The sequence below is a fragment of the Capnocytophaga genosp. AHN8471 genome (genome assembly GCF_016806945.1).
Taxonomy (GTDB): Bacteria; Bacteroidota; Bacteroidia; order Flavobacteriales; family Flavobacteriaceae; genus Capnocytophaga; species Capnocytophaga periodontitidis.
The window spans coordinates 57,672-115,342 of sequence record NZ_JAESPJ010000004.1 but is presented as its reverse complement, the minus strand read 5'-3'; the positions used below and the strand labels follow the sequence as shown (position 1 = coordinate 115,342).

Sequence of the window (57,671 nt, the reverse complement as noted above, 5' to 3'; positions counted from 1 at the left end):
TACCTGTGGGCACTGCAATGATACCATACCCCAGAATCATTATAAGCGAAGCTAATATTTGTCCTAAGGTAGTTGCAGGAGCTATATCGCCATAGCCTACGGTAGTCATTGTAACAATACACCAATAAATACTACGAGGAATACTTGTAAAACCATTTTCGCGCCCTTCTATCACATACATCAGTGACCCCAAAAGCACACATATCACCGATACAAAATAGATAAAAATAATAATCTTATTTCTACTAGTACGCAATGCCATTTTCAATTCTTCGCCTTGGTTCATAAAGCTCACCAAATCTAAAATACGAAAAATTCTAAGCAAACGCAATGCACGTGTTACCGATATAGCCTTAGCACCAGGAGTAATGAACGACAAGTACATAGGTAATATAGAAATCAAATCAATAATACCATAAAGGCTGAAAATATAACGATAAGGTTTTTTGTTAGTAATAATTCTTAAAACATATTCCATTGAGAAGAAAACAGTAATCACCCACTCCATAAACACGAGCACCCCGTGCAAGTGTTCATTTACTCCTTGCACCGTTTCAAGCATTACCATTATCACACTGATAACAATCAGAGCCAATAACACTAAGTCAAACAACTTGCCTAAAGGTGTGTTAGTGCCATAAATAATGATATAAGCTTTCCGTTTGAAAAGTTCGTATTTAGCGTTGAAAATCTTTTTATCCATACTATTGCTCGGTAAGCCAATCACGGAAAGAATAAAAGTTTTGTGGTGATACACCGTGTCCTATAGGAAATTCTTCATACTTGTATTTAATACCAAGATTCTTTAAAAATTCGGGAGTTTGTCGTGCCCATTCCACAGGAATTACTTGATCGCTCGCACCGTGTGATACATAAAAACGAGTAGCTGAGTGATTCTCACGTGCATAACCTTCCTTTAAAATCTCTTTATTCACATATCCACTAAGCGCAATTACATTGCGTATTTTCTTAGGATAGGAAAGTGCTATTGCCATACTGAGGATACTTCCTTGACTAAAACCTAATAATGTAATATTCTTGTTATCTAAATCATATAGCTTGCAAAGCTCTTCTATACATTGCATAATAAGATCGCGTGAAGCTATTGCTTGTTCATTATCACTAAAATTTTCTTGTTCAGTATCAAAATTAATCATATACCAAGCATAGCCAAAAGTTACCAAATGATAAGGTGCTCTAAAAGAGATAATCATATATTCAGCTGGTAGAGCATCGGCAAAAGAAAAAAGATCTTCTTCATTGCTTCCATAGCCGTGTAACATAAAGATTACAGGCGGACGTTTAGTCCTCACTTGAGGTTCTCTAACAATATATTCTAATGGGATTTTTTTGTTGTTGATCATTTTAATTATAAGTTTTCTTTTTGTAGTTTCTAATTCAATACCAACTGATTACGAGCTATTACACCTATAACTTTTCCTTTCATTGTCTCGCCTATAAAAGCACTATTTTTAGAAGCCGACAAAATATCATTTATTGTAAAAACTGAAGAGCCTTCGGGAGTAAATAAAGTCATATCAGCAGAAGTCCCTTCAGTAATAGGTGTAGAAGGAATACCAAAACGTTTGCGAGCTGAAGTAAGTAATTGTATAGATCGTTCTATAGAAGTATATTGGGTAAGAATTCCAAAAGCATTCTCTAATCCTATTGTACCAAAAGCCGCCCAGTCAAACTCTTTAAATTTCAATTCTATATCTAATGGATTATGATCAGAAGTAACAAAGTCTATCACTCCCTCGTTCAAAGCCTCTCTAAGTGCTTGTACATTAGCAGTATCACGTAAAGGAGGTAATACTTTGTAGTTAGTATTAAAGTTCTCTAACACTTCATCTGTAAAATGCAAGTTATGTATTGCTACACTGCAACTTACATCTAATCCTTTAGCTTTGGCTTCTCTAATTAAGGCAACCGACTTTGCAGTAGAAATTGTTGGAATATGCAATTTACCCCCTGCATATTCTAATACAGCTAAATCGCGTGCAACCATAAGTTCTTCAGCTAAAGCAGGAATTCCTTTCAGTCCCAAACGAGTAGCTTCAATATGTTCATTCACCACTCCTTTGCCCATAAATTTAGTATCATTAGGGAAGGAAATTACAATACCTCCAAAGGGTTGGGTGTATTGTAAGGCTATTTTTAACAAATTACTATTGCTAATAGCTTTTTTATAATCGCCAAAAGCCACTGCTCCGCCTTTTTTCATATCAAAAAGCTCAGCAAGATACTCGCCTTTACTCTCTATGGTAAGTGCCCCAATAGGATGAGCTGTTGCAGCACAATGAGCAGTTTTATTCTTTATATATACTACCCCCGACTGACTATCCACCACAGGATGCGTAAGCGGATTGATTAATAGATGAGTAAAACCACTTTTTTCAGCAGTACGCATTCCATTAGCTAAAGTTTCTCGTTCTTCAAACCCTGGCTCTCCAAAACAAACACTACTATCTGTCCATCCTTGTGAAATATAAATATTCTCTAATACTTGCATTTCATTAGTAAGGGGAATAGATGCACTAACTTGCTGAATAACACCTCCTGAGATAAGAATATCTCTAACTTTATTGTGATAGGCACTTTCTGGATCAATAATCCGTGCTGATTTTAATAGAATATCCATAGTGGCTTTTTAGGCTTTCATAAATTTTATGGCAAAGGTACAAATTAATTAACAATTAACAATCAACAATTAACAATTTTAACAATTAAGATTAAATGAACCATCTAACTCATCATATAGTTTAATATGCAACTTGCTAATCGACAAATTTGCTAATTGACAAATTATTCGTATCTTTGCCCAAAAAAATATAAATATATGAAAGTAGCTGTGGTAATGGGAAGCAAAAGTGATTTACCCATAATGCAAGACGCTATTGATATTCTTAAAAACTTTGGTATTACAACAGTTGTAGATATAGTATCAGCACATCGCACCCCCCAGAAACTGATGGATTTCAGCACAAATGCTCATAAAAATGGTATTCAGGTAATTATTGCAGGAGCAGGAGGCGCAGCTCATCTGCCTGGTATGGTTGCCGCTATGTCACCACTACCTGTAATAGGGGTACCTGTAAAGAGCAGCAACTCTATTGATGGTTGGGATTCTATCCTTTCTATTTTGCAAATGCCAAATGGAGTCCCCGTTGCTACTGTAGCTTTGAATGCTGCTAAAAATGCAGGCTTATTAGCCGTACAAATATTAGCAAGTGCCAATGCTGTACTTTTACAAAAAATGATTGATTATAAAGAAAGTTTGAAACAAGCAGTACTCACTGCTGCCGCAACCCTTAACGATGAATAACAACACTTTTCAAGGCTCACGCCTTTTATTATTAGATTTTGGGTCACAATACACTCAGCTTATCGCTCGCCGAGTGCGTGAATTAAATGTGTATTGCGAAATGCACCCTTATAACCACTTACCCGAGAATCTAAGTGATTTCTCAGCTGTAATACTCTCTGGTTCTCCCTATTCAGTGCGAAGTGCAGAAGCCTTACACCCCGATTTATCAGCATTGAAAGGTAAAATGCCACTTTTAGCTGTATGCTATGGAGCTCAGTATTTAGCACACTTTGGCGGTGGTGAAGTAGCTCCTTCTAACATACGAGAATATGGTCGTGCTCACCTCTCTTATATAAAACCTGAAGAACCTCTTTTTGAAGGAATTGCTGAAGGAAGTGTTGTATGGATGAGTCATAGTGACACTATCAAACAATTGCCTATTGGTGCAATCTGTTTAGCAAGTACTCCTGATGTAACAAATGCTGCTTATCGCATAGAGGGTGAAGAAACTTACGCCATCCAGTTTCACCCCGAAGTAACCCACTCCGCCGATGGTATGAAGCTATTAGCTAACTTTCTTTTCAAAATAGCAAAACTCATCCCTAATTGGACATCCGACAATTTTGTAGAAATGACAGTTGCCCATCTGAAAACTCAAATAGGTAATGAAAAAGTTATCTTAGGATTATCGGGAGGGGTAGACTCAACGGTAGCCGCTGTATTGCTTAACAAAGCCATTGGGAAACAATTGCATTGTATATTTGTAAATAATGGACTTTTACGTAAGAATGAGTTTGAGAGTGTTTTGAAACAATATGAGGGTATGGGATTGAACGTAAAAGGTGTAGATGCTGCAACTCGTTTTCTCTCTGCCTTAGCAGGTAAAACCGACCCTGAAGAGAAACGCAAAACTATCGGACGTGTTTTTATTGAAGTATTTGACGATGAAGCACATAAAATAACCGACGCCCAATGGTTAGCACAAGGCACTATTTATCCCGATGTGATTGAATCTCTATCTGTAAAAGGACCTTCTGCCACTATCAAATCTCATCACAATGTAGGAGGTTTGCCCGATTATATGAAACTGAAAGTAGTAGAGCCTTTGCGTATGCTCTTCAAAGACGAAGTGCGTCGCGTAGGTCGCAGTTTAGGTATTAGTGACGAGCTCTTAGGGCGACACCCTTTCCCAGGTCCTGGTTTGGCCATCCGCATTTTAGGCGACATTACTGCAGAAAAAGTAGCTGTTTTGCAAGAAGTAGATGCCATATTCATCAATGCACTAAAAGAGTACAACCTTTACGACAAAGTGTGGCAAGCAGGAGCAATCCTCTTACCTATCAATAGTGTAGGGGTAATGGGCGATGAACGTACTTACGAACGTGTGGTAGCCTTGCGCGCTGTAGAAAGTGTAGATGGTATGACTGCTGATTGGGTAGATTTGCCTTATAAATTCCTCCAAAAAGTATCTAATGATATCATCAACAAAGTGAAAGGCGTAAACCGCGTAGTGTACGACATCAGCAGCAAACCGCCCGCCACTATTGAATGGGAATAAAACAATTAATAGTTAAACAAATTAATAATTAAATCATAAGCCATTATGAAACGTTTTTTAACACTAACCACCTTACTATGCATTACCTTAAGCTTTGCACAGCAAAAACATACCGCAAGTAATTACGAAAGTATTGAAAGCATCGCTAAAATTTATCGCCTTTCACCTGCCGATATTCTCAAACTCAATCCTGGAATAAAAGAGGGTATCCAGAAAGGTGTAACTATCAACATTCCTACAAGTAAGGTAAAGCACTACAGCACCCAGCGCCCAGTAGGCTTTACCTCTCATTTGGTGAAATCAGGAGAAACTTTCTTTGGTCTTTCGCAAAAGTACAACATTTCTATAGACGATTTGAAACGTTATAATTTAGACCTTTACACACGCGAACTTCAAGAAAATGAACGTATCACTATCCCTCTTTTCAACAAAACAAATGATATGGTACAAAAAGGTATACAAGGACAAAAACGCTATGTGGTAAAACCTCAGGAAACCTTGTGGAAAATTGCTAAAAACCACAATGTAAGTGTCGAAGAATTGGAACGTATCAACAAAAAAGAAAAAGGATTTAACCCTAATAACATAAAAGAAGGTCAAGAAATATGGGTGCCCGCATCAGCTGTAGATAGCTCTGAACCCGAAGTTCCTACACGTCCTGCAACCAATAAAGAATTAGTGCTTTACCTCATAGAAAAAGGTGAAGGTTTTTACAGCTTAGAACGCAAATTCGGCTTATCACAATCTGATATTGTAAAACTAAACCCTACGATAAAAGATGGTCTAAAAAGCGATGCTCAAATATGGATCCCTAAAGAGAATTACGATCGCTATAAAAATACACCTTTTACTAGTACCCCTAATTACGATTTTGAAAACTCTAACAACACTTTGCGCTCAACTTCATCTCCTAATAATGTAAAAGAAATCAGCTATATCTTACCTTTCAAAGTAGCTGATATAGGATCTACAAACAAAGCCGCTGCCCTAAAAGCACGCCTTACTGATAATAAAATCACACCCGTCGCTACTGATTTTTATTCTGGTGCGCTCATCGCTTTGGATTCTCTCCAAAAAATGGGATACAAATTCAAAGTAAATGTTTATGATAGTGAAGGTGACATCAAAAAGATTACTTCTAATGCAAACATACAAAACTCACAAGTGGTAATAGGTCCTTTTACTACCAAATCCTTTAATGCTGTAGCCGAACTAATTACCAACAACAAAACTGCGGTATTAGCTCCTTTAGCTAACAAGAACATTGTGTTAAATCCTAATGTATATCAAACCTTACCTTCTGACGAAGTACAACAAAATCAAATGATTAACTACCTCAACAAGAATTATTCTGATGAGAATATGATTATCTTAGCCGATAGCAAAAACACAGGTTTGCGCGACAAATTAGAACGTGCATTTCCAAACGCCAAAGTAGTAACAGAAATGTCAGCAAATGGATTCGCTAATGCATTGAACTACAGCAAAGAAAATGTAGTATTGTTACAATCTAACGATATAGGTTATGTGTCATTAGCAGTACGCTTATTACACAACGCTTTGAAAGTGAAAAAAAACAATGCCCACCCTAAAATTATATTAGCAACAGTAGAAAGAGGTAATGTATTCGATTCAAACAGTTTGTCTAATAATCAACTTTCTGATTTGCACTTCACCTACCCTACTGTAAACAGATACTCTAATGGTAGTGATAGTTTTTCAGTCCGCTATCAAAAAACTTATGGCATTTTACCTAATAAATATGCTATCCGTGGCTTCGATCTCACTATGGACGCTGTATTGCGTTTAGGAGTATCTGGTAACTTAAATAGTACCAATACCCGTATAGGTGAAACCTCATTCTTAGAGAACAAGTTTGCCTACCTCAAAAACTCTTATAAAGGAGGAGGATATGAAAACCAAGGCGTTTACATTGTTCAGTACGACAATATGGAAATCAAAGAAGTAAAATAATGAACGTTCAAATAGATTCAAGTTGGAAGTCGGTATTACAAGAAGAATTTAATAAGCCGTATTTCAGTCAGCTCACCGATTTTGTAAAGAAAGAATATGCCGAAAATATCTGTTATCCCAAAGGAAAGCAAATATTTTCGGCTTTCGACCATTGTCCGCTGGACAAGGTGAAAGTAGTTATCATCGGGCAAGACCCCTATCACGGCGAAGGGCAGGCAAACGGTTTGTGTTTTTCAGTACACGATGGCATTGCCCACCCACCTTCACTTATCAATATTTTTAGGGAAATAGGGCAAGATTTAGGTACCTCCTACCCTATCAGTGGCAATTTGGAGCGCTGGGCATCGCAAGGAGTTTTGCTGCTGAACGCCACTCTCACCGTAAGAGCCAACGAAGCAGGTAGTCACCAAAATCAAGGTTGGGAAACATTCACAGATGCTGTTATTAAAGCTGTTTCAGCACATTGTAATAATGTAGTATTTATGTTATGGGGAAGCTATGCTAAAAAGAAAGCTAACCTTATTGATAGTTCCAAACACTGCATACTCACTTCTGGTCATCCTTCACCTTTGAGTGCTAATAGAGGGCATTGGTTTGGTAACAAACATTTCAGCAAAGCTAATGCCTATCTTACATCTGTAGGTAAAGAAACCATAAACTGGTAATTAGATAGTATTAAAAGATAAGATATAATAAGGTAATAATATTGTAGAAAATGATACAATTCATCATCGAAAAGTATAAAGACAGAATAGCTGTAGGAACCAAAGACTTCATAAATATAACTTGGATTGAGCAAACAGAAAAGAAATTAGGTTTTCCTTTACCTGATATTTATAAAGAGATGTTATTAAACTATGAATTTATCACTGTTTGTGGAGTCGATTTTAAAACTATTGTGCCACCTGAATATCAAGAGGATGCTGATATTGATATTTATTATACTTATCTAGTAAATTTGCAAAACAATCTATTTCAAAAAGACGAATTAGCTTTCTTAGAGATGGACGAAGAAACCTATTTCTTTAAAATAGAAGAAGCTGGTCAAGCTAATGAATATCCTGTTTACATTCGAGATTATATAATGAATGAAGAGCATCTATATGCCAATAACTTTCAAGAATTTTTAGAACATTTTTTTAGTATAATACTGGGAGATGATTCAAAAAAATATGATAAAAAAAGTAACTAAATCTAATTGCATCAAATATGAAACCATTACAACTAAGTGATTTTATAGTAGACCCTAATGACAATCACATATATCAAGCTGAATTTGAGTATGAAGAAATTACAGCTGAAATAGTTCTTACACACGAAAAATGGGATTTTAATAGAGTTTTTAAACTGTCTGAATCTGTATTTGCAAATTTAGAGAAACTAAACAATAAGGCTAAGTCATTTCTTGCAATGATAGAAGTAGGACAAATCAATGAACAATTAGAAGAGCAAGGAGGAAAAAAAATTACTGAAGAAGATTTTAAAAATCTAACCCCCATACTTAAGATCAATATTTGTGATGGAGAAATACAATTTTACTATCTTATGGTTTTAGGAGAGTATTTTTTAGGAGTTCAAATGTCAGCTGAAGATGATTTTAATAATCCTAATTTTTTATATTTATCAATAGAGACTACATTAGAAAGTGATGCTGAAGGACAAAAAATATTTAAAGCAACGGATATAAGTGTATACGAAGTTACTATAGGAAGTGCTGAAAAAAAATCTCCATCTTCTACCTCTAACAATTTTTTGCAAGTATATGATAATAAAAACTTTTTTGAACGAATAGTCTCATTCTTCAAAGGATTATTCAAATAGATATAATTACTATGCAGTACCAAATAAAAACCGTCAAGGAAATCAAACATCTCATTCCAAATGATAGCGAATATGCTGGCTATAGCCAGTTCTATTCTTATGCCCATACTTTTTATGAAAATAGGTATGTAGTAGTAGTGCAAGGTGATTGGCATCCTAAAAGTACTGTAAATTTAGACAATATCAGCACACACTTCCCTGATTATCATTATCAAGAACTAGATGTCCCTACCTTTATCTTCGTACAAGGCAATGCTGTAGTGAGCAACCTCTTCAATCAGCGTAGTGAAGGGGCTTGTGGGCTTATCGTTTTGGGTAACCTATCAGCTGAAAATATAGCAGTTAGTGGACAAGAACTATATATACAAGGTAATCTTTTTGTAGAAGGTTTCTTTTTGGGGGACACAGCTATCGGGAAACTCACCGCAAAAAAAGCATTAGATATTCGAGTATTTATAGAAACTGAATATATTTATCCCCTTGAGCGTTTTGAAACTGCCGATGAGGTAACAGTAAGTTATTGGCTCAAAAAAGATGACCCTGATAGATTTAAGAAAAATCATTTATTAAAATCATTACTCCCTAAAACTTTCCTCTACACTAAAAAAGAGGTTGAGGAAGAGAAAATAGAATTATGGGATTGGTCAGCTTGGTTAAAACGCAGTAAACTTTTTGAAGCCTTAGAAAAAGGAAGTGCAATTCTTTATGAAGAAGAGCAAATCGAAGAAAAGATTTTAAACAATGATGGTTTTACTTTCTTATTTAAGAGTACCGATATCAATTTAGAAAACTTACAACGTTTCATTAACCCTGAAGATTTTGCCCTACTTGAAAACAATGATGATGAAACGGGGAGATATTATGAATATTGGGAAGGAGAAATCTTCTATCGTATTACACTTTCTAAAATAAATCCTGCTATAGGAGGCGTGTATTTCTATTGCAACGAACAAGTTTTCTATTTATTTACTGATGGTGAAAAGTTGCATATCTCTTGGCAACCTAATGAGGCATCACCTTTTGTATACTTAGAAGCTCATAAAAACCCTCGTGAATATTATTTTGTACAAGAGTGCTGGCAATACTTCCAGCGTAGGTATTGTGAAGTAGTGCATTATGTAAGACTCTTTAGAGATAATGTAACAGTAGAACGTTATAACCAGTTGCTTTCACTCCCCGAAGTACAAAAATATTACAGTGATTATACTGATGTTGATGCTGTGCTCTATGTAGGGCGATATGGTTTTCAGTTCCGAAAAGCTGAAGGTAATACTTCTTCACGAATGACGATTACTAAAGAATATTGGGACGATAAATTATGCGATTACCAGTTTGTTTTCTATCATTACGAGCCAAACAAAGAAGGTACTGCTATCAACCTATTTACACAAGACGGCAATGGTTATGAATTTAGTACTTATAAAGTAGATGCTCAACATAGCAAATTCTACAAATTAGCAACTGCTATATTCAAACGTGCCGAAAGAGTACTCCTCACTGATGAATTCCTCTCTGAAAGAGAAGCTTCTGCACGTGAAATGGATGAGATAAGAAAACCAAAATCTGTGTTCAAACGCTTAGCAGAGAATATAGGTGCTTTTTTCAGCAGACGACGAAAATAAAAATATGAGTTTCAACTTTAATCAATATATAGGTTTTCTCCTTTTTGTAGTCATTTTCCTGATAGGTTTTTGGCTACTGTGCTTTTTGTGTTCGGTACTCCCTTATTGGTTAATAGGAGTAATAAAAGAGCGATTCAAAGAACGAAAATCTACTAAAAATATAGATTCCTCCTCTCAAAACTAACTACTGATGACATTGAAAGAAAGAATACAAAACCTCCCAATCATCAAGCAATTCGTCGGATTTCTAAAAAAAATACGTTTAGCTAAGAATGCTTTTTCTTTGTACGACTTGCTTGAGTTATATATTGTAGGGATTATGAAAGGTACTCTCACATATCGTGCGAGTGCTATTTCATACAGCTTCTTTTTAGCTATATTTCCCTTTTTATTGTTTATTTTAAACCTTATCCCATATATTCCCATTGATGATTTTCAAGTAGATTTTTGGGGATTTATTGATGATATGCTACCTCCTGGTACTCACGATTTCTTTTCTGATATCTTTTTTGATATTGCCGAAAAAAAACGTGGAGGTTTATTGTCGTCTGTATTTTTCTTATCTATTTTCTTGATGACCAATGGTATTATGGCTATTTTTGGAGGGTTTGAATTTTCGTACCACCGTCAAATCACACGCACTTATATCAAGCAATATCTTTATGCTCTAATGGTTGCTATCATCTTGTCATTATTAGTGTTGTTTGCGGTAGTTACTTTCATTTACTACGAAATATATTTAGTGCCTTACCTTGATAAAATCAATTTTATCACCGATTACGAAACGCTTCTCAAAATATCAAAAATCGGATTTGTTGCCCTGATTACCTACTTTGGTACAGGTGTGTTATTTTATTTTGGCACAGTAGAGGGTAAAGAAAGTAAATTCTTTTCAGCAGGCTCTCTCCTTACGGTGTTACTTTTTGGTTTAACCACCTATTTATTTGGTATTTACATCGAAAATTTTTCGCAATATAACCAGCTATATGGCTCTATTGGAGCGCTGCTTATTTTCTTGCTATATATTTGGATTAATGCCAATATTCTCTTGTTAGGATTTGAACTAAATGCGTCTCTTTTAAAACTTAAAAAACACGACTAATGTACTTTGTAGAAGTCATATTACCACTTCCGCTTCCTAAATTGTACACTTATCGTATCAACGAGGATGAAGCGCATTTCTTGCAAACGGGAATGCGCGTAGCTGTTTCATTTGGCAAATCAAAAGTATATACAGCTTTAGTTCATAAAGTGCATACTAATGAACCTACTTATGAAACTAAAGATATCGAATACATTCTAGACGAAACTCCCATCGTTACTCCTAATCAAATTACTCATTGGCAATGGATTGCCGATTATTATATGTGTACTTTAGGTGAGGTGATAAAATCGGCTTTACCATCAGCTTTTTTGTTAGAAAGTGAAACTATTATTGAAATTGCTGAAAAAGACCTCAATCCCTATCTATTTAGCGATGACGAATTTCAGGTGTACGAAGCTCTACACTACAAAACAGCATTAAAAGGAAGTGAAGTGAGCAAAATCATTCCTAAAAAGAAGACTTTGAAGGTCATAAAGAGTTTGGTAGAAAAAGGTGCTGCTCGTATTTCAGAAAGAATTTTTGAAAAATATGTACCAAAGCTCGTAAAATACATACGTTTAGCGGAAGCCTACCAATCTCAAGAAGGTTTGCAAAAAGCTTTAGAATTGCTGAAAAGTGAAAAGCAAAAAAAACTGATAATGGCTTACTTCAATCATATCAACAGAGAGGTTTTACCTTTAAAAGTTGAAAATCTATTAGAAGAAGCTAAGGTTTCAAATGCGGTACTCAAATCGGTGGTAGAAAAAGGTATTTTAGAAATATATTACCTGCAAAAAGATCGTGTAAGTTTTGCTGATAGTGAGGTTTTAGCAAAAAAAACACTCAACAATATACAAAACGAAGCGCTTTATCAAGTACAACAACAGTTTCAAACTAAAAATACAGTACTTTTACAAGGTGTCACGGCTTCTGGTAAAACCGAAATCTACATTGAACTTATCGACCAATACCTAAAGAAAGGTAAACAAGTGCTTTACTTACTCCCAGAAATCGCCTTGACAATTCATCTTATCAATCGATTGAAAAAACACTTTGGTAAAAATCTATCAGTATATCATTCTAAATACAATACTAACGAGCGCGTAGAGGTTTGGAACAATGTACTGAACAATTGCTCCAAAGCACAATTAGTAGTAGGAGTGCGTTCTTCAGTATATCTGCCTTTCAAAGATTTAGGATTAGTGGTAATTGATGAGGAACACGATAGTTCATATCGTCAGTTCGACCCTGCTCCTCGCTTGCAAGCGCGTGATAGTGCCATTATGCTAGCTAACATCTTCAAAGCTAAAACTTTATTAGGTACAGCTACTCCCTCAATAGAAAGTATGCACAACGTAAAGGTAGGTAAATATGGCTTTGTCTATCTATCAAAACGTTATACTAATTTCCTCCCCCCTATCATCGAACTTATCGACATCAAGGACAAGCAACATCGCAAACGTATGAATGGACATTTTTCCGATATTCTTATTGAAGAAATGACCAATACTTTATCACAAGGAAAACAAGTGCTTTTGTTCCAAAACCGAAGAGGTTATGCACCTATTGTACAGTGTATGCATTGCGGCACAGTCCCTCAATGCCCACATTGCGATGTGAGTCTCACTTTCCACCATAGTAGCAATCAGTTGCGATGTCATTATTGTGGCTATGCAATACCTATGCCCAAAACTTGTATTGCTTGTGGAAGTGTAGATTTAAAAACAAAAGGTTTTGGTACTGAACAGATTAGTAAAGAATTAGAAGTACTTTTCCCCCAAGTAGCCATCGACCGAATGGATCAAGATACTACCAATGGCAAATACGGATATGAAAAAATATTAGCCAAATTTGAACAGCAAGAAACCCAAATATTGGTAGGTACCCAAATGATTTCTAAAGGATTAGATTTTGAAAATATAGGATTAGTAGGAGTAATGAATGCCGATGCTCTCATTCATTCTCCCGACTATCGAGCTTATGAACGTAGTTTTCAGTTGTTATTACAAGTCTCAGGGCGTGCAGGTAGAAGTGCCCAACGAGGAAAAGTTTTAATACAAACCTACAATCCTCAACACCCTGTAATTCAACAAGTATTACAAAATGATTTCAAGGGGATGTATCAAAATCAAATAGAGGAACGCCAATCTTTCTCGTATCCTCCATTTGTACAAATGATTAAAATAACACTGAAACACACGAACTTCAATCGTACAAATGAAGGTGCTGAGTGGTTCGCTAATGCTCTTAAAGAAGCTTTTGCTTCCAAAAAGGGAATAGAAATTTTAGGTCCTGAGTTTCCCTTAATTTCACGCATCAGAAACGAATATTTGAAAGATGTTTTAGTGAAGGTAAAACCTTCTGAACTTTCTATACATCATACTAAAGAACAAATCAAACGTATAGAAACCAGTTTTCAGTCTATTAGTAATTTTCGTACCATAAGAGTTAGTTATTTGATTGATTAATTTTTAGTTTACCAATTCACTAATCAACAAATTGGCTAATTGAAAAATTATTCTTACTTTTGCACTCTGATTGAGAATTTAAGCCAATGGCACATCTGAGACATATACGTAAATATTTTTATAAATATAAATACCACTTACTACTTGGGATACTTATTACCATAGTGTCGCGAGTGTTTTCACTCTTTATGCCGCGATATGTAAAAAACTCTATTGCAGCCATTGAGGACTTTGCTAAATCGGCTAACAAAGATGCCTCACAAATGACTTCCTTACTTATAGAATACGCGCTTATTATCATCGGTACAACTATCATATCGGCGGTGCTAATGTTCTTTATGCGTCAGCTTATCATCAATGTATCTCGTTATATCGAATATGATATGAAAAATGAGATATTTAAGAAATACGAACAGCTATCGCTTAGCTTCTACAAACGCAACCGAGTAGGTGACCTGATGAACCGTATCAGCGAGGACGTATCGAAAGTACGTATGTACGCAGGTCCTGCTATTATGTATAGCGTGCAAACTATTACACTTTTTGCTTGCGTAATTCCGCTAATGTTTATCATCTCTCCCAAACTTACTATCTACACCCTTATCCCATTGCCTATTCTCTCTTTGCTTATCTACAAAATGAGTAAAAAGATTAATATCGAAACGATGAAGGTACAAGCCTACCTATCCGACCTTTCTACTTTCTCGCAAGAAACTTTCTCAGGTATCGGGGTGATAAAATCGTATAATAACGAGGCGGCTACCGATGCGCAATTAGCAGTACTCGCTGAAGACGGTCGTCAGAAAAACATCAAGCTCGCTAAGATACAGGCTTTCTTTATCCCTACAATGATACTGATGATAGGATTGAGCCTTATCTTTGTAATCTTTATTGGGGGAAAGCTCTATTACACCGGTGAAATACAATCTATTGGAGTAATTGTAGAGTTTAGTATTTATGTGATGATGCTCACTTGGCCTGTGGCTACCGTAGGCTGGGTAAGTTCTATCGTACAACAAGCGGAAGCGTCGCAAAAGCGCATCAACGAGTTTCTTTCCGAAGTACCTCAGATACGCAATCAGGTAGGAGAGCTTACGCCTATTAAAGGAGATATTACATTTGATAAAGTATCTTTCCGTTATGAAGATACGGGGATAGAAGCTCTTAAAGACGTATCTTTCCATATAGAAGCAGGACAAACAGTAGCCGTTATAGGTAAAACTGGTAGTGGTAAGACTACACTGTTAGACCTCATTGCACGTATGTACGATGCAAATCAGGGTGAAGTACTGATAGGAGGCAAACCCATAAGAGAATTGAATCTACACAGCTTGCGCAGAGCCATTTCGGTAGTGCCACAAGAGAACTTTTTGTTTTCGGACACTATTCGCAACAATCTGCGCTTTGGCAATAAAAATGCTACCGAAGAACAGATAATACAAGCCTGCCAAAAAGCAGTGGTACACAACAATATTACAGAGTTCACCCAACAATACGACTCGGTGCTTGGAGAGCGCGGGGTATCACTCAGTGGTGGGCAACGCCAACGAGTAGCTATCGCAAGAGCCTTGCTTAAAGAAGCCGAAATTTATTTGTTAGACGATTGTTTATCAGCCGTAGATACCGATACCGAAGAGAAGATTTTAACTAATTTGCGCGATACCTTAAAAGGTAAAACGGTGATAATAGTGAGTCATCGTGTGTCTATCACTAAATACGCCGATAAAATACTGATGCTCGACAAAGGAAAATTAGTAGAACAAGGTACCAAAGATGAGCTATTGGCACAAAATGGTATCTTCAAAGCCTTTTACGATACCCAAACCATATAAGCTGTTATGCAATTTAACTTATGAGAATAGAAACTGAAGATTATATTTCGTTTGAAGAACTTCTAAAACAAGTACAGCGCAAATATGCTGAAAACTTACCTTTTGTGTGCTACAAAACTCCACATCACACTTCAGTAATATTGTTGGAACAAGAAGATGATGCACTTCATTTTTTTAACATTGATAAAGAAGGACAAGAGGGATTTGTTTTCGCTCCTTTTAATGCTAACGAACCTGCTGTTATCATCACTCCTAACAAATTAACCATAAGCCATTTACCTACACAATCAATTGTAGAAGACACTAATATTGATATTTTAGAAGATACCAAAACCGAAAAACAAAAGCACATAGATTTAGTAACCAAAGCTATTGATGAGATACACAGAGGTCATTTTGAGAAAGTGGTTCTTTCGCGCAAGATAACTATCAAAGAAGTGGTAAATCCGTTTAAGAGCTTTGCCAATATGGTAACACGATATCCTTCGGCATTTTGCTATTTGTTTTATCACCCTAAAGTAGGAACTTGGCTCGCTGCTACGCCCGAAACACTTTTTCAAAGTAATGGTAACAATTTTCAAACAATGGCTTTAGCAGGAACACAACCTTTCAAAGAAAGTGAGATTCATTGGTTTTCTAAAGAAAAAGAAGAACAACAAATAGTTACCAATACCATTGTACAACAGTTGCAAGGATATGCTGAAAAAATTGAAGTTTCAGCCCCTCAAACCGTGCAAGCTGGAAAAGTAATGCACTTATGTACTATAATCAAAGGAAAAATAAAAGAAAATAAAGCTTTTGAAATAATCCAACGCCTCCACCCTACCCCTGCTGTCTGTGGTTACCCTACTGAAAAAGCACACAAATTTATTATAGAAAATGAACTTTATAATAGACAATATTACACAGGTTATTGTGGATGGGTGTCTAACAATAACCAAGCTCTCTATGTAAATCTACGCTGTATGCAAATCACTGCCAACGAAACCTTTTTATATGTAGGAGGGGGCATTACCAAAGATTCCACACCCGAAAAAGAATACGAGGAAACACAGAACAAAGCTCAAACAATGATAACAATTCTGTAACATCACACTTTTTAATAACTAAAAACTAAATTATAATGAAAAGATTAGTAATGGCAATGTCGGCACTATTGATGATAGTAGCTTGCGAGAAGGACGACAAAAACACGATGATTGTAGAAGGCAATATCGAAGGGTTAAAAATGGGAACTATCTATTTACAACAATATGTAAATGATAAACTTACCAATATCGACTCAGTAGTAGCCAATGGTGATGGTAAATTTACTTTCAAACGGCATTTAGAAAGTCCTGAAGTTTTTTACATCTATCTCGATTTGAAGAAACAAGCTGGTACTGACCTCGGTGACCGCTTGATGTTTTTTGGTGAACCTACCACTATCAACATCAATAGTGCTTACGATATGTTTGAGGTAAGAGCCAATATCAGTGGCTCTCAATCACAAAAGGAATACAATGAATACCTACACACTATGCGACAATTTGGGATGCGTAACGCTCAACTGCTTGAACAACAAGTAAATGCTTTCAAAGCTGGTAAAACTTCCTTAGTCGATTCACTAAACACTGCTTCCGAGAAGAATAACTTCCGTCGCCACCTTTTTGTGTTAAATTACGCCCTCTCTCACCCCAATTCTTACATTACTCCTTATGTAGTATTAGCAGATGCTCCTAATACCCGTGTAAAATATTTAGATTCTATATACGGGAAACTAAACAAAGATGTCGCTAATTCTAAATATGGCAAAGAATTCAAAACTTATATAGAAATAGCTCGAAAAGCTGAAAATGAGAGTATTAAGAATTAAAATCTACCATAGAGTATTCTCCTCAACCATTTCACCCGCTGTATGAGACGTTGTATAATATCACAGGCGATAACAGCTAAAACCGTAAAAATTACTACGTTCAAATAGAAGTTATCGCCTATATATTTTTTAATATAATCTACCAAAAAACGCATATAGTAATGAGTAACATATATTTCTAATGAGATACTTCCTAAATACTTCAAACATTGTGTTGCTTTATTTTCTGAATGACAGATCCCTTCCCATAGAACATAAGAAGCCGCAATACCCGTAAGTGCCAAAGCATACAAACGAAGAGAATCGAGTATATAATGAGATTTATCAACTGAAAAAAAAAATAAAAGTGGAAAGACCACAAACCCTACCCATCCTATAGGGCGCAAAATTTTTAAGGCTTGAGATTTATATTTATGGGTAGCATAACCTAATGAAAAATAGATGAAATACCAACACAATTCGGGTAATCCATAAAAGATAGGTTGTGCTCCTGTAACTCGATGCAAAAATACAAGAATACTCCATAAACCTATCATTACCCATATTTCACGGTATTTGTTGATTTTCAAAGCAAGATAGAGCAGAACGCACTCCCAGAAAAGCAACCACAAGAACCACATTCCTCGTGTAGGTTCATAAATCAAGTTACATAAATTTCCCCACACTTCTGCTTCATCAAAAATATATTTGTGATAGATAGCTGAAATTAAGAACCATACAAAAAAAGGAATTACTAATACTTGAAAGCGTTTGCTGAGGTTCAACTCACCACGTACATTAAAGTTCACATAGCCTGAAAGGAACATAAATAAAGGCATATGAAAAGCGTAAATAGTTACATAAAAAGGGTTTGTACGGTCATCTCCTGAAAACCATTGTGAAGCGTGTCCCATCACTACCAATATGATAGTAAAACCTTTGAGCACATCAATAAGAGGATTGCGTTCTTTCATACCTATTTCTTTATAGGAGCAAAAATACTTTCTTTTTTTTAATTAGCAAAAATACTTTCTGTTTAAAGCATTCTTCTTTCTTAATAAAAATACTTTAAAAGGTTGATTTTTAACAATTAAAACTCTCCTCATTTTTTATACTAGCAAAAAATATTATCTTTTTTTTAAGAATATTTTTGTAATCCCCACAAAATATGTATTTTTGCCGTTTGAAGAAGTAAAACAAGTAAATTATCAATTAAAAAATGCAAAACAAAGGACTTGTAAAACTATTTGCCATATTGTTTGGACTGATATGTATTTATCAACTCTCATTCACCTATGTGGCAGGTAGAGTAGAAGATGAAGCCAAAGCTTTTGCCGAGGCTAAAGTGCCTAATACTCAAGCTGACTATATCGCTAAACGCGAGGCTATAGAAGCTAAGTATTTGGACGATAAAATGGGGCAAGAGGTCTACAACCTCGGAATTGCAAAATTCACTCTCTCTGAAGTGAAAGAAAAAGAATTAAACCGCGGTCTCGACCTTAAAGGCGGTATCAACGTAATTCTGCAAATCTCCGTAAAAGACATCTTAAAAGGTCTTGCTGACAACTCCAAAGACCCTATCTTTAACAAATCATTAGCCGAAGCCGATGAACAGCTCCGCAAAACCGACAAAACCTACTTGGATTTGTTCTTCGAGGCTTACGCTAAAAACGGAGGTAAATTAGCCTCCCCTGATGTGTTCGCTAATAAAACCCTCAGCGACCAAATCAACTTCCAAATGAGTGATAGTGAGGTGCGCCCTATCATCAGAAAACGCGTAGACGAGTCTATCGTATCTGCTTTCGAGGTATTGCGCAAACGTATCGATAAATTTGGCGTTTCTCAACCTAATATCCAGCGTCTTGGTAACTCAGGTCGTATCCTTGTAGAACTTCCAGGTGCTAAAGATATCACTCGTGTGCAATCTCTCTTGCAAAGTACCGCTCAGCTTGAGTTCTGGGAAACTTATAAAAACACTGATGTATTCCCTTACTTACAAGCCCTCAATGAGCAACTTAAATCTACTGCTAAAACCACAGATAAAGTAAAAGATACTCTCGCTGCAGCTACTCAGTCTGGTAGCAGTGCTATCGATTCTCTACTTACTGATGTAAAGAAAGATTCTGTTCCAACTCAAAAAACAGATGGCGCAAATCCATTGTTTGATCTGTTCAAATCTGCTCCTAACTATGAATCTCCTGTTCTTTTTGCAGTAAGTTTGAAAGATACTGCCCAAGTAAACAGCTATCTCAACTCATCTGAAGCAAAACGATTGATTCCTGCTTCATTACAATATGTACGTTTTGCTTGGGGTAAACCTGATAAAAAAACCTCTCTTATCGAACTTTATGCCCTTAGAGGTAACCGCGATAACACTCCTCCTCTTACAGGAAATGTGGTAACTCAGGCTGAACAAACTTATGACGTGCGCAACCAACCAGCTGTATCTATGCAAATGGATGGCAAAGGAGCACGTATTTGGGAAGCACTTACTGGCAAAGCCTTCTCTCAAAACACCAATATTGCTATCGTGCTCGATAACATCGTATATTCAGCACCAGGAGTAACTACAGGTGCTATTTCAGGAGGTCGCTCTGAAATTACAGGGCATTTTACTTTAAATGAAGCTGTCGATCTTGCTAACGTGCTCCGTGCTGGTAAATTACCTGCAAGTGCTGATATCGTACAATCTGAAATCGTAGGACCTTCTTTAGGACAAGAAGCTATCGATAGCGGTATGAACTCTTTCCTTATCGCTACTATCTTCATCTTTGCGTGGATGATATTCTACTACGGTCGTGCCGGCATTTATGCCGACCTCGCTTTGGTATTCAATATACTCCTCATATTTGGAGTGTTAGCAAGTATAGAAGCTGTACTTACGCTCCCTGGTATTGCGGGTATCGTGCTTACCATTGGTATGGCAGTCGACTCGAACGTGCTGATATTCGAGCGGTCGAAAGAAGAACTGCGCAAAGGTAAAAACATCAATCAAGCAGTGGTTGATGGTTTCAAACACGCCCTATCGTCTATCTTAGACTCTAACATTACTACAGCGCTTACTGCTCTTATCTTGTTGTTCTTTGGTAGTGGTCCTATCCAAGGTTTTGCGACTACCTTGCTCATTGGTATTGCTACTACTTTGTTCACCGCTATCTTTATCACTCGCTTGTTTATCGACTATAGCGTTGAGAAAAAACACACGCTTACTTTCACCACTCCTATTACTAAGAACTGGTTCAAAAATGTAGATCTCAACTTCATCGGCAAGCGCAAAATAGGATATGCTTTTTCTATTATCCTATCAATAATAGGTATCATTTCTCTCTCTACTCGTGGTCTCGACCAAGGTATCGATTTCGTAGGTGGTAGAACTTACCAAATTCGTTTTGAAAAAGAAGTAAACCCTACTCAAGTAGCCGATGCCCTCAAAACTACTTTAGGGAATGTGGAAGTGAAGACTTTTGGAGCTCCTAACCAAGTGAAAATCGCTACTAAGTATAAAGTACAAGAAGAAAGCACTGAGGTAGATAATGAAATACAAGAGCTCTTGTACAAAGGATTACAGAAATTCTTACCCGAAGGTACTTCATTCGATAGTTTCGCTAAAGCTAGTTCTACTGATAAGATTGGTATTATGCAATCTATGAAAGTAGGACCTACTATTGCCGAGGACATTAAGAGCAGTGCGTTTTGGTCTGTTATCGGTTCGCTTATTGTAATTGGTCTATATATCTTATTCCGTTTCCGCAAATGGCAATTCTCTATGGGTGCGATTGTATCTTCAGCGCACGACGTGCTAATGGTACTTGGTATTTATTCGCTCACTTATAGCATTATGCCTTTCAATATGGAAATCGACCAAGCCTTTATAGCGGCTATCCTTACAGTAGTAGGTTACTCACTAAACGACACCGTGATTATCTACGACCGTATCAGGGAAGTAATGCGTGAGCCTCATTGGTCAAGAGAGAAAATCAATCACGCACTCAACACTACCCTTAGCCGTACCTTGAACACCTCATTTACCACTATGGCAGTACTCGTTACTATCTTTATCTTTGGTGGTGAAACCTTGCGTGGCTTTATGTTCGCAATGATTATCGGGGTACTCATCGGCACTTACTCTTCTATCTTCGTGGCAGCTCCTCTCATTTACGATACTGTAAAGGACGAAGCTGACCATACTAAAGAAGAAGAACATAGAAAATAATATTCAATTACTAAATATAAAAAAGGCTGTCCGGAATAATCTGGACAGCCTTTTTAATTTTATATCAATTTCATTTTCTTTGCTTTCTCCATCATAAAGGCTTTAGCTGCCTCGTACTCATTGGGGATTTTACCTTCTAAAATTGCTTCTTTTATCGCTTCTTTTAGTACCCCTACAGGTCGCGAAGGAAGTAAATTGAAGGTTTGCATTATTTCTTCACCACTCACCGGAGGTTGAAAATTTCGAATGTGATCTTTTTCCTCTACCTCCACTACTTTCTGACGTACTATTTGAAAATTGTCGTGATATTTCTTAAACTTTTTAGGGTTTTTAGTAGTGATATCCGCTTCACAAAGAGTCATCAAATCTTCAAATTCTTCTCCTGAGTCAAATACCAAACGTCGTACTGCCGAATCGGTTACAATATCTTCCGCAATGATAATAGGTCGCGAACTCATTTTTACGATTTTCTGCACGTATTTCATCTTATCGTTCAGTGGCATTCGCAAGCGTTTGAAAAGGTGATATACCATTTTGCTCCCTACAAACTCGTGTCCGTGAAACGTCCAGCCAATCTTCTTATCAAAACGTTTAGTAGGGGCTTTACCAATATCGTGTAACAATGCCGCCCAACGCAACCATAAGTTATCAGTATGTTCTGAGATATTATCTACTACTTCCAAAGTATGCCAAAAGTTATCTTTGTGGCGTTGTCCATCCTGCTCTTCTACACCTTGTAAGGCAATAAGTTCTGGGAGAATATAGTGCAACAAGCCTGTTTCGTATAGCAATTTCAGTCCTACAGAAGGTTTAGGTGATGCTAATATTTTATTCAGTTCTTCTACAATGCGCTCATTAGAAATAATTTTCAAGCGTTCTTTATTATCAGTAATAGCTTTCAGCGATAGCTCTTCTATCTCAAAATTCAGCTGAGTAGCAAACCTAATTGCACGCATCATACGTAATGGATCATCTGAATAAGTAATATCAGGGTCTAAGGGTGTACGAATAAGTTTCCGCTCTAAGTCTCCTAAGCCATCAAAAGGGTCAATAAGGTCGCCAAAAGTATCTTTGTTCAGTGAAAAAGCCATCGCATTGATAGTAAAATCACGGCGGTTTTGGTCGTCTTGCAGCGTACCACTCTCTACATAAGGTTTGCGAGAGTTTGATTCATAACTCTCACGGCGTGCTCCTACAAATTCTATATCTAATCCATCGGCTTTAATCATCGCTGTACCAAAGTTTTTGAATATAGATACCTTAGGATTATTAGGCAATTGTTCAGCCACTTTTTCTGCTAATGAAATACCACTACCAATAGACACTATATCAATGTCTTTAGGAAGTTTTTTCTTTAGTAAATAATCGCGTACAAACCCTCCAATCACGTAACTTTCAAGCGGTATTTCAGCTGAAATATTACTGATAAGTTCAAAAATAGGATTAGAGAGTGCTTCAGTATAGTTCATTAAAATTCGTTAATTGTTTTGCGAATGGCAACCAAACGCGTTAAAAGTCCTTCGAGGAGGTCGAGATGTAGCATATTAGCCCCATCGCTTTTGGCATTGGCAGGATCAAAATGGGTTTCTATAAATAGTCCATCGGCATTGTTTACTATGGCTGCACGAGCAATAGTTTCAATCATATCGGGGCGACCTCCTGTTACCCCAGTAGTTTGATTAGGCTGCTGTAATGAGTGGGTAACGTCCATCACAACAGGAGCAAATTGGCGCATTGTAGGAATTCCTCTAAAATCTACTATCAAATCCTGATAGCCAAACATCGTTCCGCGGTCGGTAATCAAAGCCTTTTTATTACCACTATCAAATACCTTTTGGACAGCAAACTGCATACTTTCAGGACTCATAAACTGACCTTTTTTGAGGTTTACTACCTTACCCGTTTCAGCTGCTGCCACAACCAAATCTGTTTGGCGTACCAAAAAAGCTGGTATTTGCAATACATCTACATACTCAGCGGCCATCGTGGCATCACTCACCTGATGAATATCAGTAACGGTAGGTACTCCAAAAGTTTGACCTACTTTTCGGAGTATTTTCAGCGCTTTTTCATCGCCTATACCCGTAAACGAATCTACACGGCTACGATTGGCTTTCTTAAAACTCCCTTTAAAAGTGTATGGAATATTCAGTTTTTGAGTGATATTCACTATACGTTCTGCAATTTTCATCGCCATATTTTCTCCTTCTATGGCACAAGGTCCTGCTAAGAGAAAAAAATTATCTGCTTTATTTAACATTTTATTTAATTTATTAGAGGATTAGTGAACAAAAAGCATTGCCCTAATATTAGTGGTAAACAAATTTACAGCAATAGCTAAAAGAATGACCCCAAAAAGGTTGTGAAGTACAGTAATACCTTGTTTGCCTAAGAATTTTTCTATACGTTCCGACGATTTTAGTACTATATAAACAATAACCATATTGATAATTATCGCTACAATAATATTCTCTACATAGAATTTTGCTCTGAGCGAGAGTACTGTTGTAAGCGCACCCGCTCCTGCCACCATAGGGAAAGCTAATGGCACAATAGAAGCACTTTCAGGAGTTGTTCCTTTATAGAGGGTAATTCCTAAAATCATCTCTAAGGCGAGAAAAAATAAGATAAACGCTCCTGCTACAGCAAAAGCTTCAACGGTTACCCCAAATAAATTCAGCAATTGCTTACCAAGAAATAAAAACACCACTAATAAACTTCCTGCTACAATAGCTGTTTTCTCTGATTGTATACGTCCCGCTTTTTTACGTAGGTTGATAATAATTGGCACACTCCCAATGATATCTACCACTGCAAAGAGTACCATAGTAGCGGAGATAATCTCCTTTACATCAAAATTCATAACTTAAAAAATTTGCGCAAAAGTACAAATTAATTAACAAATTTACAAATTGACAAATTTGGTAATTGATAAATTATTGTTACCTTTGCCTCTCATAAGACTATGCTAAACGAAGATTTTATCATAAAAGGTAGAAAACTTACCGCTGAAGAGTGGGGAAGTAGACTTCTATTGGTAGCTATCAACCTACCAATAGCCATTATTACCCTTTATACTCTTAACTTCAATTCTTCTACTTTCTTTTTCCAATTTATTTTTGGAATAGTCACTGCCTTTTTAGCATTTTTTGCTATTATTATGACCTTTAAAGAATACAAATATTCACTACTTACACTTCATTTTTACAATAATCAATTAAAAATACTATACAAAAATAAAATTCTGAAAGATGTAACTCTAAAAGATATTAAATTATTACATTTTTTTAATTTATCTGAAAAGAAAGATAAAATGTGTAGGCCTTTTTTGGATATTTATGACCATAATAACATTATTATTATACATATACAACTGAATTTTAGAGACTACAATCAGCTAAAAACATATCTTACCCCCTACCCTATTAATATAAACGACGAAGTTATACACAATTATTCTGACATAAAAAAATGAACTTACTATCTGTAGAAAACATATCTAAAGCCTTTGGCGAACGTATAATTCTTGAAAACATTTCTTTTGGCATCAATAAAGACCAAAAAATAGCCTTTATAGCCAAAAATGGTACTGGAAAAACTACTCTTCTCAACATTATCGCTGGGAAAGATCTCCCTGATAGTGGTCAAGTGGTATTCCGCAAAGGGATACACATTGGTTTTCTCTCTCAAAATCCTTATTTTAATGAAGATTTAACGATAGAAGAAACTATTTTTGCTACAGATAACCCCATTTTGCGCCTTATTCGAGAATATGAACACGCCTTGCAGCACCCCGAAAATGAAGATGCCTATCAAAAAGCTTTTGAACAAATGGAACGCCATAACGCGTGGGATTTCGAAACACAATACAAACAAATCCTCTCCCGACTTAAATTGGATAACCTCCATTTGAAAGTAAAAAACCTTTCTGGCGGACAAAAAAAGCGCCTAGCCTTAGCCAATGTACTCATCAGTAAACCTGATTTATTGATATTAGATGAACCTACTAACCACCTCGATTTAGAGATGATAGAATGGCTCGAACAATATTTCGCTAAAGAGAACCTTACCCTATTCATCGTTACTCACGACCGATATTTCTTAGAACGCGTTTGCAACGAAATATTAGAGTTAGACAACGGTGAACTCTTCAGTTATAAAGGAAACTATTCTTATTTTTTAGAGAAGAAAGAGCAACGACTCGCACAAGAACAGGCTTCTGTAGAGAAAGCTAAAAACCTATATGTAAAAGAACTCGACTGGATGCGCCGCCAACCAAAAGCGCGTACCACCAAATCTAAATCGCGTATCGACGACTTCTATAAAATTAAAGAAGCAGCTCACAAAAGACGCAAAGAGCATTCCGTGCAATTAGAAATCAATATGGAACGCTTAGGTAGCAAAACTGTAGAGTTTCACAACGTATGCAAGGCTTTTGATGAGCTCTGCATACTCAATAAGTTTAGCTACAATTTCCTACGAGGAGAACGAGTGGGGATTATAGGCAAAAACGGCACAGGGAAGTCTACATTCTTAAACCTCCTCACAGGAACGCTCACCCCTGATAGTGGTAAAATAATAGTAGGCGATACTATCAAATTTGGCTACTATACCCAAGAGGGCATAGAGGTATTACAAGGGCAGAAAGTGATAGAAGTAATACAAAAATACGGCGATTATATCCCCTTACTCAAAGGTCGTACCCTCTCAGCTGGGCAATTATTAGAACGTTTTCTCTTCGACCGTAAAAAGCAATACGACTATGTAGAAAAACTCAGTGGAGGTGAGCTCAAACGCTTATATCTCTGCACTGTACTTATACAAAACCCTAATTTCCTAATCCTTGACGAGCCTACAAACGACCTCGACATCGTTACTCTAAACGTCTTGGAAGACTTTTTGTTAGACTATCCCGGTTGCTTAGTTGTTGTCTCTCACGACCGCTATTTTATGGATAAAATTGTAGACCACCTTTTTGTATTCAAAGGCAAGGGTGAAGTAGAAGATTTCCCTGGTAACTATACCGACTATCGTGTATATGAAGAAAGTACCCCACCGGTAGACGAATCTCTTAAAAAAGAAACCACCAAAAACACTTGGCGCAAAGACGGAATGAAAGGTCTATCGTTCAATGAACAGAAAGAATATAACCGTTTAGAAAAAGAAATCGCCCAATTAGAAGAGCAAAAAGCGAGTATTGAAGCTGCTTTTGCCGAAGGAACACTTAGCAATGATGAAATACAAACCCAATCAATTGCCTTACAGCAAACGCTCACTGCCATAGAGGAAAAAACAGAGCGCTGGTTTGAGTTAACTGAAAAATTAGAACAATAATTAAACCGATTTGCGATAAGTACGCCACCAACGATCAGGAACGATACCGCAAATAGCTTCTTCATAATCTTGTGGTAAACAAGGCACAAGTCCTGAAGGCACGTGATTTTGAGGAGAAGAATATTTGTCACCTCCTGGTTTCATCCACCAACGTTCAGTTTGGGTACTCTTGAAAAACTCTATTTGTATATCGTCTATAGGCACAATATATTTAGTGTAATTCTCATCGTTGATTACAGGCAATTCCTTAATGCGGAAGGTAAAACCTTCATAAAAATACCAAACCATTTCTGCGAGTAATTGGGCAGCTAAATCTGTATTAGGAATATCAAAAATACCCGCTACTTGTACATTACTACTAATACCTGCATAACGCGCTATAGCACATATTTCTCTGCTATTAAATCCATTTACGTTACCCATAGCCATCATATCCTTTGCTTGTACTGAAGTCATATCCACACTCACTATATCAGCATCGCGCATAGCAGGCTCTATAATCTTCAAATCATTCACTATATTACCTAAACGATGCACCTCAAAACACATTTTCTCAAGCAAATCCAATTCTTCTTGGGCTACATAATACGATTGATAACCTAAATTTGTAAAATCTAATAGATTTACAGGTGGTTCTGATATGAGTTTACTCATATACGAACTTTCTACAAATAACTCTTCTGTATTGCCAAAATCAAATTTAGAATCCACACATACAAGGTTTACCATCTGTTCAAGGCTATCAAAAGCACGATAAAGTGAATAGGTAAAATCTTGCGATCCTCCTAACACTACAGGAATTACCCCCTCCTTAATCAATTCAGCTACAATCTCTTTAATAGCAAAATGCGTATCTTCTTCAGTAGCTCCTAAAGGCAAGTTTCCTAAATCTGCAATACCGAAATTCCAATTACCCATAAAAAGTGAGTACAAATGTTGGCGAAAACGATAAAACGACTGCCCCATCGTTTCTATACAGAAGAAAGCTATTTTTACATCTGTAAGATCTGGCAATCCTAAAGAAGGAAGGTGTTTATGAAGTTGAAAACCTACTTGTTGTGGCTTGTAATCATCTAAGGTAAAAGACTCATCTATAGGTTGTAAATAGGATAATGACATAATTTTTTTATTAATAGACGGCAAAGGTAGGAGATAATTAGCAAATTAGCAAATTTGTGATTTAGTAAATTATTTATCTTTCCTCTCTTGTAGTTTGTAATTATTTATTAATTTTGCCCCAAAATAGTACCTTTATCAAGTTCCTTATACTTGAAATAAAATACTTTTATCTCAAAATGAAAATATTACATATAGACAAAAATCACCCCTTGATGCTTTCTCAACTCTCTGCACAAGGTTTTGAAAATGAAGAAGATTACACTAATACTAAAGAAGCTATAGAATCTAAAATTGCTGATTATGATGGCATTATCATCCGCAGTCGTTTTCCTATAGATAAAACTTTTTTAGACAAGGCTACTCGATTGAAATTCATAGGTAGAGTAGGTGCTGGTCTGGAAAATATAGATGGTGCTTATGCCGAAAGTAAAGGAATTACTCTCATTGCTGCTCCTGAAGGCAACCGCAATGCTGTAGGAGAACACACTCTTGGTATGCTTTTAGCTCTTTTGAACAAGTTAAAAAAAGCTAACAACGAGATTAAAAATGGCAAATGGTTGCGTGAGGAAAACCGCGGTTGGGAGCTTGATGGCAAGACCATAGGCATCATAGGCTATGGCAATATGGGTAAGAGTTTTGCTAAGAAATTACGAGGTTTCGACTGCAATGTAATTTGCTACGACATTCTTCCTGACAAAGGCGATGAGAATGCTAAACAAGTAACTTTGGTAGATTTTTTCCGTCAAGCCGATATAGTGAGCTTGCATACCCCTCAAACTCCTCAAACTGAGAAAATGATTAATACAGCGTTTATCAATAGTTTTGCCAAAAGTTTTTGGTTCCTAAATACCGCTCGTGGCAAGAGTGTTGTTACCGATGATTTAGTGAACGCTCTAAAAAATGGCAAAGTGTTGGGAGCTGGTTTAGATGTATTAGAATACGAAAAAGCTTCTTTTGAAGATTTCTTTAGCGACGGCCAGATGCCTGAATCTTTTAAATACTTATTAGATGCTGATAACGTAATTCTCACCCCTCACATCGCTGGCTGGACACTTGAAAGCAAAGAAAAACTCGCACAAATAATAGTAGACAAAATAATTAGCCAATTTAGAAATTGATAAATCAACAAATTAAATAGAAATGAAAAAAAATTATTTACTCATTGGGGTAGCCGCTTTATTACTCAGTTGCAACGCTACCAAAAACACTACTACAACACAAACTACTTCTGGCGAAAGTGCCCTAATTGCTAATGGCAAATTGTGGTCGTCTTATTTTCAACAAAATGCCGCTGAATACGAAGCCTTATGCTTGCAAGCTTTCAATGTTGCTCAACTGCGATTAGATGAAGCTATCGCTAAAAAAGGAGATAAACCTTTGGCTATTGTTACCGATATAGACGAAACCTTTTTAGACAACTCTCCTTTTGAAGCCTATTGTGCCAAGCAAGGGATTAGCTATTCACAAAAAGCATGGGAAGAATGGACTGTTTTAGGCGAAGCTAAACCTCTAACAGGTGCCTTAGAATTTTTTAAATACGCCGATAGCAAAGGAGTCGCTATTTTTTATGTAACCAATCGTCTTGAGAAAGAACGCGAGGGTACTGCTAAAAACCTAAAAAAATACAACTTCCCTTTACCTTCTGATAGCCACCTCATCTTGCGTTCTGCCGAAAAAAGTAAAGAAAATCGCCGATTGCAAATCGCCAAAGATTACGATATCGTACTCTTGATGGGCGATAATCTTTCCGACTTTTCTAAAGATTTTGATGGGGGTACTCCTCAACAACGCTCCGAGGCAGTTCATAAAAACAAAACAGAGTTTGGCAAGCGTTTTATTGTGCTACCTAACTACTCCTATGGTGATTGGGAAGGTGCTGCGTATGGTCATAAATACAACATTCCTGCCGCTGAAAAAGAAGCGATTATCAAGAATAATACAAAGACTTTTAAATAAGTAACTCCCAACAAATAACTGAAATGGAAAAAGAGTTTGTCATTCCTAAAAGAGAAGTAACTTCTATTGATATAGATGAAGTGAATAAATTATTGGAAGGACACTTGTATTTTGAGCTTTTAACAGAAGCTCCTACGACCACCTACCAAGCTCAGCTTTTTGACTCCGAAGGTATGGGTACATCACTGATGTTCAGGATAGTACCAAGAGAAGATTTTACTTCTTATATCGGTATTCAGATGTTGGGTGCAGGTGAACAACCTAAAGATGATGAGTGGAGGGCAAAATTTTTCGGACTTTTGCCTAACAAAGATACAATCGAAAAAGAAATAGCCAACGAGATACTTGATCTTCTACGTAAGATTTACAAGTTAGGAGCTGAGAAGAAAATAGAAAAATCAGTTTAATTGTTCATTGTTACTTGCTAATTGATAATTAATTACTATTTTTGCCAAAAATTAAGCATATATGTCTGAAAACACCGTTACACCCTACCAAGGATCAACAGATGGAAAAAAACAACAAGTAACCAAAATGTTCAACACTATTTCGGAAACTTACGACGGTTTGAATCGTGTAATTTCGTGGGGTTCAGACGTAAAATGGCGTAAATTCGTCGTCCAAAAAGTAGCCGAAATCAATCCTTCTACAGTATTAGATGTCGCTACAGGAACAGGCGATTTAGCCATTGCACTTACCGCCATACCTGAGGCTAAAATTACGGGGTTAGACATCTCTGAAGGAATGCTTGCTGTAGGGCGTGATAAAATTGCAAAAAAACAACTCTCAAACCGCATTGATTTGGTGCAAGGCGACAGCGAACAATTACCCTTTGCCAATGCTACTTTTGATGCTGTAACTGTTGGCTTTGGAGTACGCAATTTCGAGGATTTAGAAAAAGGGCTTTCCGAAATACGAAGAGTACTAAAACCTAACGGACGATTAGTGGTTTTAGAAACTTCTGTACCCGAAAAATTTCCTTTCAAACAAGGGTATTATTGCTATACTAATTACGTGATGCCACTTATTGGCAAACTCTTTTCTAAAGACCGATCAGCCTATCGATACTTGTCTAACTCGGCAATTCATTTCCCTTACGGAAAAAAATTCCAACAGATATTAGATAAAGTAGGCTATCAACGAACACAGTATTACCCTAAAACCTTAGGAGGGGTTGCTACCATCTATATTGCTAATAAATAGAATTTTTTAATAAATAATGAATAAAGTAAACTTTAAAAAAATCCTTTTATTTTTGTTCCTTTGTATAGGTTTTGCTAATTTGTACGCCCAATTTAAACAACCTATGATGAACTTGGAACACTTCGACGAAAAGCGCTACCAATGGGGGTATTACTTTGGGGCTAATACTTTCGATTTCAAAATCGATTACAAAGATCTCAATTATAGAAACGCAAGTTTACGCGAAATCCAAACTGACCGCAAAGTGGGGTTCAATGTGGGGCTTACGGGTTCTGCTCGCTTGGTGAACTTCCTCGATTTGCGCATAGAACCAGGATTGGTATACAACAAGCGCGTACTTATCTTCCCTGGTTTTTCCGATAGTAAAGATGCACTACGTGATGCTCAATCTACCTACATCTATATTCCTTTATTATTAAAATTCAGCGCAAAACGTTGGTATAACTTCAAACCTTATGTAACCGCGGGAGCTTCTGTGGTTTTCAACCTCAGTAGTAACGACAAACTTACTATTGATAACTCCGAGAAAACTTTCCGTGCTACTAAAAACGTGTTTTTCTACGAAATGGGTATAGGTTTAGATATCTATACTCATTACTTTAGGGTATCTCCTTCTCTTAGAGCCTTGTTCTCTGTAAACAACGAATTAGTCCCCGATAAAGATGCTAATAGTAGATGGACAGGTAATATCAACGGACTCAAAACACGTGGTTTCTTGTTGAATCTCAATTTTGAATAAGTATGAAAAAAATAGTATTTTTTATAGGTATTCTAATGGGTTGTACCTCTTATGCTCAAAACTTTAGCTACCCAATGGCAAGCCCGCGACAAGTGATTACTCAACAGTTCTCTGTAAGCCAAATAACAGTTGATTATGGTCGCCCTAGTGTGAGAGGTAGAAAGATTTTTGGCGAATTGGTTCCTTATGGAAAAGTATGGCGCGCAGGAGCTAATCAAGCTACAAGTATAAGCTTCTTACAACCTGTAAAAGTAGGTGGAAAATCCGTAAAAAAAGGAGATTATGCCATTTTTATCACTCCCGAACAACACCAATGGAAAATAGTACTAAACTACGATGCCGATGCTTGGGGTGCTTATAGTTATGACCCTAATGAAAACGCTATAGAGTTTACAGTACCTGTAATACAAACTAAAGATTTACAAGAATCCTTAGAATTTTCTTTCGAGAGTCTTTCTAATGAAAAATTGAATCTCATTATCCGTTGGGAATACACCAAAGTAGAAATTCCTATAGAAATTGACAAGAAAGAAATTATTGATAAAATTATTGAACAACTCAAAGAAGTAAAACAATTTGAGAGAGATTTAGAAGGTAAAGAACAAAAATAATGGAAAGAAAACAAGTGCGAAAATATAGTATATTAGCTATTTATATAGTAATTTGGCTCGTTTTTCGTTGCTTTCCCTCTGTTACTGAACATATCTACAGTAAAGGTATCTACCCGTATATAGCCAAAGTATTACACTTTCTATTGGGGTGGATACCTTTTTCTGTGGGCGATATTTTGTACACTTTGCTCATTATAGGTATAGTAGTAACTGTGATAAAACACTACAAAAAACTATGGACAGAACCTCTCAAAACCTTAGATAAAATATTTTCTAAAACTGTACGTCTAATCTTTGTTTTTTTCTTTCTGTGGGGCTTTAACTATTTTAGAGTACCTTTGAAAAACTCATTAAGCACTTCCCAACAATATACTGAGACTCAACTGCTCAAAGCTACCCAAGTGTGTATTGATAGAGCCAATGCTCTCCATACTCGATTAGCTCCTAACGATAGTACCAAAGTAGATTTTTGGCTTTCTCAAAAAGAAATATACCGAATCGCTGCTAAAGGCTACCCCCTAACAGTGGAAGGTATTAGTGATTTTAAAGCTATAAAAAGTGTGAAACCCTCTATTTATAGTACTGTACTCACCTATATGGGATATAGTGGATATTTAAATCCGTTTACTAATGAAGCTCAAGTGAACGGAAAAATGATAGGTTATAGTACCCCTATCACCGCTTGCCACGAAATAGCTCACCAAATGGGATATGCCGCAGAAGAAGAGGCTAATTATTTAGGTTATTTAGCAGCTAAAAAAACAAAAAATCCTTACTTTGATTATAGCGCTGAACTCTTTGCTCTCCGTTATTTCTTAAACGAAGTAGCTGTAGTAGCCCCCATTGAGTACGAAACGCTTCACTCTCAAGTACACAAAGGAATTTTTGAAAATTATAAAGAAGTACATTTATTTTGGAAACAATACGAGAACAAAGCTGAACCCGTATTCAAAGCCAGTTACGATGCATTCCTGAAAGCTAACAAACAAAAAGAAGGCATCAATAGCTACGACTTAGTAGTAGGTCTATTGATACCTCATTATAGAAGTTGAGAGAGTTTAGATTGTTGCTCTCTTATTTTTATATTAAAGAAATTTATTGAGCTCCATTAGTAACACTTCGCTGTCTTGGAAGCCCTCTGCGCGCCAAATAAGACTGAGTTTATTGAATATAATAACTGTTGGCAAAGCACTTATCTTCAAAGCTTTGCTCAATTCAGCATTTTTATTTACATCTATTTTCACTACCTTTACACGCTCTCTAAGTACTGAAGCCACTTCGCGTAACACTGCATTCATATGCAATGAAATCTCTATACCTTCTGAATAGAAACAAAGGAGCACTGGAGTATTTACATTGATGACATCACCAAATTTCTTCATACTTTTGTGTTTAATAATGCGACAAAAATACAAAGTTTTTTTGAATTACAAACACATTTTATTTATTTTTTATCTCTTTACTTTTTAGTTTCCACTTTTTTTACTACTTTTGCCCAAGTTTTTAAACCAGAAAAAAATGTTTGATAATTTAAGTGATAAATTAGAAAAAGCCCTACACAACCTAAAGGGACACGGAAAAATTACTGAAATAAACGTCGCTGAAACGCTAAAAGAAGTACGTCGCGCGTTACTTGATGCCGACGTGAATTATAAAATAGCCAAAGATTTTACAAACAACGTAAAAGAAAAAGCCTTAGGTCAGCAGGTACTCACCACCTTACAACCTGGTCAGTTAATGGTGAAAATTGTAAAAGATGAACTCACTCAACTGATGGGAGGTGATGCTGCAGGTGTAAACCTATCAGGAAACCCTACTGTTATCTTAATGTCGGGATTGCAAGGTTCTGGTAAAACTACTTTCTCAGGAAAATTAGCTAACTATCTCAAAAATAAAAAAAATAAAAAACCTTTACTCGTTGCTTGTGACGTCTATCGTCCTGCTGCGATTGACCAATTACATATCGTTGGTGAACAAGTAGGTGTACCCGTATTCTCCGATAAAGACAACAACAACCCCGTAGATATCGCCCAAAAAGGAGTGCAATACGCCAAAGAAAACCACCTAAACGTCGTGATTATAGATACTGCTGGTCGATTGGCTGTCGATGAGCAAATGATGAATGAAATTTCTAACATTCACAAAGCACTAAATCCACAAGAAACTCTTTTTGTAGTTGATGCGATGACGGGGCAAGACGCCGTGAATACCGCTAAAGCTTTCAACGATGTACTCAACTTCGATGGGGTTATCCTCACCAAACTCGATGGTGACACCCGCGGTGGGGCAGCTATTACTATCAAATCGGTAGTGAATAAACCTATCAAATTTGTGGGTACTGGTGAAAAAATGGATGCTATTGATGTGTTCTACCCTGAACGTATGGCCGACCGTATCCTTGGGATGGGTGACGTCGTATCATTGGTAGAACGCGCTCAAGAACAGTTTGATGAGGAACAAGCACGCAAATTACAAAAGAAAATTGCTAAAAACCAATTTGGCTTCGACGACTTCCTCGAACAAATTCAACAAATCAAGCGTATGGGTAGTATGAAAGACCTACTTGGTATGCTCCCTGGGGTAGGTAAAGCTGTAAAAGATCTTGATATCAAAGACGATGCTTTCAAACACATTGAAGCTATTATCCACTCAATGACTCCAAAGGAACGCAGCACCCCTGCTATCATCGATTTGAACCGTAAAAAACGTATCGCTAAAGGTAGTGGTCGCGATATTCAGGAGGTAAACCAACTGATGAAACAGTTCGAACAAATGAGCAAAATGATGAAAATGATGCAAGGTGGAGGCGGTAGAAAGATGATGCAGATGATGCAAGGAATGAGACAAAAATAAATTAATACAAATATGTTAAAAAAATTCATTGAAACCATAGTTAAGAACAAGGAAGTGTTCTACTTAGAGGTAGACGAATCCTTTGCAATGTGTGGCTCACAAACTTTCTATATTGAGGAAACCAAAGAGGCTATTCCTGTAGCACTCTTTTGGGAAGATGAAAAAAATGCTGCCGCTTGCAAAGCCGACGAATGGGCTAAAGGAATCGTAAAATCAGCTACCTTAGAAGAGTTTATCGAAATTTGCTTTGGAATGCAAGTAGAAACAATGGCCGTAGGTATTGGTTTCAAAGCTGATTTATCAGGAGGAGAAGAACTTGTGCCTGTTGATTTGGTAAAAGCATTGGTAGACGAAATCGACAGAACCAAAACAGCCGTTACTTTTAGTGAATCGTTCGAATCATTAGCCCAAGTAAAACAACTCTTAAATCAAATAGAACTCGATATCACCGATGAAGAAGCTCTCTAACCACTAAAAACACAATCAATAATGACTATTTTAGACGGGAAAAAAACTTCTGAAGACCTCAAACAAGAAATTGCTGAGGAAGTAAAGCAATTGAAAGCTAAAGGTAAAAGAGTACCACATTTAGCAGCTGTATTGGTAGGCAACGATGGGGCAAGTCTTACCTACGTGGGGAGTAAGGTGAAAGCTTGCGAACAAGTAGGCTTTGAGTCTACTTTAGTAAAACTTCCTGCTAACATCAGTGAAGAGGCGTTACTACAAGAAATTGAAAAGTTAAACGCTAATCCTGAAATTGACGGCTATATAGTGCAATTACCACTACCTAAACACATCAACGAGCAGGAAATACTTTTAGCCATAGACCCCACAAAAGATGTAGATGGTTTTCACCCCGCTAACTTCGGTAGAATGGCATTGGATATGGAGGCTTTCATTCCTGCCACTCCTTTCGGTATTATGGAATTGCTAAAACGCTACAAAGTGCCTACCAAAGGCAAACACGTGGTAGTAGTAGGACGCTCACACATCGTAGGTCGCCCCATCAGCATATTACTCAGCCAAAAGGGAGCCCAAGGCAATGCAACCGTTACCCTCACTCATAGTCATACCCCTAACCTCGCTGATCTTACACGTCAGGCAGATATTGTGGTAATGGCATTAGGTATTCCAGAATTTCTAAAAGGCAATATGGTAAAAGAAGGCGTAACCGTGATAGACGTAGGAATTACACGCCTAAAAGACGATAGCAACCCTAAAGGATACCGTATAGTAGGTGATGTAGCTTTCAATGAAGTAAAAGAAAAAGCGAGCTACATTACTCCTGTTCCTGGTGGTGTAGGACCTATGACCATAGCAATGCTACTGAGAAACACACTATTAGCTTACAAATGGTATAGAAATTGATACTTTTAAGAATAAACATTTAAATTTAGAATATTATGGCAAAAACAGCAAATGTATTATTAGGTTTGGCAGCAGGTACTGCCATTGGAGTAGGGTTAGGCATTCTTTTCGCTCCCGACAAAGGTAAAAACACTCGCGAAAAAATTAAAGACTCTGTGAGTGATAAAGCTGAAAAACTAAAAGAACAGCTTGAACGCTTAACCGATAGTGTAAAAGAAAAATCAGCTGAGTTTAAAGGGTCTTTAGAAGATAAAGTAGAGTCTTTACTTTCTAAATCAAGCTACAAAGCTGAAGATGTGATTACTTTCTTAGAAAAAAAATTAGCTGCCTTAAAAGAAGCTAACGCTAAACTACAGAAATAAACACTTATGTCTATCCATTCTATCAAAGAATCTTTTGAGGAAGTTCCTACAAAAGCAAGTTCCGCCCTTGATTCGCAAATCGCTTACTATAAATTATTTATTTTTAGATTCATAGGTAAATCATCCTATGCTCTCATCACTTTTTTTATAGTAGCTTTTGTTAGTTTGTTGGTATTGTTTTTCTTGTCCTTTGCTATAGCCTATGCAGTAGGCGAAGCATTGGGTAGCAACGCCTTAGGATTTGCTATTGTAGGAGCTTTCTATATATTGATTGCTATAATAGTATTGGCTTTCCGAAAAAAACTTATTGAAAGACCTCTATTAGAAAAACTCTCCGAAATCTATTTTAAAGTAGAACCCGATGACGAAGAATAAAATCTATCACTCTTTTGAAGAAATCGATAACGACCTCAAAATACTGCGTTTAGAAAAGGAAATAGATCGTTTGTCACTCACCCAACAAGTATCGGTAGCTGCTAAGAGTCTCACTCTTGGAAATCTACTCGCTAATACTTGGTTTTCTTTCTTGACCAACGAAAAAAGATGGCTTAACTTAGCTATCGAATACACCTTATTTTTCCTTTTTAGAAAAAAACTCAAATAATCTTATAACTATCAATGAAACATAGCCTTATAAAGAATCTGGATTGGATTTCGGTAATATTGTATTTATTATTAGTAATGTGTGGGTGGATTGCTATTTTCTCCACTACTTATAGCGACCTAAATGTTACTTCCATTTTCGACATCAATCAGTTTTATGGGAAACAGATGCTTTTTATAGGGCTCAGCTTCTTGCTGATTACTTTTATTTTGGCTTTAGACCCAAAAGTGTACTCTAATTTTGCAGTACTCTTCTATCTCATTGCTATTGTTTTATTGGCAGGGTTATTTATTTTTGGTAAAGAGACCAATGGCGCCAAAGCGTGGTATGCTATAGGCTCTATCACAGTACAACCCAGTGAATTTGCTAAAGTAGCTACGGCTCTTGCTTTTTCTCGCTATGTGAGTGATATTCACACCGATATTCGGCGTACTCCCGATCTCTTACGTGCTATTGCTATCATTTGTGTACCTGCGTTTCTCATCTTGTTACAACCCGATGTAGGGAGTTTATTAGTATTCTTCTCATTAGCATTTGCACTCTTCCGTGAAGGAATGCCTTCTGCCCTACTCTTCTATCTCTTTTTATCAGGTGTAGTGTTTATCTCTTCGCTGAAATTTGGTACTACTTTCACTGTTTTAGCCTCTATTATCAGTATTGGGGCTTATGGATTTTGGCATAAAAAGAAAACTAACCGAATTCCTTTTCAGAATATTTTTATACTCTCATTATTGTGCTTGCTAACAGCTTTCGCTACTCACCCCGTGTATGACAATGTACTGAAACAACACCATCGCAATCGTCTAAACTTGTGGTTACGCCTTGAAACCGACCCTCAGAAAATTGCAGCTATGAAGCGTGATTTTGCTTATAATACCAATATGGCGGAATCGGCGATTACCTCTGGAGGTGCTTTAGGAAAAGGATTTTTGGAAGGCACACGTACTAAAGGAAGTTTTATCCCTGAACAACACACCGATTATATTTTCACCACCATAGGCGAAGAATGGGGATTTGTTGGTACAGCTACTGTAGTAATACTATTCACCTTCTTACTCTTGCGACTCATTGTACTCGCCGAACGACAGAAAACAAAATTCAATAGGGTTTATGGTTATTGTGTAATCTCAATTCTGTTTGTACACTTCTGTATCAATATAGGTATGGTAATTAGTTTGATACCTACCATTGGTATTCCGTTGCCTTTCTTTAGCTATGGGGGATCTGGACTTTGGGCATTTACTATCCTACTTTTCATCTTCTTACGATTAGATGCTAATCGCTTGAATGATTGGATTCGATAATAAACTAACACAAAATCTTATGAGAATACTTATACTCATCGTTTTAGTTTTTTTTTCTTTGGCAAGAGCCCAGCAAACTCCCTTGGTAGTTACCGATGTAAAAAAAGGCAACTTTAAAATGCAAAAGTCGAGATTTACGTATGATGATGCTTACATCATCAATGAAAATTACGTTGTCTTCCAAAAAGATAACACCCGCAAAACGTTTACCGTAGATGGTAATAGCTTTCGGGTGTATGATGATGACTTTTCCTTAGATAAAAACGGCGTTTATTATCAAGGTAAATTAATCCCCACTGACACTACTGGTTTTAAAATACTCATCTATAAAAGTATACCCAAGGAAGGAAAAGACAAATATGCCTATACATTGCTACCTATATGGAAAACACAACAAGGGGTATTCATCGAGACAAAACTAATTAAAGATATTGACCCGCTTAGCGTTGAAACAATTAAAAATAGCTATTATCTCAAAGATAAAAAACATCTTTATTACTATGATAAATTAGTAGCAGGAGCTGAGGTGGAAAACCTTATGGAAGCTTTTGCCAATGACGAAATCATCTCCGATAGTAAAACTGTGTACTATGGAGGAACACCCCTTCACTATCAAAGAGAAAAACTAACACAAGTAAACAGAAGAATTTTTAAAACTCCTACTAAAGTACTGTTTTTTAGCAATTGTTACGACAACACTTTTTTAGAACTACTACCTTACTTTGATATTCCTACTTTGAAGGCTCTAAATGACAGTTATGTAGTTGATAAAAATCATATTTATAAACCAGTTGATTATATCTCTGTAAATAAAAACACTTATCTTGCCGTTCCCAATGTGAAAAAAGAACTTCTAAATAAAATAAAATTCTTTCCTAAAGGACGTTTTTTTAGCGATACGGAAAACATCTATTTTGATGGAATTATTCAAAAACATTACGATGCGGCTACCTTTAACATCCTCACGGATGGAGAAAATTATTATCAGTACGACAAAAATGGGATTTATAACTTTACTTATAAATTAGATTTCAACTATACAGAACCTGTACAGTTGGGAAAAAATACTTTTTTCGTCAAGGAAAAGCTCGTGTACTTGAACCAAGTCTTTGATTTCACCTTAGGAGGAGGTAGTTACTACCACTCCCTTACAGAGGAGGAATTAGAAAAAATAAAACAAGGAGGAAATATAGAATTTATAGATGGTAAGCTCGTAGTAATACCTGCCTCTCATAAGATTTATGGCTATCAAAAACGTGGCAATAAGGTGTATTACAATAACAAATTACAAAATGTAGATGTAGTTTCTTTTGAAGAAAAAAACGGTTTTTATACTGATAAAAACTATGTGTATTTTCCTTCTTACAAGGGGCTTGTTCCTGTCAAAGGATATGATATAGCAAGCCTTAGAAAGTTTTGGGGTAGTTTTTTGATAGATAAAAACTATTTGTATTGGAAAAATCAACGGCTTATAGAAAATGAAAATGTAGAACTTTTGGCCGTCTATGCTGGCTATCGTATGCAATGTAGCCAAGATCGCACTCCTTCATCCAACTATTATCTGCTGAAAAACAAAAAAGGATACTACCTTTTGCAGCACATAGAATACGATAAACTCACCCTACAGTACATAGGAACTGATCTAATTGGATTTAATTTATGATGTACATTTTTTTATATACAATGACCTTATTGGTAACTTTTCAGCTTTCTGCACAAGAAAAAAGATGGCAATTGGACAGTATCCAAAGTGTCCAACAATTAGCTTCTGACAAAGAAAAAGTATTTGGTCATTACCAACAACTATATGACCCTCAAAAAAAAGTAATAACCCTTTTGTATAAATATAAAGATGAGCCTTTTGATAGAACAAAATATATCTACAAATACAACGATAAAGACAGCCTTCTACAAATAAACAAATACAAAACTGATAAGGGAATCACTCGACTTATAGACAGCATTCAGTTTACATATACTAACGACACTATTAAAAAAACACATTTTCGCTATTTAGACCTATTCAGTAAAAAAGGTTGGGAGGTATATGAACAATTCAAACTTATACGTATTGATGGGATATATTATTTTAGTAAAAATATGACAGAAATAACTGCCTATCCTTACCTTTCTTTTGACGAAGAAAATACATTAGAAAAATACTTTTTACCTCCTCAAGAAATTAAAAATGAAAAAGGACAAGTCATAGAAAGAATTTTTAACCTTCGCGATGGAAACTTTGACAAATATCTTTACACTTATGATACTCAAGGCAATATTGCAACCATTGAAACATTTGAGAAAGAGCTTCCTGAAAAAATGAACCCAACAGGAGAAAACTCACTTCCTTTTGAAAAAGAATACAAATTGGAATACGAATACTACCCTCATATACCACAGAAGGAGGTATTGGACAAATGGCAACAGAATAAGTACAACCGCTACAACGATAAAGCTATAAAGAATATAAAAGTTCATCAGTATAATAAGAATGAAAAACAGTATGTTTACCAATATGATTTGCGCTTTTACTATTCTGAAATAAAACAAAATGACTAATGGAATACACTCGTAAACATTTAGAAGCAACAGAACAATACCAAAAACTCAACAAGCAATACAACCAAATGGGGTTGCTACGATTGACTGATATGTTACTGATTATTGGCTTAGTATACCAACTCATCAAAGCCCCCTCTATACTGATGGGGCTCTTTTGTGTATTGGCTATTATCGTCTTCTTTTTATTGATTGTAAAACATAAAAAGATAAGTGCTCTTCGCACCATTGCCAAAACCAAAATACGCCTCAATGAGCAGGAAATTGCTTTTTTAGAACAACATATTTTCTTCACTGATAATGGTAGTGCTTTCCAACAAGAGAATCACCCTTACGCTTATGATTTAGATATTTTAGGTGAACGCTCACTTTATCACTACCTCAATCGCACGCATACTTTTTTGGGAAGAAAACTATTAGCAGAGCGACTTCTCTGCCCTATTCCAGAGCGTATTCTCGATACTCAAAAACAAATACAAGCCCTTACTCCCGACCTTGATTGGCGACAAACCTTTACTGCTTATGCCCAACAAATAGACGATAGTGAGGAGTTCTACACCAAACTGAGTGCGTGGGCAAAAGCCCCTGTTAAACTGTTGAGCAATGCTATGCGCTATACGCTTATAGCTTTACCTATACTGCTTGTTGTATGTCTGTTAATAGGTTATGGTGAGGATAACGAACTGCTAAAAACTATAGGAAAGTTGCTGCTCACTATAAATTTAGTAATTTTCTTTAGTTTTGTAGGTAGAATCGCCAAAGAAAAATTAGGATTTGAGCGCACTTATACAATGTTGTATGCTTTCAGGGAGTGTATTGCCCAAGTAGAAGTCCGTTTTCCTGAGAAAAACCAGCAAGCCAGCACTAAAATAGCCGAGCTTTCGCGCTTGTTAGACGATTTAGACAGTGTAGGCAATATATTAGTATCTATACCTCTCAATGCATTTTCTTTCTATCACATACATCGTTATCAACAGCTTTTGCAATGGAAAGCACGCTATGCAGCCCATATAGAAGAGTGGTTGCAATCGGTGGGGAAGATTGAAGTGCTGTGTAGTTTTGCTAATTTTAGCTATAATCACCTTAATTTTGCATATCCTACTCTTAATAACAAGTACGAAATAGCTTTTGAGGCGGTAGGGCACCCGCTTATTCCTACTGAACACCGCGTTACTAACGATATTACTCTCAATGAGCAGGCTTTTATACTGCTTACGGGCTCTAATATGTCGGGGAAGAGTACTTTTTTGCGTACTTTGGGAGTGAATATGTTGCTCACTTTGGTAGGTTTGCCCGTTTGTGCGCGTAAAGCCAACGTACACCCTCTGCGATTGCTCGTTTCTATGCGTCTCGCTGATTCTCTTAACGATGGCAAATCATATTTCTTTGCCGAAATCAACCGTATACAGCAAATTGTAAAAACTTTAGAAAGCGAACGTTGCTTTGTACTCTTAGACGAAGTATTACGCGGTACCAATTCCGAAGATAAACAGCACGGCACTATTAAAATTGTAGAACGTTTGCTTTCCTTACAGGCTTTAGGAGTACTTGCCACTCACGATATAGAAGTGTGTAACCTCAGCGAACAATATCCGCTGCAATTACAAAATAAGTGTTTTGAATCAATCATTGAAAATGGGGAACTCACTTTTGATTACAAACTAAGAGATGGGGTGTGCAAAAACAAAAACGCTACCTTCTTGATGAAGAAATTAGGCATTATATAAAGAAATTACTTAAAAAAGAAAACTTATGATTAAAAAACTGTGGCCTCTTGCCATAGGAGGTTTAGCTTTAGGAGCTACCGAGTTCCTAATAATGGGATTATTACGTGTAATAGGTGAGGATATGCTTTTAGAAGATGCTATTACAGGGCGGCTTATTTCGGCTTATGCTATAGGTGTAGTTGTAGGTGCTCCAACACTCATCGCATTGGCAGCCTCATACAATCCTAAGAAGATACTATTGTTCTTTATGTTGCTCTTCACGCTTTTCAACGGGCTTTCAGCTTTTTCACCTAATTATACTACTTTGCTTTTAGCGCGTTTCTTTTCGGGGTTACCCCACGGTGCATTCTTTGGGGTAGGTGCTATTGTAGCCAAGCAGTTAGCCCCTAAAGGTAAAGAGGCTTTTGCCATTTCAATTATGTTTGCAGGGCTTACTGTCGCCAATTTGATAATGGTACCTTTGCTTACTTACATAGGAGCTTGGATAGGCTGGCGAACAGCGATGGGCTGTGTATCGTCGTTAGGATTGCTTACAATGCTATCGATATTCTTTTTCTTACCCAATATAGAAAACAAAAGAGACCTTGGTATCAAGCGCGAAGTACGTTTATTTTTCAATAGAAGGTCGTTATTAGTTTTAGGTATTACTGCTTTAGGTTGTGGCGGGCTTTTTGCGTGGTTCAGCTATATACAACCCTTGATGATAGAGACGGCGCATATCAACCCTGATATGAAATCGGTGGTGATGGTAGTAGCAGGTGCGGGAATGGTAGTAGGTAACCTCTTAGGAGGCTGGATTACTGACCGCCTATTGCCTATCAAAGCGACTATTTACATCTCGTTGATGCTCATCAGTGTATTGCTATTAGTCTTCTTTTTCTCACATATTCAGCCTATAGCGTGGGTACTTACGTTTGTATGTGGAGCGATGTCGATGTCGTTAGGATCTCCGCTGAATATGCTTATTTTTCGCTGTGCTCCTCAATCAGAAATGATGGGAGCCGCTTTTATGCAAGCGGGATTCAACACTGCTAATTCTATTGGAGCTTATGTAGGAGGATTGCCGCTACTCTATGGACTCAGCACCAATTACCCGTCGCTTATGGGTGCAGGTTTAGCAAGTTTAGGGTTGCTCTTGACTTTCTACCTTTGGCGTATTCTCAGGTTCTAATTTTTTTACTTTGAGGAATGATTCGTGTTGTTCGATAGCCATTTCAATTTGAGCTACAATTTCTTCAACTGTATCATTTTCATAATCAATCTGCAAAGGGGGTTTGATAATCATTGATTGTTGAACCCCTTTCTTTTTGATATTGATACCTTTTTTATCAAATGAACGGCGGAAACCATCAATTACAATGGGCACCACCACGGGTTTGTATTGCTTGATAAGGTGTGCCGTACCTTTGCGGATAGGTTTCCAAGGCGATGTAGTACCTTGCGGAAAGGTAATCACCCAGCCATCGGCAAGGGCAATCCCTATATTTTCCACATCAACTCGGCGTACTTCACGGTGTACTTCTTTCCCTTTTTCACGCCAAGTTCTATTGACAGGAATAGCGCCTGCATAACCTAATATTTTGGGCAATATCCCCGATTTCATCGTTTCGGAGGCTGCCACATAATAAATATTAAGTTTGGGATTCCACAAATAGCCTATATTATCTAAGGTGTTTTTGCGTCCTTTTAAGCTGGCGTTGAACACGTGATACATAGCCGTTACATCGGCAAAATACGTTTGATGATTAGAAATAAACATCACATTTTGTGGAGGCAATTCGCGAATAATATCCGAGCCTTCAATCTTCAGTTGATTGAAACCATCATAACGGCTGTGAGTAATGAGTCCAAAAACGCGAATGAGCCATTTCTTTACGAAAAGGGTGTGTCCGAAAGGGTCTTGTTTGAATAAAGGCATTGGTCAATTTATTAATTAGGTAATCAGGCTGTCCAAAAAGTTTTTCTTGAGGGGGCGTTTACCAAACGCCCGTACATAACATACCGCAAAAGCTGTTGATTATCAATTTTATAGACTTTGTCAAAGTTTTGGGACTTTGACAAAGTTTATGATGCAAAAGTGATTTTGAGACTTTTTGGACAGCGCCATTAGTTTAGTTTATTGAAAAATTTTTACCACTATTAACGTAGCGTTCTTTACATTCGTGATAAATCTTCACCGATTCCTCAAGATTTTCCCAACCATTGATAGCTACTTTCTTCTTTTCTAAATCTTTATACACGCTAAAGAAGTGTTCGATTTCTTTGATAAGATGAGGGTTTAGATCGCTAAGGTCGTTCATTTTATTCCATAATCGGCGGGATACATCATCGATGAGAAAATCATACGATCGTAACGCACTTTGCGCAATTTAAAATCATACTCGTATTTATTGCGACTCCCCTTGGAAATTTCGATGAGTACATCAAAAGATAGTGATTTATTTTCTGACATTTCTTTTTTATTCAATTAGCGTTTAGGGGGGCAAAAATAGTAAAAAAAGTGATATATACCCCATAACCCTATTTTTTTGTTTTATAGTCTATTCGGTTTGCTATTGAGATTTGTAAAGTTTATTTTGCCTTCTTTATTTATAAGTTCCTGTCCTGCAGAGAGTTTTCCATACCAAAGACCATCAGATACATACCAATTAAGCGTTTTTAAACTTCTATTCGGTTCACCTAAGAGGTGAGAGTAATAAGTAGAATAGCTATCAAACAAAGTATTCCCTTTTTCAAATTCTTCTTTATAAAGAGCTAAGACATCGGTTATAGGCATTGGCGCATTGAGAGTTACACTTCCAAAAGTAGGTGTTTTAAGGGGGATTTTACTTATACGTGTATTATTGTCTGACGAAAGGCTTTCCCAAAAAGTAAAGACATCAGTTTGCGGAGCAAGTTCTGGTTTAAACAGATACAGCACGGGCGTTCCTTTGTAAATAGGCAAAGGGTAATCTTTTAGCATTTTGTTTATATCTACAGGTTCTTTACGGCTGATGAGAGGTTTTCTATTAAGTTCAGGCAGAACATAATAGCGCACTTTTTGAGTTCCTACCACGGCATATTCTAAAGTAGTAGTAGAAGTGTTTTTTATCACGAGATAATCGCTCCCTTTAGGCTGATAATCATAATAAGGTTGATTGTAGAGATGCCACCTATCTCTACCATTAGATTCGTATATACTGTCGTACTTTGCCATCACTTTCTCTCCTCCTATCACAAAAGGAGTAGTTTTGCGCTCGGTTATCACAGTATTTTCTTTATTTCCAGCGATATAAGTTGAATAGCTCACCTCAACTTCAGCAGGAGAGCCATCGATAGTATTTACAATGAGATAGTTGTGTTGTAACAGAGCACGTTTATGTTCTGTATAAACCTCATCTTCTTTAATACAATCAACCTGAAAGCTAAAAATAATTGCTGTAAAAATGAATAATCTTTTGAAATAGGTCTTCATCGTTTTTCTTATTGTGTGACTACAAAAGTAGTATATTCTGTTTGATTAAGCAAATTATTTGTGTAATTATGTGCATTTTGTTACCTTTGCCACAAATTTAAGCGATGGAAGATAAAACACTTATAAAAAAACGTATTGATTGGTTTTGCAAGAACAAAATCAATGCTTTTTCGCCGACTATTTCACCAGCTCCTAAATCGGTAGGGCGCAATGAAATTGAAAGTCTTTATGAGGGCTTGCGATGGTTCTTTGACAGAGACATCAAAGAGATTTTAATACAGAAGAAATATATGGGTTCTTATTGTGATATTTACTTACATAAGAACTTAGAAGATAGTTATTTAGTAAGCCGAAATGGTTATAAAATCAATCATTTAGACCGTTCACAATGGGTGCCAGCGCTCACTCAGTTGCACGCTAAGTTCAGCTGGGATAATACGACTATTCGCATTATCCAATCGGAATTGATGCCGTGGTCGGCTTTAGGTAAAGGACTTATTACGAATGAGTTTTCGGCTTATTACATCTCTCATCAAATACATTGCGACTACTTGCAACAGAGCGACTTGTATGAAAAAATAAACGCTATCAGGCAAAAACCTGAATACCTCGCTTTTGTGTCTGACGCTAAAGTACTTTCGGGCAAGGAACTGAAAGATAAATACCCTACCCACATCATTCGTCAGTACCAATCGATACGCGATATGAAGCTACTCGATTTGCCTCACTATGAGAAGAATATTGCTCTGTTTAAAAGACAATTGGACATCTTTGGCAAAGATGCAACTGTTTACTTCAAACCTTTTAATATTTTAAAGGAAATCTACGATGACGGGACTGAGTATTTTGTGAATGACAACCTCAGTTTTGCACGTATTAACAACGATGAATTTTTGCACTACACTTTTACGGATACCGCTGACTTTGAAGCCAAATACCCCGAAATACGCACTTGGGTAGACCGAATGAACGCAAATGACGAAGAGGGGGTAGTTATCAAGCCTCGTAAGGCTTTTATGCAAGGCATACCGCCTGCTTTCAAAGTGCGCAACAACGATTACCTCACACTCATTTACGGGGTGGATTTTCAAGACCGATTAGAAGAACAAATCGCTAAACGCAATATCAAAGGTAAGCTAAAATGTTCTATTAACGATTGGGCTATCAATGCCAAACTTTTGCAAACGCCTTATAATGAAATTCACGAGGAGAATTACGAATTTAAAAACTTAGTACTCGACCGCATTTTAGGGGAAGAGGTAGAAAATCAATTAGACAGCAGACTATGAGTAAACTTCTTATATTGGTGGGTGCCCCAGGGTCGGGTAAATCTACCTTTGCACGTTATTTTTTACGTACCGAAGACAATTGGATACGCGTGAATCGCGATGACTTTCGCTTGATGCAGTTTGGTGATTCACTAATGATTCCGTTCTATGAAGAGCGCATTAGCAAAATGGTAGAAGCCTCGGTGCTCACCTTGCTAAAAAGTGATACCAATGTGATTATCGATGCTACAAACACATCGTTGCGCACCATTCAGGATATGATTCACACTTATACTGAATACGCTGATATCAGTTTTAAAGTATTTGATTTACCTGTAAACGAATTAGTAAAACGCTGTGATAAACGCTATGAAGAAACGGGAAAATTCATATCTAAAAGTGTGGTAGAGAGAAATGTGGCTAACCTAAAGCACACTCTCGAAAAATTTGATTTTGCTCCTATTCCTCGCAAAGTACAAGTGGCAACTACCAGCTATGTTACTCAAGATAAGAACCTACCTAAGGCTGTGATTTGCGATTTAGATGGTACTCTTTCCTTGCTCAATGGTCGTGATCCTTACAACGCGGCGACTTGTGATAACGACTTGCTGAACGAACCTGTAGCTGCTGCTTTGAAAATGGCTAAACAACAAGGTTATCAAGTGATTTTGCTCTCGGGGCGCGAAGATAAATTCCGCGAACCTACAGTGCGTTTTCTCGATAAACACCAAATAGGTTACGACTTACTGCTGATGCGCACCTCTAACGATTTTCGCAAAGATAACATCATTAAAAGAGAACTTTTTGAGGGAGAAATACAAGGAAAATACTTTGTAGAATTTCTTTTAGATGACCGCAATCAAGTGGTAGATATGTGGCGCAAGGATTTGCATTTACCTTGCTTTCAAGTGAATTATGGGGATTTTTAGGTTGATTATTTTTTGGGAGAATCGCAGAGATTATTTTAGAGAATCGCAGAGAAACTCGGAGAATCGTAGGGTTTTTGGACAAGGTCAGACAAGGCGGACGGGGCGGAGATGGACTAATGTACCATATTTGCGTTTTAAAGCCTACCCCCGTTGAAGGTGTCCGAAAAGTTTTATTTAAGTGGGCGTTTGCAAAACGCCCCTACATAACATACTTCAAAAAATTATTGATAATCAGAGTGGTCTACTTTGCCAAAGGTCGTAGCACGACGAGCAATTAAAACTTTGGCAAAGTGTAGCGACGCAAGCCTACCCCCGTTCCCCCTTCCGAAGGAAGGGGGCAATCCGCAAAAGCGATTTTGAGACTTTTCGGACAGCCTTACAATACGCAAAAGCTACCTTTTTGATGAGAAAACATCTTCTACATTCAAGTTATTAAGGTAGCTTTTTTTATATCAATTCAGCTTCAAACATTTCTTTGAAATGCTTTAGGATATGCGATTTTACTTCGGCTATATCTACTTTATCTTTGGCTAATTCTACATTTAGTGAGGTTACTGCCTTACCGCGAATTCCACAAGGGATAATATTATCAAAATATCCCAAATCAGTATTTACATTTAGGGCAAATCCGTGCATCGTTACCCAGCGGGAACAGCGGACACCCATTGCACAAATTTTGCGAGCAAAAGGAGTTCCTACATCGAGCCAAACGCCTGTTTCACCTTCACTGCGCTCTGCTTTGAGACCATAATCGGCAAGAGTGCGAATGATCACTTCTTCTAAAAAGCGGAGGTACTTGTGGATATCAGTAAAAAAGTTATCTAAATCTAAAATAGGATAACCTACAATTTGACCAGGACCGTGATAGGTGATATCCCCTCCCCTATTAATTTTATAGAAAGTAGCTCCTTTTTTCTTTAATCCTTCTTCATCAATAAGCAAATTCTCTATATGTCCGCTTTTACCCAAGGTATAGACGTGAGGATGCTCTACAAAGAGAAAATAATTATCGGTAGGTAAGTGAGTGTTATTAGCTCGGTTATTTGTTTTCTGATCGACAATTTTTTGAAAGAGGTTTTCTTGGTAGTCCCAAGTTTCTTTATAATCTTTATTGCCTAAATCTCTAACGATTACTTGTTTGTTCATAAATAGTTTGAATATTACCCTGACGGATGTCGCCAGTGTTATAGCCTTTGGTAAACCAATATTTTCGTTGTTCGGAAGTACCGTGAGTAAAGGAATCGGGAACTACGTGCCCTTGCATACGTTTTTGTATAGCATCATCACCTACAGCATTTGCGGCACTAAGTGCTTCGTCGATATCATCGGTATCCAAATATTTTTGATTGTGGTGCGCCCAAACTCCTGCATAGAAATCGGCTTGCAACTCTTGAGCTACAGACCATTTATTGGCAGCAGCCTTAGAGAGCCCTTGTTGTTTTTGGCGTACTTGCTGAGAGGTACCCAAGAGCGTTTGAATATGATGCCCCACCTCGTGAGCCATCACATAAGCGATAGCAAAGTCGCCGCCTTTAGCTCCGAATCGAGTTTTGAGTTCTTCAAAAAAGTCCATATCCATATAGAGTTTTTGGTCGGCAGGGCAATAAAAAGGACCTACAGCTGCCGTAGCATTACCGCAACCGGTGCTGACATTTTCGGTGAAGAGTACTAAGGTAGGTTTTTTATAGGTACCTAATCCATTTTGAGCAAATACTTTTTCCCAAACATCTTCGGTATCAGCGAGTACTGTAGCCGTAAATTCGCCTATTTTTTTCTGTTCGGCAGTGAGTTCTACACGTTCTACTGCTTGTTGTGTTTGGTTACCACCTGCTACTTGGTTTACAACAGAGGCTACTTGTTGTCCTGTTTCGCCACCAAATAGTTGCAATAATACAACGATGATACCGACGATACCACCGCCAGCGATAAGTCCGCCTTTGCCGCGCATACCACGGCGATCGTCAACATTGCTACTTTGACGTCTTCCTTCCCATTTCATAGTTTTTTCTTATTTTGAGTTTTCGGGGGCAAATGTAGTAATAATTTGTGAATTTGCCAATTTGTAAGGGAGAATTGTGCGGTGCACCAATTCCGGAGGCACGAGCTACAAGCTCGCGCTAGCGGTGAGTTGGATGGAGGGAGTGTTGTTTTGAGAAATTTAAATTACTGATGATGATAGGGCTCATTTCGGAGAATCGTAAAAGCACGGTAGAGTTGTTCTACAAAAAATAGGCGTATCATTTGGTGTGAAAAGGTGAGTTTGGAAAGCGACAACTTGCCATTAGCACGGTCGTATACTTCTTTTGAAAAACCATAAGGTCCCCCAATCACAAAGGTGAGCTGCTTGATGCCGGCATTCATTTTCTTTTGCAATTCATCGGCGAAAGCCACTGAGGTAAACTCTTTGCCACGTTCGTCTAAGAGTATCAGGTGATGAGACGAGGCTACATTGCCGAGGATAAGCTCCCCTTCTTTTGCTTTTTGTTGCTCTTCCGATAGTGATTTGCTATTCTTAATATCGGGCAAGAGTTGCAATTCAAAATTGATGTAATACGAAAGTCGTTTTTCGTAGGTGGTGATGAGCTCTTGTAAGGCTGAATTATCGGTTTTTCCTACGGCTATAAGTTTGATATTCATCGGTTAAGTGAAAAATTATAAGTCGCAGACAAATACTTCTATATTTTTTTCTAAAAGGGTTTCATTGATAATGGCTTCGATTTTATCCCAAGAGCCTCCTGCTAATCCGCAACCTATGCGAGGCATTTGTACTTTGGCATTGTTTTCAAGAGCGAAATTGGCTACTTGTTGTAAGGCTTTTTTCACTGCTTCATAACGAATAGGGGGATTGCCGTTCTCATCTTTATAAATATGATGCTGCCCAATCATATTGGCAACCCATATATCATTTTCTACTTTTACAAACTGCACTGCACCCAAAGCGAAACCTTCGCCTTGTTTATACCATTGTTTGTATTGTTTTTCAGGTGTTTTCCAGCGTTTGGAAAGTGCTAACACAAAACCTTTACCCCAAGCACCTATATCATTACAAATATGGGTGATGATAATGTTACCTTCGGTTTGTGGTGCCGTAGCATCGGCTTTTAAATAGTGTATCATTGTTGATTTTTTTATTATGAGGTTTGGGAGAGACTTGGGAAATCTCGGAGGAACTTGGAGAGACTCGGACAAGTCGGACAAGGCTGACGAGTTAAAGGAGGGGTAATTATATGAGGATGTCCGAAAAGTTCTATTTGTAAGGGCATTTGCAACACATACCCAACTATTGCTGGCTTTCTTACTCAAAAGACTCTAAAAGTGATTGACTATTTGAGTATTCAACTTTGCCAAAAATATGAACTGTACGGACAAGAAACTTTGGCAAAGATAGGGATGCAAATACGATTTTGAGACTTTTCGGACAACTTCATTGAATATTTATTAGAAGAAGAATCTTTCTTTTTCTCCTCTTTCGTTCAGGAATTCTAACGAGTTGCGATTGCGTGAAGAAAGATTAGACATTATATTTTTCAATTCATCTACATCTTTAATGGTTTTTCCATTCACTGAAAGCAACACTTTTCCTACTATATTGATATTATTGTACTCATAAAACTGACCTGCAGCAGTAACCTTCACTCCATTTTTAGTTTTAAAACGTTTTTGGTCGGCTTCTGAAAGGTTTTTCACTTCCAAACCTAAGGATTGTATTACATAAGTAGTGTTTTTCTTGAGGGTAATATTGGCAGTGCGTTCTTTACCTTCGCGTACATAAGTTACTTTTAGCATATCGCCAGGACGTTTAGAAGCGATGTGACCACTAAGGTCAGAGTATTTATGTATCTTCACATTATCGATTTGTTTGATAATGTCACCTTTTTTAAGACCGGCAGCTCCTGCTCCTGAGTCATCATCTACAGAATCTACATAGAATCCTTCAGTTTCTTTGACGTTGAGTTTTTTGGCTACTTCGGAGTCTAATCCTTGTCCGCGTACGCCCATAACCCCGCGTTGTACATTTCCGTATTCTATCAAATCTTCTACCACTTTTTTAGCGATATTGCTAGGCACAGCAAATGAGTAGCCCATATATACCCCTGTAGTAGATGAGATTGCGGTATTGATACCAATGAGGTCGCCATTGAGGTTTACCAAAGCTCCCCCACTGTTTCCCATATTCACCACGGCATCGGTTTGTATAAACGATTCTATTTTATCGCTACCGCGCTCGCTGATATTACGCGCTTTTGCACTGATGATTCCGGCAGTAACGGTAGAATTCAAGTTGAAAGGATTCCCTACTGCGAGTACCCATTCGCCTACTTGCGTATTATCGGAGTCCGCAAAAGTGAGGAAAGGTAGTTTTTCGTCGGCTTCTATTTTTAGTAAGGCAATATCGGAAGCGGCATCTGTACCTATGAGTTTAGCTGTATAAGTTTTATTGTTGTTAAGGGTAACCTCCAAAGTAGTAGCATTGGCAATCACGTGATTATTGGTTACTATATAGCCATCGGGGGTAATGATAACGCCAGAGCCTGTACCTACTTGGGTCTGTTCGCCTCCCCCATTACCGTAAAAAAGGTCGAAGATAGAGGTAACACCTCCTTGTGATTTTACAGTGTTCTTTACGTGCACTACGCTATTCACCGTTTTGTTAGCCGCTTCTACAAAGTTGGTTTCGCCTGCTACCGTTCTTTCAGGGGTAGTGTGATTAGTTTGTACCAAAGCGGGACGTGAGAGCAAATCAAGTGCCTCTTGTTTGGCGTCGTGTTTATCTATAAAGAGTTTATACCCTCCTAAGGTCATAGCTCCGCCGAGGAAGGCAGTAGCTATCATTGTTGCGTAATTCTTCATCATATTTTTTGTTTTACTAATTTTTTTTATATCGTAAGACGAATAGGCAACAATTGTGCCATTTTAATGGCTAATAATAAGAGCTTCTTTAATCTTTTATGTTTCAAAACAAAATTAGATTGTGAATAAATAAGAGTATTTTTTTGAGGAAGGTACAAAACCTCTCTAACATAATACAATTTAAAATTAATTGATTATCAATACAATCAACTTTTTATAGATATAATCTGTACAAGCAAAAAACTTCGATAGAATGTAGTGAAGTAAGTGTTATTTTGAGACTTTTCGGATAACTCTTCAAGAATATTCGTACTAATTTTTATATTAAATCTCACACCAATTTTAATGCGTTTTTTCAATTATCAATTATCTAGTTGTATACATACAGATTAACAACTTTTATTACTATATTTCGCGAAATAGACACATCAATATAATTAATTATTTAACTAAACTATTATTGATAGCCTTAAAAACTTCACTGTTTTGATGAGGCACACAGTCCTGTACCCAATACCACCAAAAATAACCGCCCACGTAGTTCTTTACATATTTAGGCATCGAATAATAGTGCTTAGCTCTTTGTACTTTACTTTGTACAGAGTACTTCTTATAGTCGTTATTGCCACATTCCCCTATGCCTAATTTAACATTTGGAAAGATAGCTTCTAAATTGTTAAATACATTTTGCCAATTAGGTTGGTAATCATCGTTATCATCTTCGTAATAGCTTACTAACACATAATCCAATTGTTTTTTCATATCTTCAGGAATATATTTTTTTAGCCAATCTTCCATTGTTACTTTTTGGTCATCAGGTTTAAAATAGTAGCTCACAAGCACTGTTTTTGCTTTTTTACTGTGGATAAACTTATAAGCACCATAGGCTTTATTGGCAATAAACTGAGGGTCGTCACCCAACCAACCTTCTCCGTTAATTTCATTGCCCACTTCCCAAAAATCTGTATATGCCGATAGCTCTTCATACGAATCCTGAAATCTCTTTATATAACTATCTACGTTAGTGTATTTTTTCATATCTTCGGAATCGGCAGGTGTTGCCATCACATAAGCTACTTGGTGAATAGCCAAAAAAAGTGGTTTGTAATCTGCTATCGCTGTACCCTTAGACATCACTATACGTACCGTAGGTTTTATAGGCATTGCCTTGATAGCATTTACAATCTGTTGAACAGTAACTCTGGTTTTATCCCAACTGTCATCTATAGTAATACCATACAAATAGGTATTTGTAGGGGGATTAGGGTTTGATTGGGGAGCTTCATCATTACTTTTATGACAAGTTATAAAAATAATTGTCATACATAAAAATAATATTCTTTTCATTTTATTAATAATTTCATTCTGAGAAAGCAAAGATACTATTTTTTAAAAACTATTCCTAAACAAATTATCTTATAATTTCAAAATCCATACTCACTTTCTATTTCATTTTTTTAACATATAAAATTATAAAGTATAACTCGCATTATAAAATCAACGACAAATATATTCAAAATATAGAAGATAATAATAGAAAAAGGCTGCTTCCGATGGGAAGCAACCTTTTTCAAACTATGTCCTTTAAAGTCAAATTACAATTTAGGAGCACCAGCGAGGACGTCGGCACTTGCACCTTCAGCGAATTTTTTATCTTTGAAGTTTTGTACAAATGATTCAGCTAATTCTTTGAGTTTAGCGCTGAATTGAGCTTTGTCACTCCAAGTATTTTCTGGGTTCAAGATGCTTTGGTCAGAAACACCGTCGCAAGATTGAGGCACTTTGAATCCGAAGATAGGCAATTCTTTGTATTCAACGTTGTTAAGTTTGCCGGTAAGAGCCGCAGTGATAAGAGCGCGGGTATCTTTCAAGCTACATCTTTTCATTTTACCGTTGTAACCAGTGTTTACCAACCATACGTTTACGCCAGTTTCTTTGATTTTTTCAGCCAAACGTTTACCGTATTCAGCTGGGTGAAGAGGCATAAAGGCAGCTCCGAAGCAAGCAGAGAAAGTTTTTTGAGGAGTAGTAATACCTACCTCAGTACCGGCAACTTTAGAAGTATAACCAGAAACGAATTGGTAAGCAGCTTGTTCAGGAGTCAATTTAGAGATTGGAGGCAATACGCCGTAAGCATCGAAAGTAAGGAAGAAGATGTTTTTAGGATTGTGTCCTATAGAACCAGGTTGGATATTTGCGATGTGGTAAATAGGATAAGAAACACGAGTGTTTTCAGTGATATCAGTGCGAGAGAAATCAACAACACCTTTATCATCCATAATTACGTTCTCAAGGATAGCGCCTTTTTTGATAGCACCGAAGATTTCAGGTTCTTTTTCAGCAGTAAGGTCAACTACTTTAGCATAGCAACCACCTTCGAAGTTGAAAACGGTATTTTCAGGAGTCCAACCGTGTTCGTCATCACCGATGAGGTGGCGGTTAGGGTCGGCAGAAAGGGTAGTTTTACCAGTACCAGAAAGGCCGAAGAAGATAGCAGTATCACCGTCTTTACCAACGTTAGCAGAACAGTGCATTGGCATAGTGTTGCGGAAGACAGGCAATTCAAAGTTCATAGCAGAGAAGATACCTTTTTTAATTTCTCCGGTATAACCTGTACCACCAATCAATGCAATTTTTTTAGTGAAGTTCAAGATAGCGAAGTTAGCTTGACGAGTACCATCTACAGCAGGGTCAGCTTCAAAACCAGGAGCGTTTACAACTAACCAATCTTCTTTGAAAGAAGGGAGTTCACTATCATCTATACGCAAGAACATATTGTAAGCAAAAAGGTTGCTCCAAGGAAGTTCAGTAATAGTACGGATATTGGTGCGGTATTTAGGGTCGGCGCAAACATAGCCATCGTGAACGTAAATTTCTTTACTTGAAAGATAAGCTACTACTTTTTCGTATAGTTTATCGAATTTTTCGGGTTCGAAAGGGATGTTGATACTACCCCACCATACGCGATCTTTGGTGATATCATCTTTTACGATGAAGCGGTCTTTAGGAGAACGACCTGTAAATTTACCTGTGTTGATAGCAATAGCTCCAGAAGAAGCTTCAACGCCTAATTTTTTGTCCAAAGTTTCTTGGTGAAGTTCGTCAGCAGACAATTGGTAACGAACATTAGCGTTTTTAATTCCGTATTTATCAACGGAAAGTGTTTTTGGTTTACTCATAATGTCTTAAATTTTTTATTTAAAATTCTATAATTTACTAACTTATGTTTTTTTGTTTTACACAGTAGGAAAGCTCCTCTGAAAAACGCTGCAAATGTACGCAAAAAAAATGTAATGAACAAATATTTTTAACATTTTTTTTGCAAAAATGATGATGAAGGAGAATCGCGGAGAAACTCTGAGAATTGCGGAGCGGTGGGAGGTGCGAGTCGCACGGGCAGAGATGGGAGCGGTGGAAACAATGGGAGTGGTGGGAATGGTGGGAGGGGCAAGCCGCACGGGCAAGGATGGGAGCGGTGAGAGGGGTGGGAATGGTGAGAGGTGCGAGCCGCACGGGCAGGGATGGGAGCGGAGGGAATAGTGGGAGCGGTGGGAATAGTGGGAGCGGTGGGAATAGTGGGAGCAGTGGGAATAATGGGAAGGTGACAATTGTGTTGATTAATAGAATAATTAACTTTGGCAAAGGTTGTAGCTTGATAAGCTATTAGAACCTTTGCCAAAGTGTGGTGGTGCAAAAGGGGTATATACAGACGAAGAG

At 37.1% G+C, this 57,671-nt stretch carries 55 protein-coding genes and 1 pseudogene (1 of these 56 only partly in view); 36 read left to right on the top strand and 20 right to left on the bottom strand.

The genetic code is table 11. From position 1 onward, the window contains the following. The 3 genes in view from JMN12_RS00950 to JMN12_RS00940 are tightly spaced (at most 29 nt apart) and all read right to left on the bottom strand, a layout consistent with a single transcriptional unit that may run on beyond the window. Nucleotides 1–703, bottom strand: the 5' portion of a protein-coding gene (locus JMN12_RS00950) for an ion transporter (protein ID WP_198466104.1). The gene continues 143 nt to the left of window position 1, outside the view; only the first 703 of its 846 coding nucleotides appear in the window; the start codon lies at nt 701–703; the stop codon falls past the left edge of the window. Between the two features lies 1 nt (nt 704). Beyond that, nucleotides 705–1,364 (bottom strand): alpha/beta hydrolase, encoded by a 660-nt coding sequence (locus JMN12_RS00945; RefSeq protein ID WP_198466105.1) that lies wholly within the window; start codon nt 1,362–1,364, stop codon nt 705–707. A gap of 29 nt (nt 1,365–1,393) precedes the next feature. Next, a complete protein-coding gene (locus JMN12_RS00940; protein WP_198466106.1) occupies nt 1,394–2,641 on the bottom strand; it encodes a dihydroorotase in 1,248 nt (415 codons plus the stop codon). A gap of 198 nt (nt 2,642–2,839) precedes the next feature. Here JMN12_RS00940 and purE point away from each other — a divergent pair, with 198 nt between their 5' ends. From purE to JMN12_RS00875, 13 genes are all read left to right on the top strand, one after another. Beyond that, the gene (gene purE, locus JMN12_RS00935) at nt 2,840–3,325 is read left to right on the top strand and encodes a 5-(carboxyamino)imidazole ribonucleotide mutase (RefSeq protein ID WP_198466107.1); all 486 of its coding nucleotides are present in this window, start codon (nt 2,840–2,842) and stop codon (nt 3,323–3,325) included. Then, complete coding sequence (gene guaA, locus JMN12_RS00930; RefSeq protein WP_203136216.1) at nt 3,318–4,865, top strand: glutamine-hydrolyzing GMP synthase; 1,548 nt, start codon at nt 3,318–3,320, stop codon at nt 4,863–4,865. The genes purE and guaA overlap by 8 nt, the downstream gene beginning before the upstream one ends. 45 nt (nt 4,866–4,910) lie before the next feature. After that, entirely contained in the window at nt 4,911–6,839 is a 1,929-nt protein-coding gene (locus JMN12_RS00925) for a LysM peptidoglycan-binding domain-containing protein (protein ID WP_203136215.1), read from the top strand. After that, on the top strand, nt 6,839–7,504 hold the full coding sequence (gene ung, locus JMN12_RS00920; RefSeq protein WP_009413583.1) for a uracil-DNA glycosylase: 666 nt from the start codon (nt 6,839–6,841) through the stop codon (nt 7,502–7,504). The genes JMN12_RS00925 and ung overlap by 1 nt, the downstream gene beginning before the upstream one ends. A gap of 50 nt (nt 7,505–7,554) precedes the next feature. Next, nucleotides 7,555–8,031, top strand: a complete 477-nt coding sequence (locus tag JMN12_RS00915) for an SMI1/KNR4 family protein (protein ID WP_203136212.1) — start codon at nt 7,555–7,557, stop codon at nt 8,029–8,031. A gap of 17 nt (nt 8,032–8,048) precedes the next feature. Further along, on the top strand, nt 8,049–8,660 hold the full coding sequence (locus JMN12_RS00910; protein WP_203136209.1) for a hypothetical protein: 612 nt from the start codon (nt 8,049–8,051) through the stop codon (nt 8,658–8,660). A gap of 11 nt (nt 8,661–8,671) precedes the next feature. Then, nucleotides 8,672–10,282 carry a hypothetical protein gene (locus JMN12_RS00905; protein ID WP_203136207.1) on the top strand — a complete coding sequence of 537 codons (1,611 nt, stop codon included), beginning with the start codon at nt 8,672–8,674 and terminating at the stop codon, nt 10,280–10,282. 4 nt (nt 10,283–10,286) lie between these two features. Then, the gene (locus JMN12_RS00900; protein ID WP_002678812.1) at nt 10,287–10,466 is read left to right on the top strand and encodes a hypothetical protein; all 180 of its coding nucleotides are present in this window, start codon (nt 10,287–10,289) and stop codon (nt 10,464–10,466) included. 6 nt (nt 10,467–10,472) lie between these two features. Beyond that, a complete protein-coding gene (locus JMN12_RS00895; RefSeq protein WP_009413578.1) occupies nt 10,473–11,384 on the top strand; it encodes a YihY/virulence factor BrkB family protein in 912 nt (303 codons plus the stop codon). Beyond that, nucleotides 11,384–13,834, top strand: a complete 2,451-nt coding sequence (priA, locus tag JMN12_RS00890) for a primosomal protein N' (RefSeq protein ID WP_203136205.1) — start codon at nt 11,384–11,386, stop codon at nt 13,832–13,834. Before JMN12_RS00895 ends, priA begins: the two co-directional genes overlap by 1 nt. 86 nt (nt 13,835–13,920) lie before the next feature. Then, a complete protein-coding gene (locus JMN12_RS00885) occupies nt 13,921–15,666 on the top strand; it encodes an ABC transporter ATP-binding protein (RefSeq protein ID WP_203080569.1) in 1,746 nt (581 codons plus the stop codon). A gap of 20 nt (nt 15,667–15,686) precedes the next feature. After that, on the top strand, nt 15,687–16,754 hold the full coding sequence (locus JMN12_RS00880; protein WP_203093549.1) for an isochorismate synthase: 1,068 nt from the start codon (nt 15,687–15,689) through the stop codon (nt 16,752–16,754). 35 nt (nt 16,755–16,789) lie between these two features. Beyond that, nucleotides 16,790–17,521 carry a DUF4369 domain-containing protein gene (locus JMN12_RS00875; protein WP_009413573.1) on the top strand — a complete coding sequence of 244 codons (732 nt, stop codon included), beginning with the start codon at nt 16,790–16,792 and terminating at the stop codon, nt 17,519–17,521. On the opposite strand, the gene JMN12_RS00870 is transcribed toward JMN12_RS00875, so the two are convergent. Next, nucleotides 17,518–18,474, bottom strand: a complete 957-nt coding sequence (locus JMN12_RS00870; RefSeq protein ID WP_203136202.1) for an acyltransferase family protein — start codon at nt 18,472–18,474, stop codon at nt 17,518–17,520. The two genes, JMN12_RS00875 and JMN12_RS00870, sit on opposite strands and share 4 nt — an antisense overlap. Nucleotides 18,475–18,719: 245 nt before the next feature. Between JMN12_RS00870 and secDF the strand changes: the two genes are divergently transcribed. Next, a complete protein-coding gene (gene secDF, locus JMN12_RS00865; protein ID WP_203136200.1) occupies nt 18,720–21,713 on the top strand; it encodes a protein translocase subunit SecDF in 2,994 nt (997 codons plus the stop codon). A gap of 59 nt (nt 21,714–21,772) precedes the next feature. On the opposite strand, the gene JMN12_RS00860 is transcribed toward secDF, so the two are convergent. The 3 genes from JMN12_RS00860 to JMN12_RS00850 are packed head-to-tail and all read right to left on the bottom strand — an operon-like array spanning nt 21,773 to nt 24,576. Then, the gene (locus JMN12_RS00860; RefSeq protein ID WP_088594096.1) at nt 21,773–23,182 is read right to left on the bottom strand and encodes a CCA tRNA nucleotidyltransferase; all 1,410 of its coding nucleotides are present in this window, start codon (nt 23,180–23,182) and stop codon (nt 21,773–21,775) included. Continuing rightward, complete coding sequence (gene kdsA, locus JMN12_RS00855; RefSeq protein WP_009412267.1) at nt 23,182–23,973, bottom strand: 3-deoxy-8-phosphooctulonate synthase; 792 nt, start codon at nt 23,971–23,973, stop codon at nt 23,182–23,184. The genes JMN12_RS00860 and kdsA overlap by 1 nt, the downstream gene beginning before the upstream one ends. Nucleotides 23,974–23,994: 21 nt before the next feature. Next, the gene (locus tag JMN12_RS00850; protein ID WP_009412266.1) at nt 23,995–24,576 is read right to left on the bottom strand and encodes a MarC family protein; all 582 of its coding nucleotides are present in this window, start codon (nt 24,574–24,576) and stop codon (nt 23,995–23,997) included. A gap of 102 nt (nt 24,577–24,678) precedes the next feature. On the opposite strand from JMN12_RS00850, the gene JMN12_RS00845 reads away from it, so the two are divergent. Both JMN12_RS00845 and JMN12_RS00840 read left to right on the top strand, forming a co-directional pair. Continuing rightward, nucleotides 24,679–25,188 (top strand): hypothetical protein, encoded by a 510-nt coding sequence (locus JMN12_RS00845; RefSeq protein ID WP_088594095.1) that lies wholly within the window; start codon nt 24,679–24,681, stop codon nt 25,186–25,188. Next, the gene (locus JMN12_RS00840; protein WP_198466119.1) at nt 25,185–27,047 is read left to right on the top strand and encodes an ABC-F family ATP-binding cassette domain-containing protein; all 1,863 of its coding nucleotides are present in this window, start codon (nt 25,185–25,187) and stop codon (nt 27,045–27,047) included. The genes JMN12_RS00845 and JMN12_RS00840 overlap by 4 nt, the downstream gene beginning before the upstream one ends. Here the strand turns inward: JMN12_RS00840 and JMN12_RS00835 are convergent, their stop codons facing one another. After that, entirely contained in the window at nt 27,048–28,166 is a 1,119-nt protein-coding gene (locus tag JMN12_RS00835) for a formimidoylglutamase (protein WP_203080564.1), read from the bottom strand. 176 nt (nt 28,167–28,342) lie between these two features. On the opposite strand from JMN12_RS00835, the gene JMN12_RS00830 reads away from it, so the two are divergent. The 7 genes from JMN12_RS00830 to JMN12_RS00800 all read left to right on the top strand — a co-directional run bounded on the left by JMN12_RS00830 (nt 28,343) and on the right by JMN12_RS00800 (nt 33,727). Beyond that, a complete protein-coding gene (locus JMN12_RS00830; protein ID WP_203080563.1) occupies nt 28,343–29,284 on the top strand; it encodes a 2-hydroxyacid dehydrogenase in 942 nt (313 codons plus the stop codon). A gap of 22 nt (nt 29,285–29,306) precedes the next feature. Continuing rightward, the gene (locus tag JMN12_RS00825; RefSeq protein WP_203080562.1) at nt 29,307–30,122 is read left to right on the top strand and encodes a 5'-nucleotidase, lipoprotein e(P4) family; all 816 of its coding nucleotides are present in this window, start codon (nt 29,307–29,309) and stop codon (nt 30,120–30,122) included. Nucleotides 30,123–30,145: 23 nt separating this feature from the next. After that, the gene (locus JMN12_RS00820; RefSeq protein WP_198466122.1) at nt 30,146–30,529 is read left to right on the top strand and encodes a hypothetical protein; all 384 of its coding nucleotides are present in this window, start codon (nt 30,146–30,148) and stop codon (nt 30,527–30,529) included. Nucleotides 30,530–30,590: 61 nt separating this feature from the next. Further along, nucleotides 30,591–31,325, top strand: a complete 735-nt coding sequence (gene ubiE, locus JMN12_RS00815) for a bifunctional demethylmenaquinone methyltransferase/2-methoxy-6-polyprenyl-1,4-benzoquinol methylase UbiE (protein WP_009412259.1) — start codon at nt 30,591–30,593, stop codon at nt 31,323–31,325. Nucleotides 31,326–31,341: 16 nt separating this feature from the next. Beyond that, nucleotides 31,342–32,064, top strand: a complete 723-nt coding sequence (locus JMN12_RS00810) for a porin family protein (protein ID WP_088594091.1) — start codon at nt 31,342–31,344, stop codon at nt 32,062–32,064. A gap of 2 nt (nt 32,065–32,066) precedes the next feature. Further along, nucleotides 32,067–32,675 carry a DUF2911 domain-containing protein gene (locus JMN12_RS00805; RefSeq protein ID WP_009412256.1) on the top strand — a complete coding sequence of 203 codons (609 nt, stop codon included), beginning with the start codon at nt 32,067–32,069 and terminating at the stop codon, nt 32,673–32,675. Further along, entirely contained in the window at nt 32,675–33,727 is a 1,053-nt protein-coding gene (locus JMN12_RS00800) for a DUF3810 domain-containing protein (protein ID WP_203136198.1), read from the top strand. Before JMN12_RS00805 ends, JMN12_RS00800 begins: the two co-directional genes overlap by 1 nt. A 33-nt stretch (nt 33,728–33,760) precedes the next feature. Here JMN12_RS00800 and JMN12_RS00795 read toward each other — a convergent pair whose 3' ends face one another. Continuing rightward, a complete protein-coding gene (locus JMN12_RS00795; protein ID WP_009412254.1) occupies nt 33,761–34,057 on the bottom strand; it encodes a thioredoxin family protein in 297 nt (98 codons plus the stop codon). Nucleotides 34,058–34,193: 136 nt separating this feature from the next. On the opposite strand from JMN12_RS00795, the gene ffh reads away from it, so the two are divergent. The 11 genes from ffh to JMN12_RS00740 are packed head-to-tail and all read left to right on the top strand — an operon-like array spanning nt 34,194 to nt 44,623. Then, nucleotides 34,194–35,528, top strand: coding sequence for a signal recognition particle protein (gene ffh, locus JMN12_RS00790; RefSeq protein WP_203083241.1), 1,335 nt, complete (start codon nt 34,194–34,196; stop codon nt 35,526–35,528). Nucleotides 35,529–35,540: 12 nt separating this feature from the next. Beyond that, entirely contained in the window at nt 35,541–35,996 is a 456-nt protein-coding gene (locus JMN12_RS00785; protein WP_088594088.1) for a DUF2750 domain-containing protein, read from the top strand. A 21-nt stretch (nt 35,997–36,017) separates the two neighbouring features. After that, entirely contained in the window at nt 36,018–36,896 is an 879-nt protein-coding gene (gene folD / locus JMN12_RS00780; RefSeq protein WP_088594087.1) for a bifunctional methylenetetrahydrofolate dehydrogenase/methenyltetrahydrofolate cyclohydrolase FolD, read from the top strand. A 35-nt stretch (nt 36,897–36,931) separates the two neighbouring features. Next, nucleotides 36,932–37,258 (top strand): YtxH domain-containing protein, encoded by a 327-nt coding sequence (locus JMN12_RS00775; protein WP_009412249.1) that lies wholly within the window; start codon nt 36,932–36,934, stop codon nt 37,256–37,258. A 6-nt stretch (nt 37,259–37,264) separates the two neighbouring features. After that, a complete protein-coding gene (locus JMN12_RS00770) occupies nt 37,265–37,633 on the top strand; it encodes a phage holin family protein (RefSeq protein ID WP_009412248.1) in 369 nt (122 codons plus the stop codon). Next, nucleotides 37,620–37,862, top strand: a complete 243-nt coding sequence (locus JMN12_RS00765; protein WP_009412247.1) for a DUF6327 family protein — start codon at nt 37,620–37,622, stop codon at nt 37,860–37,862. Before JMN12_RS00770 ends, JMN12_RS00765 begins: the two co-directional genes overlap by 14 nt. Nucleotides 37,863–37,876: 14 nt before the next feature. Further along, the gene (rodA, locus tag JMN12_RS00760) at nt 37,877–39,166 is read left to right on the top strand and encodes a rod shape-determining protein RodA (RefSeq protein ID WP_203083243.1); all 1,290 of its coding nucleotides are present in this window, start codon (nt 37,877–37,879) and stop codon (nt 39,164–39,166) included. Nucleotides 39,167–39,185: 19 nt separating this feature from the next. Next, entirely contained in the window at nt 39,186–40,829 is a 1,644-nt protein-coding gene (locus JMN12_RS00755) for a DKNYY domain-containing protein (protein ID WP_203136195.1), read from the top strand. Between the two features lie 20 nt (nt 40,830–40,849). Further along, the gene (locus JMN12_RS00750; RefSeq protein WP_203136192.1) at nt 40,850–41,725 is read left to right on the top strand and encodes a hypothetical protein; all 876 of its coding nucleotides are present in this window, start codon (nt 40,850–40,852) and stop codon (nt 41,723–41,725) included. Next, the gene (locus tag JMN12_RS00745; RefSeq protein ID WP_203136190.1) at nt 41,725–43,452 is read left to right on the top strand and encodes a MutS-related protein; all 1,728 of its coding nucleotides are present in this window, start codon (nt 41,725–41,727) and stop codon (nt 43,450–43,452) included. The genes JMN12_RS00750 and JMN12_RS00745 overlap by 1 nt, the downstream gene beginning before the upstream one ends. A 25-nt stretch (nt 43,453–43,477) precedes the next feature. After that, the gene (locus tag JMN12_RS00740) at nt 43,478–44,623 is read left to right on the top strand and encodes an MFS transporter (RefSeq protein WP_203083247.1); all 1,146 of its coding nucleotides are present in this window, start codon (nt 43,478–43,480) and stop codon (nt 44,621–44,623) included. Here JMN12_RS00740 and JMN12_RS00735 read toward each other — a convergent pair. The 3 genes and pseudogenes from JMN12_RS00735 to JMN12_RS00725 all read right to left on the bottom strand — a co-directional run bounded on the left by JMN12_RS00735 (nt 44,576) and on the right by JMN12_RS00725 (nt 46,906). Continuing rightward, nucleotides 44,576–45,370, bottom strand: a complete 795-nt coding sequence (locus JMN12_RS00735) for a lysophospholipid acyltransferase family protein (RefSeq protein ID WP_009412241.1) — start codon at nt 45,368–45,370, stop codon at nt 44,576–44,578. The two genes, JMN12_RS00740 and JMN12_RS00735, sit on opposite strands and share 48 nt — an antisense overlap. A gap of 193 nt (nt 45,371–45,563) precedes the next feature. Beyond that, nucleotides 45,564–45,904, bottom strand: a pseudogene (locus JMN12_RS00730) (inorganic diphosphatase). Between the two features lie 81 nt (nt 45,905–45,985). Beyond that, nucleotides 45,986–46,906: a hypothetical protein gene (locus tag JMN12_RS00725; RefSeq protein WP_203136187.1), complete on the bottom strand. Its 921-nt coding sequence runs from the start codon at nt 46,904–46,906 to the stop codon at nt 45,986–45,988. Between the two features lie 104 nt (nt 46,907–47,010). Here JMN12_RS00725 and JMN12_RS00720 point away from each other — a divergent pair, with 104 nt between their 5' ends. Both JMN12_RS00720 and JMN12_RS00715 read left to right on the top strand, forming a co-directional pair. After that, nucleotides 47,011–48,195 (top strand): glutathione binding-like protein, encoded by a 1,185-nt coding sequence (locus JMN12_RS00720; RefSeq protein ID WP_203136185.1) that lies wholly within the window; start codon nt 47,011–47,013, stop codon nt 48,193–48,195. Continuing rightward, a complete protein-coding gene (locus tag JMN12_RS00715; protein WP_198466133.1) occupies nt 48,192–49,103 on the top strand; it encodes an AAA family ATPase in 912 nt (303 codons plus the stop codon). The genes JMN12_RS00720 and JMN12_RS00715 overlap by 4 nt, the downstream gene beginning before the upstream one ends. A gap of 447 nt (nt 49,104–49,550) precedes the next feature. On the opposite strand, the gene lipB is transcribed toward JMN12_RS00715, so the two are convergent. From lipB to JMN12_RS00675, 8 genes are all read right to left on the bottom strand, one after another. Beyond that, nucleotides 49,551–50,249 (bottom strand): lipoyl(octanoyl) transferase LipB, encoded by a 699-nt coding sequence (lipB, locus tag JMN12_RS00710; protein ID WP_203136183.1) that lies wholly within the window; start codon nt 50,247–50,249, stop codon nt 49,551–49,553. Next, entirely contained in the window at nt 50,227–51,102 is an 876-nt protein-coding gene (locus tag JMN12_RS00705; RefSeq protein ID WP_198466135.1) for a neutral zinc metallopeptidase, read from the bottom strand. The genes lipB and JMN12_RS00705 overlap by 23 nt, the downstream gene beginning before the upstream one ends. A gap of 164 nt (nt 51,103–51,266) precedes the next feature. Continuing rightward, nucleotides 51,267–51,740: a 23S rRNA (pseudouridine(1915)-N(3))-methyltransferase RlmH gene (gene rlmH / locus JMN12_RS00700; RefSeq protein ID WP_088594075.1), complete on the bottom strand. Its 474-nt coding sequence runs from the start codon at nt 51,738–51,740 to the stop codon at nt 51,267–51,269. Nucleotides 51,741–51,755: 15 nt separating this feature from the next. After that, complete coding sequence (locus JMN12_RS00695) at nt 51,756–52,220, bottom strand: macro domain-containing protein (protein ID WP_088594074.1); 465 nt, start codon at nt 52,218–52,220, stop codon at nt 51,756–51,758. A 321-nt stretch (nt 52,221–52,541) separates the two neighbouring features. Then, a complete protein-coding gene (locus tag JMN12_RS00690; protein ID WP_203136181.1) occupies nt 52,542–53,957 on the bottom strand; it encodes a trypsin-like peptidase domain-containing protein in 1,416 nt (471 codons plus the stop codon). 438 nt (nt 53,958–54,395) lie between these two features. Beyond that, a complete protein-coding gene (locus JMN12_RS00685; RefSeq protein ID WP_203136354.1) occupies nt 54,396–55,277 on the bottom strand; it encodes a hypothetical protein in 882 nt (293 codons plus the stop codon). 272 nt (nt 55,278–55,549) lie between these two features. Next, the gene (gene pckA, locus JMN12_RS00680; RefSeq protein WP_009414220.1) at nt 55,550–57,133 is read right to left on the bottom strand and encodes a phosphoenolpyruvate carboxykinase (ATP); all 1,584 of its coding nucleotides are present in this window, start codon (nt 57,131–57,133) and stop codon (nt 55,550–55,552) included. A gap of 128 nt (nt 57,134–57,261) precedes the next feature. Then, nucleotides 57,262–57,633 (bottom strand): hypothetical protein, encoded by a 372-nt coding sequence (locus JMN12_RS00675; RefSeq protein ID WP_203136179.1) that lies wholly within the window; start codon nt 57,631–57,633, stop codon nt 57,262–57,264. Nucleotides 57,634–57,671: the final 38 nt, after the last annotated feature.

Excerpts from the sequence above, each read along its gene's own strand:
- JMN12_RS00945 (WP_198466105.1), bottom strand. The coding sequence starts at position 1,364 with ATGATCAACAACAAAAAAATCCCATTAGAATATATTGTTAGAGAACCT.
- JMN12_RS00940 (WP_198466106.1), bottom strand. The coding sequence starts at position 2,641 with ATGGATATTCTATTAAAATCAGCACGGATTATTGATCCAGAAAGTGCC.
- purE (WP_198466107.1), top strand. The coding sequence starts at position 2,840 with ATGAAAGTAGCTGTGGTAATGGGAAGCAAAAGTGATTTACCCATAATG.
- guaA (WP_203136216.1), top strand. The coding sequence starts at position 3,318 with ATGAATAACAACACTTTTCAAGGCTCACGCCTTTTATTATTAGATTTT.
- JMN12_RS00925 (WP_203136215.1), top strand. The coding sequence starts at position 4,911 with ATGAAACGTTTTTTAACACTAACCACCTTACTATGCATTACCTTAAGC.
- ung (WP_009413583.1), top strand. The coding sequence starts at position 6,839 with ATGAACGTTCAAATAGATTCAAGTTGGAAGTCGGTATTACAAGAAGAA.
- JMN12_RS00915 (WP_203136212.1), top strand. The coding sequence starts at position 7,555 with ATGATACAATTCATCATCGAAAAGTATAAAGACAGAATAGCTGTAGGA.
- JMN12_RS00910 (WP_203136209.1), top strand. The coding sequence starts at position 8,049 with ATGAAACCATTACAACTAAGTGATTTTATAGTAGACCCTAATGACAAT.
- JMN12_RS00905 (WP_203136207.1), top strand. The coding sequence starts at position 8,672 with ATGCAGTACCAAATAAAAACCGTCAAGGAAATCAAACATCTCATTCCA.
- JMN12_RS00900 (WP_002678812.1), top strand. The coding sequence starts at position 10,287 with ATGAGTTTCAACTTTAATCAATATATAGGTTTTCTCCTTTTTGTAGTC.
- JMN12_RS00895 (WP_009413578.1), top strand. The coding sequence starts at position 10,473 with ATGACATTGAAAGAAAGAATACAAAACCTCCCAATCATCAAGCAATTC.
- priA (WP_203136205.1), top strand. The coding sequence starts at position 11,384 with ATGTACTTTGTAGAAGTCATATTACCACTTCCGCTTCCTAAATTGTAC.
- JMN12_RS00885 (WP_203080569.1), top strand. The coding sequence starts at position 13,921 with ATGGCACATCTGAGACATATACGTAAATATTTTTATAAATATAAATAC.
- JMN12_RS00880 (WP_203093549.1), top strand. The coding sequence starts at position 15,687 with ATGAGAATAGAAACTGAAGATTATATTTCGTTTGAAGAACTTCTAAAA.
- JMN12_RS00875 (WP_009413573.1), top strand. The coding sequence starts at position 16,790 with ATGAAAAGATTAGTAATGGCAATGTCGGCACTATTGATGATAGTAGCT.
- JMN12_RS00870 (WP_203136202.1), bottom strand. The coding sequence starts at position 18,474 with ATGAAAGAACGCAATCCTCTTATTGATGTGCTCAAAGGTTTTACTATC.
- secDF (WP_203136200.1), top strand. The coding sequence starts at position 18,720 with ATGCAAAACAAAGGACTTGTAAAACTATTTGCCATATTGTTTGGACTG.
- JMN12_RS00860 (WP_088594096.1), bottom strand. The coding sequence starts at position 23,182 with ATGAACTATACTGAAGCACTCTCTAATCCTATTTTTGAACTTATCAGT.
- kdsA (WP_009412267.1), bottom strand. The coding sequence starts at position 23,973 with ATGTTAAATAAAGCAGATAATTTTTTTCTCTTAGCAGGACCTTGTGCC.
- JMN12_RS00850 (WP_009412266.1), bottom strand. The coding sequence starts at position 24,576 with ATGAATTTTGATGTAAAGGAGATTATCTCCGCTACTATGGTACTCTTT.
- JMN12_RS00845 (WP_088594095.1), top strand. The coding sequence starts at position 24,679 with ATGCTAAACGAAGATTTTATCATAAAAGGTAGAAAACTTACCGCTGAA.
- JMN12_RS00840 (WP_198466119.1), top strand. The coding sequence starts at position 25,185 with ATGAACTTACTATCTGTAGAAAACATATCTAAAGCCTTTGGCGAACGT.
- JMN12_RS00835 (WP_203080564.1), bottom strand. The coding sequence starts at position 28,166 with ATGTCATTATCCTATTTACAACCTATAGATGAGTCTTTTACCTTAGAT.
- JMN12_RS00830 (WP_203080563.1), top strand. The coding sequence starts at position 28,343 with ATGAAAATATTACATATAGACAAAAATCACCCCTTGATGCTTTCTCAA.
- JMN12_RS00825 (WP_203080562.1), top strand. The coding sequence starts at position 29,307 with ATGAAAAAAAATTATTTACTCATTGGGGTAGCCGCTTTATTACTCAGT.
- JMN12_RS00820 (WP_198466122.1), top strand. The coding sequence starts at position 30,146 with ATGGAAAAAGAGTTTGTCATTCCTAAAAGAGAAGTAACTTCTATTGAT.
- ubiE (WP_009412259.1), top strand. The coding sequence starts at position 30,591 with ATGTCTGAAAACACCGTTACACCCTACCAAGGATCAACAGATGGAAAA.
- JMN12_RS00810 (WP_088594091.1), top strand. The coding sequence starts at position 31,342 with ATGAATAAAGTAAACTTTAAAAAAATCCTTTTATTTTTGTTCCTTTGT.
- JMN12_RS00805 (WP_009412256.1), top strand. The coding sequence starts at position 32,067 with ATGAAAAAAATAGTATTTTTTATAGGTATTCTAATGGGTTGTACCTCT.
- JMN12_RS00800 (WP_203136198.1), top strand. The coding sequence starts at position 32,675 with ATGGAAAGAAAACAAGTGCGAAAATATAGTATATTAGCTATTTATATA.
- JMN12_RS00795 (WP_009412254.1), bottom strand. The coding sequence starts at position 34,057 with ATGAAGAAATTTGGTGATGTCATCAATGTAAATACTCCAGTGCTCCTT.
- ffh (WP_203083241.1), top strand. The coding sequence starts at position 34,194 with ATGTTTGATAATTTAAGTGATAAATTAGAAAAAGCCCTACACAACCTA.
- JMN12_RS00785 (WP_088594088.1), top strand. The coding sequence starts at position 35,541 with ATGTTAAAAAAATTCATTGAAACCATAGTTAAGAACAAGGAAGTGTTC.
- folD (WP_088594087.1), top strand. The coding sequence starts at position 36,018 with ATGACTATTTTAGACGGGAAAAAAACTTCTGAAGACCTCAAACAAGAA.
- JMN12_RS00775 (WP_009412249.1), top strand. The coding sequence starts at position 36,932 with ATGGCAAAAACAGCAAATGTATTATTAGGTTTGGCAGCAGGTACTGCC.
- JMN12_RS00770 (WP_009412248.1), top strand. The coding sequence starts at position 37,265 with ATGTCTATCCATTCTATCAAAGAATCTTTTGAGGAAGTTCCTACAAAA.
- JMN12_RS00765 (WP_009412247.1), top strand. The coding sequence starts at position 37,620 with ATGACGAAGAATAAAATCTATCACTCTTTTGAAGAAATCGATAACGAC.
- rodA (WP_203083243.1), top strand. The coding sequence starts at position 37,877 with ATGAAACATAGCCTTATAAAGAATCTGGATTGGATTTCGGTAATATTG.
- JMN12_RS00755 (WP_203136195.1), top strand. The coding sequence starts at position 39,186 with ATGAGAATACTTATACTCATCGTTTTAGTTTTTTTTTCTTTGGCAAGA.
- JMN12_RS00750 (WP_203136192.1), top strand. The coding sequence starts at position 40,850 with ATGACCTTATTGGTAACTTTTCAGCTTTCTGCACAAGAAAAAAGATGG.
- JMN12_RS00745 (WP_203136190.1), top strand. The coding sequence starts at position 41,725 with ATGGAATACACTCGTAAACATTTAGAAGCAACAGAACAATACCAAAAA.
- JMN12_RS00740 (WP_203083247.1), top strand. The coding sequence starts at position 43,478 with ATGATTAAAAAACTGTGGCCTCTTGCCATAGGAGGTTTAGCTTTAGGA.
- JMN12_RS00735 (WP_009412241.1), bottom strand. The coding sequence starts at position 45,370 with ATGCCTTTATTCAAACAAGACCCTTTCGGACACACCCTTTTCGTAAAG.
- JMN12_RS00725 (WP_203136187.1), bottom strand. The coding sequence starts at position 46,906 with ATGAAGACCTATTTCAAAAGATTATTCATTTTTACAGCAATTATTTTT.
- JMN12_RS00720 (WP_203136185.1), top strand. The coding sequence starts at position 47,011 with ATGGAAGATAAAACACTTATAAAAAAACGTATTGATTGGTTTTGCAAG.
- JMN12_RS00715 (WP_198466133.1), top strand. The coding sequence starts at position 48,192 with ATGAGTAAACTTCTTATATTGGTGGGTGCCCCAGGGTCGGGTAAATCT.
- lipB (WP_203136183.1), bottom strand. The coding sequence starts at position 50,249 with ATGAACAAACAAGTAATCGTTAGAGATTTAGGCAATAAAGATTATAAA.
- JMN12_RS00705 (WP_198466135.1), bottom strand. The coding sequence starts at position 51,102 with ATGAAATGGGAAGGAAGACGTCAAAGTAGCAATGTTGACGATCGCCGT.
- rlmH (WP_088594075.1), bottom strand. The coding sequence starts at position 51,740 with ATGAATATCAAACTTATAGCCGTAGGAAAAACCGATAATTCAGCCTTA.
- JMN12_RS00695 (WP_088594074.1), bottom strand. The coding sequence starts at position 52,220 with ATGATACACTATTTAAAAGCCGATGCTACGGCACCACAAACCGAAGGT.
- JMN12_RS00690 (WP_203136181.1), bottom strand. The coding sequence starts at position 53,957 with ATGATGAAGAATTACGCAACAATGATAGCTACTGCCTTCCTCGGCGGA.
- JMN12_RS00685 (WP_203136354.1), bottom strand. The coding sequence starts at position 55,277 with ATGACAATTATTTTTATAACTTGTCATAAAAGTAATGATGAAGCTCCC.
- pckA (WP_009414220.1), bottom strand. The coding sequence starts at position 57,133 with ATGAGTAAACCAAAAACACTTTCCGTTGATAAATACGGAATTAAAAAC.